This is a genomic window from Synechococcus sp. N26 (genome assembly GCF_900473975.1).
Lineage (GTDB): Bacteria > Cyanobacteriota > Cyanobacteriia > PCC-6307 > Cyanobiaceae > Parasynechococcus.
The window spans coordinates 263471-319246 of sequence record NZ_UCNM01000010.1; the positions used below are offsets into that span (position 1 = coordinate 263471).

At 60.0% G+C, this 55776-nt stretch carries 58 protein-coding genes and 1 tRNA gene (2 of these 59 only partly in view); 19 read left to right on the forward strand and 40 right to left on the reverse strand.

Annotated features, from left to right (window positions below):
- From acsF to DXY33_RS09165, 8 genes are all read right to left on the reverse strand, one after another.
- Window positions 1–194 carry the beginning of a magnesium-protoporphyrin IX monomethyl ester (oxidative) cyclase gene (acsF, locus tag DXY33_RS09130; protein ID WP_114989126.1) on the reverse strand. 877 nt of this gene lie to the left of the window's left edge, so 194 of the gene's 1071 nt are visible here — the first part of the coding sequence; the start codon lies at window positions 192–194; its stop codon lies off the left edge, out of view.
- A 66-nt stretch (window positions 195–260) separates the two neighbouring features.
- Entirely contained in the window at window positions 261–698 is a 438-nt protein-coding gene (locus DXY33_RS09135; RefSeq protein ID WP_115132607.1) for a DUF2996 domain-containing protein, read from the reverse strand.
- Between the two features lie 45 nt (window positions 699–743).
- On the reverse strand, window positions 744–1229 hold the full coding sequence (locus DXY33_RS09140; protein WP_115132608.1) for a hypothetical protein: 486 nt from the start codon (window positions 1227–1229) through the stop codon (window positions 744–746).
- Window positions 1226–1834 carry a flavin prenyltransferase UbiX gene (locus DXY33_RS09145; RefSeq protein WP_115132609.1) on the reverse strand — a complete coding sequence of 203 codons (609 nt, stop codon included), beginning with the start codon at window positions 1832–1834 and terminating at the stop codon, window positions 1226–1228. Before DXY33_RS09145 ends, DXY33_RS09140 begins: the two co-directional genes overlap by 4 nt.
- Window positions 1835–1837: 3 nt before the next feature.
- Entirely contained in the window at window positions 1838–4174 is a 2337-nt protein-coding gene (locus DXY33_RS09150) for an RNB domain-containing ribonuclease (protein WP_115132610.1), read from the reverse strand.
- Between the two features lie 100 nt (window positions 4175–4274).
- Window positions 4275–4592 carry a TMEM165/GDT1 family protein gene (locus DXY33_RS09155; RefSeq protein WP_115132611.1) on the reverse strand — a complete coding sequence of 106 codons (318 nt, stop codon included), beginning with the start codon at window positions 4590–4592 and terminating at the stop codon, window positions 4275–4277.
- Window positions 4593–4594: 2 nt separating this feature from the next.
- On the reverse strand, window positions 4595–4927 hold the full coding sequence (locus tag DXY33_RS09160; RefSeq protein WP_115009029.1) for a TMEM165/GDT1 family protein: 333 nt from the start codon (window positions 4925–4927) through the stop codon (window positions 4595–4597).
- On the reverse strand, window positions 4917–5291 hold the full coding sequence (locus tag DXY33_RS09165) for a YkgJ family cysteine cluster protein (RefSeq protein WP_115132612.1): 375 nt from the start codon (window positions 5289–5291) through the stop codon (window positions 4917–4919). Before DXY33_RS09165 ends, DXY33_RS09160 begins: the two co-directional genes overlap by 11 nt.
- A gap of 108 nt (window positions 5292–5399) precedes the next feature.
- Between DXY33_RS09165 and psb30 the strand changes: the two genes are divergently transcribed.
- Window positions 5400–5507 carry a photosystem II reaction center protein Ycf12/Psb30 gene (psb30, locus tag DXY33_RS09170; RefSeq protein ID WP_025362280.1) on the forward strand — a complete coding sequence of 36 codons (108 nt, stop codon included), beginning with the start codon at window positions 5400–5402 and terminating at the stop codon, window positions 5505–5507.
- A 10-nt stretch (window positions 5508–5517) separates the two neighbouring features.
- On the opposite strand, the gene recJ is transcribed toward psb30, so the two are convergent.
- Window positions 5518–7416 (reverse strand): single-stranded-DNA-specific exonuclease RecJ, encoded by a 1899-nt coding sequence (recJ, locus tag DXY33_RS09175; protein WP_115132613.1) that lies wholly within the window; start codon window positions 7414–7416, stop codon window positions 5518–5520.
- A gap of 32 nt (window positions 7417–7448) precedes the next feature.
- Between recJ and DXY33_RS09180 the strand changes: the two genes are divergently transcribed.
- Genes DXY33_RS09180 through DXY33_RS09190 form a run of 3 tightly spaced genes read left to right on the forward strand, consistent with a single transcriptional unit; the run spans window position 7449 to window position 9503 of the window.
- Complete coding sequence (locus DXY33_RS09180; protein WP_115132614.1) at window positions 7449–8228, forward strand: HAD-IA family hydrolase; 780 nt, start codon at window positions 7449–7451, stop codon at window positions 8226–8228.
- Complete coding sequence (locus tag DXY33_RS09185; RefSeq protein ID WP_115082266.1) at window positions 8225–8536, forward strand: DUF565 domain-containing protein; 312 nt, start codon at window positions 8225–8227, stop codon at window positions 8534–8536. The genes DXY33_RS09180 and DXY33_RS09185 overlap by 4 nt, the downstream gene beginning before the upstream one ends.
- Complete coding sequence (locus DXY33_RS09190) at window positions 8526–9503, forward strand: phosphoribulokinase (RefSeq protein WP_115132615.1); 978 nt, start codon at window positions 8526–8528, stop codon at window positions 9501–9503. The genes DXY33_RS09185 and DXY33_RS09190 overlap by 11 nt, the downstream gene beginning before the upstream one ends.
- Here DXY33_RS09190 and rpmF read toward each other — a convergent pair.
- A complete protein-coding gene (gene rpmF / locus DXY33_RS09195) occupies window positions 9467–9643 on the reverse strand; it encodes a 50S ribosomal protein L32 (RefSeq protein ID WP_006851068.1) in 177 nt (58 codons plus the stop codon). The genes DXY33_RS09190 and rpmF overlap by 37 nt on opposite strands.
- Window positions 9644–9730: 87 nt before the next feature.
- On the opposite strand from rpmF, the gene ftsH reads away from it, so the two are divergent.
- Together ftsH and DXY33_RS09205 are read left to right on the forward strand one after the other, a co-directional pair.
- Entirely contained in the window at window positions 9731–11530 is a 1800-nt protein-coding gene (gene ftsH, locus DXY33_RS09200) for an ATP-dependent zinc metalloprotease FtsH (protein WP_115132819.1), read from the forward strand.
- Window positions 11527–14271 (forward strand): UPF0182 family protein, encoded by a 2745-nt coding sequence (locus DXY33_RS09205; protein ID WP_115132616.1) that lies wholly within the window; start codon window positions 11527–11529, stop codon window positions 14269–14271. Before ftsH ends, DXY33_RS09205 begins: the two co-directional genes overlap by 4 nt.
- Window positions 14272–14314: 43 nt before the next feature.
- Here the strand turns inward: DXY33_RS09205 and DXY33_RS09210 are convergent, their stop codons facing one another.
- Window positions 14315–14917 (reverse strand): peroxiredoxin, encoded by a 603-nt coding sequence (locus DXY33_RS09210; RefSeq protein ID WP_114989138.1) that lies wholly within the window; start codon window positions 14915–14917, stop codon window positions 14315–14317.
- A 121-nt stretch (window positions 14918–15038) separates the two neighbouring features.
- Here DXY33_RS09210 and DXY33_RS09215 point away from each other — a divergent pair, with 121 nt between their 5' ends.
- On the forward strand, window positions 15039–15347 hold the full coding sequence (locus DXY33_RS09215) for a hypothetical protein (RefSeq protein ID WP_115132617.1): 309 nt from the start codon (window positions 15039–15041) through the stop codon (window positions 15345–15347).
- A gap of 47 nt (window positions 15348–15394) precedes the next feature.
- A tRNA-Met gene (locus tag DXY33_RS09220) sits at window positions 15395–15468 on the forward strand.
- Between the two features lie 60 nt (window positions 15469–15528).
- Here the strand turns inward: DXY33_RS09220 and DXY33_RS09225 are convergent.
- The 6 genes from DXY33_RS09225 to DXY33_RS09250 form a co-directional block, all read right to left on the reverse strand.
- Window positions 15529–16578 carry a peptidoglycan DD-metalloendopeptidase family protein gene (locus tag DXY33_RS09225; protein WP_170951007.1) on the reverse strand — a complete coding sequence of 350 codons (1050 nt, stop codon included), beginning with the start codon at window positions 16576–16578 and terminating at the stop codon, window positions 15529–15531.
- Window positions 16579–16650: 72 nt separating this feature from the next.
- Window positions 16651–17142: a tRNA (cytidine(34)-2'-O)-methyltransferase gene (locus tag DXY33_RS09230; protein ID WP_115132619.1), complete on the reverse strand. Its 492-nt coding sequence runs from the start codon at window positions 17140–17142 to the stop codon at window positions 16651–16653.
- Complete coding sequence (gene cobU / locus DXY33_RS09235; protein ID WP_115132620.1) at window positions 17139–17723, reverse strand: bifunctional adenosylcobinamide kinase/adenosylcobinamide-phosphate guanylyltransferase; 585 nt, start codon at window positions 17721–17723, stop codon at window positions 17139–17141. The genes DXY33_RS09230 and cobU overlap by 4 nt, the downstream gene beginning before the upstream one ends.
- Complete coding sequence (gene pxcA, locus DXY33_RS09240) at window positions 17710–18858, reverse strand: proton extrusion protein PcxA (RefSeq protein ID WP_115132621.1); 1149 nt, start codon at window positions 18856–18858, stop codon at window positions 17710–17712. The genes cobU and pxcA overlap by 14 nt, the downstream gene beginning before the upstream one ends.
- Before the next feature lie 27 nt (window positions 18859–18885).
- Window positions 18886–19557: a photosystem II repair protein Psb32 gene (gene psb32 / locus DXY33_RS09245; protein ID WP_115132622.1), complete on the reverse strand. Its 672-nt coding sequence runs from the start codon at window positions 19555–19557 to the stop codon at window positions 18886–18888.
- Window positions 19558–19590: 33 nt separating this feature from the next.
- On the reverse strand, window positions 19591–19998 hold the full coding sequence (locus DXY33_RS09250) for a hypothetical protein (protein ID WP_115132623.1): 408 nt from the start codon (window positions 19996–19998) through the stop codon (window positions 19591–19593).
- A 62-nt stretch (window positions 19999–20060) separates the two neighbouring features.
- Between DXY33_RS09250 and DXY33_RS09255 the strand changes: the two genes are divergently transcribed.
- Window positions 20061–20711, forward strand: a complete 651-nt coding sequence (locus tag DXY33_RS09255; protein WP_115132624.1) for a cofactor assembly of complex C subunit B — start codon at window positions 20061–20063, stop codon at window positions 20709–20711.
- On the opposite strand, the gene lptC is transcribed toward DXY33_RS09255, so the two are convergent.
- Window positions 20656–21822 carry an LPS export ABC transporter periplasmic protein LptC gene (gene lptC / locus DXY33_RS09260; protein WP_115132625.1) on the reverse strand — a complete coding sequence of 389 codons (1167 nt, stop codon included), beginning with the start codon at window positions 21820–21822 and terminating at the stop codon, window positions 20656–20658. The two genes, DXY33_RS09255 and lptC, sit on opposite strands and share 56 nt — an antisense overlap.
- Window positions 21809–23353, reverse strand: a complete 1545-nt coding sequence (gene metG / locus DXY33_RS09265; protein WP_115132626.1) for a methionine--tRNA ligase — start codon at window positions 23351–23353, stop codon at window positions 21809–21811. Before metG ends, lptC begins: the two co-directional genes overlap by 14 nt.
- An 86-nt stretch (window positions 23354–23439) precedes the next feature.
- Here metG and DXY33_RS09270 point away from each other — a divergent pair, with 86 nt between their 5' ends.
- Complete coding sequence (locus DXY33_RS09270; protein WP_115132820.1) at window positions 23440–25227, forward strand: FAD-dependent oxidoreductase; 1788 nt, start codon at window positions 23440–23442, stop codon at window positions 25225–25227.
- Here the strand turns inward: DXY33_RS09270 and DXY33_RS09275 are convergent.
- Genes DXY33_RS09275 through rpmG form a run of 3 tightly spaced genes read right to left on the reverse strand, consistent with a single transcriptional unit; the run spans window position 25215 to window position 27710 of the window.
- Entirely contained in the window at window positions 25215–27245 is a 2031-nt protein-coding gene (locus tag DXY33_RS09275; RefSeq protein ID WP_115132627.1) for a ribonuclease catalytic domain-containing protein, read from the reverse strand. The genes DXY33_RS09270 and DXY33_RS09275 overlap by 13 nt on opposite strands.
- A gap of 10 nt (window positions 27246–27255) precedes the next feature.
- Window positions 27256–27477, reverse strand: a complete 222-nt coding sequence (gene rpsR / locus DXY33_RS09280; RefSeq protein WP_006041316.1) for a 30S ribosomal protein S18 — start codon at window positions 27475–27477, stop codon at window positions 27256–27258.
- A 38-nt stretch (window positions 27478–27515) separates the two neighbouring features.
- On the reverse strand, window positions 27516–27710 hold the full coding sequence (rpmG, locus tag DXY33_RS09285; RefSeq protein WP_006851071.1) for a 50S ribosomal protein L33: 195 nt from the start codon (window positions 27708–27710) through the stop codon (window positions 27516–27518).
- Window positions 27711–27837: 127 nt separating this feature from the next.
- Between rpmG and pheT the strand changes: the two genes are divergently transcribed.
- A complete protein-coding gene (gene pheT / locus DXY33_RS09290; protein ID WP_115132628.1) occupies window positions 27838–30261 on the forward strand; it encodes a phenylalanine--tRNA ligase subunit beta in 2424 nt (807 codons plus the stop codon).
- On the opposite strand, the gene rlmD is transcribed toward pheT, so the two are convergent.
- Window positions 30251–31648 (reverse strand): 23S rRNA (uracil(1939)-C(5))-methyltransferase RlmD, encoded by a 1398-nt coding sequence (rlmD, locus tag DXY33_RS09295; protein ID WP_115132821.1) that lies wholly within the window; start codon window positions 31646–31648, stop codon window positions 30251–30253. The genes pheT and rlmD overlap by 11 nt on opposite strands.
- Before the next feature lie 100 nt (window positions 31649–31748).
- On the opposite strand from rlmD, the gene DXY33_RS09300 reads away from it, so the two are divergent.
- From DXY33_RS09300 to DXY33_RS12740, 3 genes are all read left to right on the forward strand, one after another.
- Window positions 31749–32243 carry an allophycocyanin subunit alpha-B gene (locus tag DXY33_RS09300; RefSeq protein ID WP_114989152.1) on the forward strand — a complete coding sequence of 165 codons (495 nt, stop codon included), beginning with the start codon at window positions 31749–31751 and terminating at the stop codon, window positions 32241–32243.
- 751 nt (window positions 32244–32994) lie between these two features.
- Window positions 32995–33333, forward strand: a complete 339-nt coding sequence (locus DXY33_RS12735) for a YqhA family protein (RefSeq protein WP_244275985.1) — start codon at window positions 32995–32997, stop codon at window positions 33331–33333.
- The gene (locus DXY33_RS12740; protein WP_244275987.1) at window positions 33330–33524 is read left to right on the forward strand and encodes a hypothetical protein; all 195 of its coding nucleotides are present in this window, start codon (window positions 33330–33332) and stop codon (window positions 33522–33524) included. Before DXY33_RS12735 ends, DXY33_RS12740 begins: the two co-directional genes overlap by 4 nt.
- Before the next feature lie 65 nt (window positions 33525–33589).
- On the opposite strand, the gene DXY33_RS09310 is transcribed toward DXY33_RS12740, so the two are convergent.
- Both DXY33_RS09310 and DXY33_RS09315 read right to left on the reverse strand, forming a co-directional pair.
- Window positions 33590–34537 carry a molecular chaperone DnaJ gene (locus DXY33_RS09310; RefSeq protein ID WP_170951008.1) on the reverse strand — a complete coding sequence of 316 codons (948 nt, stop codon included), beginning with the start codon at window positions 34535–34537 and terminating at the stop codon, window positions 33590–33592.
- A gap of 78 nt (window positions 34538–34615) precedes the next feature.
- Window positions 34616–36157 (reverse strand): DUF3370 family protein, encoded by a 1542-nt coding sequence (locus tag DXY33_RS09315; RefSeq protein ID WP_115132630.1) that lies wholly within the window; start codon window positions 36155–36157, stop codon window positions 34616–34618.
- 154 nt (window positions 36158–36311) lie between these two features.
- Here DXY33_RS09315 and DXY33_RS09320 point away from each other — a divergent pair, with 154 nt between their 5' ends.
- Entirely contained in the window at window positions 36312–36497 is a 186-nt protein-coding gene (locus tag DXY33_RS09320) for a hypothetical protein (RefSeq protein WP_114989156.1), read from the forward strand.
- Here the strand turns inward: DXY33_RS09320 and DXY33_RS12945 are convergent.
- The 4 genes from DXY33_RS12945 to DXY33_RS09340 all read right to left on the reverse strand — a co-directional run bounded on the left by DXY33_RS12945 (window position 36482) and on the right by DXY33_RS09340 (window position 38928).
- Window positions 36482–36619: a sigma factor-like helix-turn-helix DNA-binding protein gene (locus DXY33_RS12945; RefSeq protein ID WP_371634758.1), complete on the reverse strand. Its 138-nt coding sequence runs from the start codon at window positions 36617–36619 to the stop codon at window positions 36482–36484. The genes DXY33_RS09320 and DXY33_RS12945 overlap by 16 nt on opposite strands.
- 25 nt (window positions 36620–36644) lie before the next feature.
- A complete protein-coding gene (locus DXY33_RS09330; RefSeq protein ID WP_206749602.1) occupies window positions 36645–37118 on the reverse strand; it encodes a sigma factor in 474 nt (157 codons plus the stop codon).
- 63 nt (window positions 37119–37181) lie between these two features.
- Complete coding sequence (locus DXY33_RS09335) at window positions 37182–38039, reverse strand: DUF4922 domain-containing protein (protein ID WP_170951010.1); 858 nt, start codon at window positions 38037–38039, stop codon at window positions 37182–37184.
- Window positions 38029–38928 (reverse strand): SpoIID/LytB domain-containing protein, encoded by a 900-nt coding sequence (locus tag DXY33_RS09340; RefSeq protein WP_244275989.1) that lies wholly within the window; start codon window positions 38926–38928, stop codon window positions 38029–38031. Before DXY33_RS09340 ends, DXY33_RS09335 begins: the two co-directional genes overlap by 11 nt.
- A gap of 54 nt (window positions 38929–38982) precedes the next feature.
- Between DXY33_RS09340 and DXY33_RS09345 the strand changes: the two genes are divergently transcribed.
- Complete coding sequence (locus DXY33_RS09345) at window positions 38983–39711, forward strand: SDR family NAD(P)-dependent oxidoreductase (RefSeq protein ID WP_115132634.1); 729 nt, start codon at window positions 38983–38985, stop codon at window positions 39709–39711.
- Here the strand turns inward: DXY33_RS09345 and DXY33_RS09350 are convergent.
- Entirely contained in the window at window positions 39693–40088 is a 396-nt protein-coding gene (locus DXY33_RS09350) for a DUF2237 family protein (protein ID WP_115132635.1), read from the reverse strand. The genes DXY33_RS09345 and DXY33_RS09350 overlap by 19 nt on opposite strands.
- Window positions 40089–40199: 111 nt before the next feature.
- Between DXY33_RS09350 and DXY33_RS09355 the strand changes: the two genes are divergently transcribed.
- Window positions 40200–40430, forward strand: coding sequence for a hypothetical protein (locus tag DXY33_RS09355; RefSeq protein WP_006851429.1), 231 nt, complete (start codon window positions 40200–40202; stop codon window positions 40428–40430).
- A 34-nt stretch (window positions 40431–40464) separates the two neighbouring features.
- On the opposite strand, the gene DXY33_RS09360 is transcribed toward DXY33_RS09355, so the two are convergent.
- The 3 genes from DXY33_RS09360 to DXY33_RS09370 all read right to left on the reverse strand — a co-directional run bounded on the left by DXY33_RS09360 (window position 40465) and on the right by DXY33_RS09370 (window position 45389).
- Complete coding sequence (locus tag DXY33_RS09360) at window positions 40465–40737, reverse strand: DUF4090 family protein (protein WP_114989215.1); 273 nt, start codon at window positions 40735–40737, stop codon at window positions 40465–40467.
- A 47-nt stretch (window positions 40738–40784) separates the two neighbouring features.
- On the reverse strand, window positions 40785–44411 hold the full coding sequence (metH, locus tag DXY33_RS09365) for a methionine synthase (protein WP_115132636.1): 3627 nt from the start codon (window positions 44409–44411) through the stop codon (window positions 40785–40787).
- A gap of 63 nt (window positions 44412–44474) precedes the next feature.
- The gene (locus tag DXY33_RS09370) at window positions 44475–45389 is read right to left on the reverse strand and encodes a branched-chain amino acid transaminase (protein WP_115132637.1); all 915 of its coding nucleotides are present in this window, start codon (window positions 45387–45389) and stop codon (window positions 44475–44477) included.
- Window positions 45390–45454: 65 nt separating this feature from the next.
- Here DXY33_RS09370 and cobN point away from each other — a divergent pair, with 65 nt between their 5' ends.
- Window positions 45455–49183 (forward strand): cobaltochelatase subunit CobN, encoded by a 3729-nt coding sequence (gene cobN / locus DXY33_RS09375; protein ID WP_115132638.1) that lies wholly within the window; start codon window positions 45455–45457, stop codon window positions 49181–49183.
- Here cobN and DXY33_RS09380 read toward each other — a convergent pair.
- The 7 genes from DXY33_RS09380 to DXY33_RS09410 are packed head-to-tail and all read right to left on the reverse strand — an operon-like array spanning window position 49173 to window position 55284.
- Entirely contained in the window at window positions 49173–49727 is a 555-nt protein-coding gene (locus DXY33_RS09380) for a hypothetical protein (RefSeq protein WP_115132639.1), read from the reverse strand. The genes cobN and DXY33_RS09380 overlap by 11 nt on opposite strands.
- Before the next feature lie 27 nt (window positions 49728–49754).
- Window positions 49755–50402 (reverse strand): PHP domain-containing protein, encoded by a 648-nt coding sequence (locus DXY33_RS09385; protein ID WP_115132640.1) that lies wholly within the window; start codon window positions 50400–50402, stop codon window positions 49755–49757.
- Between the two features lie 13 nt (window positions 50403–50415).
- Window positions 50416–50988, reverse strand: coding sequence for a protoporphyrinogen oxidase HemJ (hemJ, locus tag DXY33_RS09390; RefSeq protein WP_115132641.1), 573 nt, complete (start codon window positions 50986–50988; stop codon window positions 50416–50418).
- 35 nt (window positions 50989–51023) lie between these two features.
- A complete protein-coding gene (locus tag DXY33_RS09395) occupies window positions 51024–52520 on the reverse strand; it encodes a cryptochrome/photolyase family protein (RefSeq protein ID WP_115132642.1) in 1497 nt (498 codons plus the stop codon).
- A gap of 2 nt (window positions 52521–52522) precedes the next feature.
- Entirely contained in the window at window positions 52523–52810 is a 288-nt protein-coding gene (locus tag DXY33_RS09400) for a hypothetical protein (protein WP_115132643.1), read from the reverse strand.
- Window positions 52807–54792, reverse strand: a complete 1986-nt coding sequence (gene uvrC, locus DXY33_RS09405) for an excinuclease ABC subunit UvrC (RefSeq protein WP_115132644.1) — start codon at window positions 54790–54792, stop codon at window positions 52807–52809. Before uvrC ends, DXY33_RS09400 begins: the two co-directional genes overlap by 4 nt.
- A gap of 9 nt (window positions 54793–54801) precedes the next feature.
- Window positions 54802–55284, reverse strand: coding sequence for a flavin reductase family protein (locus tag DXY33_RS09410; RefSeq protein ID WP_115132823.1), 483 nt, complete (start codon window positions 55282–55284; stop codon window positions 54802–54804).
- 69 nt (window positions 55285–55353) lie between these two features.
- Between DXY33_RS09410 and coaD the strand changes: the two genes are divergently transcribed.
- Window positions 55354–55776, forward strand: partial view of a pantetheine-phosphate adenylyltransferase gene (gene coaD, locus DXY33_RS09415; RefSeq protein ID WP_115132645.1) — the 5' portion only. It continues 69 nt past the right edge of the window; only the first 423 of its 492 coding nucleotides appear in the window; its start codon is at window positions 55354–55356; its stop codon lies beyond the right edge, outside the window.

Genomic DNA, 55776 nt, shown 5'->3' on the forward strand with positions numbered 1-55776 from the left:
ACGAAGTGGTGGCGGTTGTAATCCTTCCTGAACTCTTCACAGATGGCTTCAAGTTCAGCCTCATTGGGCTGAAGGTCCATTGCCGCCATCGCTTCGAAATCGGTGGTGTAAAAGCGAGGGGTCAGGATTGTGTCCTTGACAGGATCCTTGATGGCTACGGCGCTGCCTTCTGCCACGGCGGTGGGAGGGACCATCAGTTGCGGTTCACGATCCTGCCAATGTAGGCGTGTCAGCCCAACCCCCGAGGCCAATGCGGGCGGTTAGTTACCTCCCAGCCACTTTTGGCCGTTGAGCCGTTGTAAGAGACGGGAAACGAGAAGGGGCAAAGACATCCGCTTCTCATCGATCAGAAAGCTCTCCAGCAGCGTTGGCTCGCTGCCGGCATCAGCCAGGGCAATCACTTTGGCGCTGTTGATGTCGGCCTTGGAGAAGCAGACCCAGAAGCGGCGGCCCCCTGGAAGCTCACCAACCACCATTGGACATTCACCACCGACAACGGGACGCTGCCCATCCACGCGCTCGAGCCGATCAGCGGTGATGTCATGTTCGGCCAACTGTTTGGCGACGGCCGGCAAAAACAGTGTGTCGATGAATTCAGGGAAGGGCTTGTCCTCCGGCTTGGGCGGCTTCGCTTTCGGCGCCGCTTTGGCAGGGACCTCTTGACCTGAAGACTGCTTCTCGACTGGGGTTTCGCTCACCGATCCAGCATTGCTGGCGCAACTGTAAGCAGCTTGGTGCGCTGCTTACCAGTTCGCCTCCGGATCATCTCCCCAATCACTGAACTCCTGAGAAGGAGAGCCCACGGCTGAAGTGCCGGATGAAGCGTCTGACTGCGGGGGGACTGACGAAGGGCGTTGAATCACGCGGTAGGCCACAGACACCGTTGGAGCCGGTTCTCTCACATCTCGTTCGGGGCCTGGTTTTGTGCTGGATCTGGGTGTCGGTTCGTAGTCGGTGTAGCCCCTCTCCTCAAACTCCGGTTGAACAGAGGAACGCCTTTGGCGACTCAGAGGACGCTCCACTGGGGAGACCAAAACCGCTGCGACAGCGGCTCCGGCCGCACCACCAACGCCAGCCAGCGCTGTCCACGCCCCAATGGGGAGCGGAGGTGTTGTCCAAACCAGCAGACGGATCCGGGTCTTGTCTCCGACATTGGTGGCCGAAAGAACCAGCAACGCCAGCAGTGGCGCCAGGCAGGGAATCAGCAGCAACCGCTGAAACATGCTCATTCCAGGGGGCCCTGCCAGCGCTTCAGGGGTGCAAGGTCCTCCTCCAGGCCGTCGAACAGGCGCACCACCAGAAAGTCCACCATCTCCTCCAAGGAATCGGGCCGGGTATACCAGGCCGGAATGGGAGCGGCAATGGTGGCTCCAGCTTCAGCGAGGCCGGTGAGGTTGCGGAGGTGAATCAGGTTGAAAGGCATCTCCCGGGGAGCAATCACCAGGGGCCGACGCTCCTTGAGATGCACATCCGCACAACGTTCGATCAGATCTGCGGCGATACCGGCATGGATCCGCCCGACGGTTCCCATGCTGCAGGGAACGATGACCATCGCCCGGGTTCTGTAGCTGCCACTGGCAATGCAGGCAGCCTGATCATTCCAGCGATGACAGGTGAGCTCGCCACTCTCCACCGATAGCCTCTCTCGCCAGAACGCACGTTGTTTCAGGGGATCAACAGGGATCGTCAGGCCCTGTTCCGCACGAAACACCTCATGGGCACCATGGCTGAGCACAAGATGCACGGAGCGCCCGCGCTGCAGCAGCAGCTGTAGGGCACGCTCGGCCAGGGGTTGAGCGGATGCACCGGTGACAGCCAGAACGTAGGGATGCATCACTCAGCGCTCGCTGAGGGCAACGGGCAGCAACTCCGAGGATTCAGGCGCTGAGGATTCAGGTTCCGTGGAGCCCTTGGAACCCTGACTGATGACCTCAAGGTCGATCTGGTTGCGCAGAACATCCACATTGATCACGCGCACCTGTACGGCGTCGCCAAGTTGATAGGTCTGACGGTTCTTGCGCCCGACCAAGCGATTCTGGCGTGATCTGTATTCGTACCAGTCATCGTTGAGGGAGCTCACATGCACCAGCCCTTCAACGCGACTTTCACCAACTTCCACGAAAAAGCCATAGCTCTGCACACCACTGATGCGCCCTTCCACCTGTTCGCCGATCAGGGGTTGGGCTGAACGGGCCTGGATCATCGAAAGCAGATCCTTTTCCAGTTCCAACACCTGACGCCGTCGCGTGTTGAGCCGCTGCACGGTGCGCTCGTTCACCAATCCGTTCAACTTCTGGTCCTGGGATGCGGTGAACAGAGGCCACGTGAGATCAGCACCGGCACCCTTGAGGCCAAGCTTCAGACGCGTCTTGTGACGGACGGTTGGACGATCCTTGGCATCGGTCAGCAGCGCAACGATCACTTGTTGGTTCACCAGGTGGGCGTAGTGCTGGGTGGCACAGGTCCATGGGGTCAGTGAGCTGTTCCGGCTTGACGCAGCAACCTCGTCCCCATCGGAATCTGCTGCCGCAGGGGGGGGCTCTGTGGATGCCACAAGGGTGAGAGGTGGCAGGGCGTGACTGAGTTGTTGTTCCAGCACCCGGCGCTGACTGCTGTCTTTGAACACCTGAACTAGCTCTGAAGCTGATGGACAGCCGTCGTCATCCAGTTCAAGGGGAAGATCCAGGGCAATGGCTGTCTTTGCCACATCGGTGAGCACGCTGCCATCGGGTTCATCCGCTTCAACGGTGATGCCCGGCAGTTGGAGCTCGAGTCGTTGTGCGGTCCACGCACGGTCGGCGGCCCTCAACAGAGGCTGAAGGAACGCATGGGGGTCGACCGGGTTGAACGCATCAACCCAGCGATGCCGCAACCCGGAGGGATCTGCGCAGCAGAGGTCACCAAGGGCCTCCAGCTGTGGGGAGCAGAGATCGAGCTGCACAACCCCGTTGGCAAGCTCCTGCTCCAACAACAGCGTGCTGCAGAAGCGCAGGGTCTCCAGCTGACCGAGTTGGTCTTTGATCGGCTTGAGGGCGGTCGGGACGCTGCGTGCCTTGGGTTTGCGTTCCGCCAGGGCGACCAACTGATCGGTGCTCACCTCGGCGACGGGGCGCACCGTGCTGAGCATGAACTCCCAGTCGCTCACCTCACCGTTGGCAGAGACGTCGAGCCGAACGCTGATGGCATCAGCCTCGGACCCGGCCGAGAAGCTGGTGGCCTTGTGGAGGGCCGGAGTGAGAAGAGGTTGCCAGACTTCACCGAGACAAAGGGCTTCACCGCGGTCGCGCAGGCAGGCATCGAGGCTGTTGCCCAGACCGATCCGCTCGCCCACGCTGGGCGCATGGACCCAGAGGCGACAACCGCCTTCCCTGGCTTCAACGTGCACGGCAGGTAACCCCGGTGCATCGTCCTGACTCCATCCTTTGAGCAGCAGCGACGGTTGTGCGGTGAGATCGACCCGGCCTTTGGACGCAGGGGTTTTGCCAGAGCTCCTGGGTGCCGTTGGACGGTCCTGGAGACCAACCTTGGTCAGCAGCAGGTCCCGGTCGGCTGCTGGTCCGCCATTGAGCGGGAGAGATCGCACAATGTGGCCGGCCGCAGGATGCTGAGCCACGGGATAGCGATCGATGCACACCTCGACAACGCTGGAGACCTCATCACCGGCCAGATGCTTGGAATCCTCTGCTGGAAGCTCAATGCCGGCAAGCACTCTGTCGTCCAAGGGGGAGGCGAGCAGCTTGTCGCTCTGCTGCTCCACCTGAGCCAGGAGAGATTGCGTGGCCCGTTCCAGGATGCATTGCACACCTCCTTCAGGAGAGCGGCGGCGTCCGCCCTCCCGCGTCACCCGCACCAGCACACGATCGCCATTCCAGGCGTGGTTCAGCTGATGGTCACGGATGTAGATGTCCTCGCCGCCGTCATCGCGAATGGCGAAGCAGAAGCCTTTGCTGCTGCAACGCAGGCGAGCATCAATCAGATCACTCTCCTGGGGCCGTGTGAGACCACCCTCACTGGTCTTTTCGATCACACCGATTTTCATCAGTGATGAAACGGCAAGCTCAAGCGCCGCTTTATCTGTCTTGTTGCTGAGCTTGAGGATCTTGGCCAGTTGGTCGGGCTCAGAGGAGTGCTCCGTTGAGAGCTGATCCAGCAGATCGGCAACCGTAAATTTCATCGTGGCGTGCGCAGAAACCGACCATCAGAGCCGGGAGAGAGGGAAGGGGTGGTCGACGCTCTTCAGCAGGCCGTGCAGAGTCAGCCCTTCAAAGATCACTTTAGGACTCAGAAGTTTGATCCCCGTCCGAGTTGGCTTCACCATCACGGACGAGAGGAACCAGCAAGCGGCCACCGATCACGAGGAAACCAACGGAAGCCAGCAGTTGAAGCAGATCGCTGGGAATCACGGTTGCAACGGAACCACCAGCGAAGGCCCCCAGCAAACTGGCCAGAACCAACGCCGATGATGAGCCGAGAAACACAGCCAGGGGGCGATTGGACGTGCCACTGATGGCAACAGTGGCAAGTTGGGTCTTGTCACCGAGTTCGGCCAGGAACACGGTCAAGAACGTGGAGATCAGAAGGGGAAAATCCATCGTCAGCTCGCTGCATTGAGCCAAAGGGAGCTGGCGGCCTGAAGACCGAGCCAGATGCCGAGCGCCACCATCAGCACCCCAGCCATCAGTTCAAGACGCTCAGGCGGAAGGGTTTTGGCCAACCATTGACCGACGAGAACGCCCACAAGGCTGGATGAAATCAACGCCAGCGCGGCACCGATGAACACCAGAACAGGAGAGCCGGACTGGGCCGAGAGCAACAGCGTTGCCAACTGGGTTTTGTCGCCCAGTTCAGCCACAAACACTGTGGTGAAAGTGCTGAACAGCACGGCAGCAAAGCTGCGCGACTCAGGGCTTGTTTGCTCACTCGTCAACAGAACCTCCCGCGGTCTGAGCGCGCTTGAACCTACGCATCACGCCACTGCGGCCGCCATAGGTGCTGCGGATCTGTTGTTGGCAACAGGTGATGGCGAAGGCATCGAACTGATCATCGGGAATGTCAAAAAGACGGCCCAGACCACTGACACGACAGAAATCAGGACGCTCCTCATAAATCCTGCAGCGCTGACTGCCCGTGTCGTAGTGGATGCACCAGCCATCAGGGCCAACCATGGCCAGATAGGTGCGTTGTTGCTCTTCGTTCAAAGCCGCCAGAGCATCAGCCCGTTCCTCCGGAGCGAGTCGGCAACAGGCTCCACAGTGTTTGATGCAGGACCATTGCGGCGTCTCTCGGCTCATGATTGAAGCTGTGACAAGCCATCACAGAGATCAGAGCCAATCCGTCGCACTTGGGACAGAGCCCCGTAGCCTGGGAGGCGTAACGATTTTGGACAGCGCTGCATCGCCATGGGCTTTGACATTCACCTGATCGCCAACTTTGCCGCCCTGGCGATGATCACCATTGCCGGTCCCGCTGTCATCTTCATCCTCTTCTACCGCCGCGGCGCACTCTGATCGCCTCGTTTTAAGGACGTAGCCCCAACCCAAGGCAGGCTTCCTCGATCAACTGAATCACCCGCTGATCCCTCGCCAGATCGTTGTCGCTGGTGAGGGATTGTTCTTGTTGAATGCTCGCCTGAAGCGTCTCACCCTCGCCATTGGTGAGCTTCAGACCTGAACTTTCCGTCAACTGGGCGGTGTACTGCCGTGTGCCGCGGTCGATCAACACCAACGCCGTATGGGCACGGATGGCCTTGAGCTCCAGCTGCAGACGCTGTTCACCCTGCCAACGGTTGATCGAAATGCTGTAAGCCACGTCACAGCATGCGGGAACAGGCGCCGCTGGATCCCATCGCCAGGCGATGGCGCGACGCTCACTTTCACCCTGGCGCAGCGTCAGGGCCAGGTGTCCTCCTTTGAGGTCGCGCCGATCCTCAACGCTCACACCCCGTGACCAGAACAGCGGTTTGGGATGACCGATGCCGAAGGGGGCCAGGGATTGCAGGTGGCGCCACAGATCCCAGTTCACATCCTGCAACTGCAGCAGAGCGTCAGGTTGCACGTGACGCCCCTGGGCCTGGGTCATCAACCAGCCATCGGCTTCGGCGCAGAGGCGCTCATGCAGGGCATGCACGTATTCCGCTTTAACGGTGAATCCCCCGGCAGCGGGATGGCCTCCAAAGCGGGTCAGTAGATCACTGCAATTGGAGAGGGCACGATCCACCGCGAAGCCGATGGGTCCCCGTACCGAAGCCCGCAGACTTCCATCTCCATCACCGGCCAGAAGAGCTGTGGGGCGGTGATAGCGCTCCATCAGCCGCGCAGCAACAATGCCAATCACCCCGTGGTGCCAGTGGCTTTGCGCCAACAGCAGGAATGAGGGGAGAGTGTCACTGGACTCCGCTTCCACCAGCGCCACGGCCTCCGCTTCAATCGCGTCGCAGAGATCCCGTCGCTGGCGGTTGTAATCATCACAACGGCGTGCGAGGGCCATGGCTGAATCGGGATCTTCAGCCGTGAGCAGATCCACCACAAGCCTCGGTTCCCCAAGGCGGCCCACTGCATTGATGCGCGGTGCAAGCTGAAACCCGATGTCTTCTGCCGTCAGCGGACGTTCCCCGAGACCCGCCAGGCGCTGAAGCGCTTGCACGCCCTTGCACTCGGAGCGATGCAGATGGTTCAGCCCCTCCAGCAACCAACTGCGGTTGGCCCCCACCAGAGGAGCCATATCGGCCACCGTGCCGATGCAAAACAGATCCCGGGCCACGCGGATGGCTTCTGGTTTGTTCAGAACATCGGCAACGGCATGGGCCAGCACATAGGCCAGCCCCACACCGGCGAGTCCGCGGTAAGGCGAGCCCTCCGGGGTGGTGGCCGGATGAATGAGCGCAGTCATGGGCGGCCGTTGCGCCGGGATCGTGTGGTGATCGGTCACGATCACCTGCATCGACAAACTTGCGGCCAGTTCGAGGGCTTCCCTCGCGGCAACACCGTTATCAACGGTGACCAGAAATCGCACGCCATCGTCGTAGAGCCGCTGCACCATGGCGGGATTGAGGCCATATCCCTCCTCCATCCGCGAGGGGATAGCGGGTTCCGGCTCAGCACCCAACGGGGCCAACGCCCGCAGTAACAACGCAGTGCTGGTCATCCCATCGGCGTCGTAATCACCACAGATGGCGACGCGTTCATGGGAACGGCAGGCCTTTACCAAGCGCGTACAGGCCTGCTCGAGATCGGGGAAATGATCACGTGTGGGCGGTAGATCACCAGGGGAGAGAAAGCTCTCGGCCTCGGATGTGGAGCTGAATCCCCTGCGCCGCAACACACAGCGCAGCGACAGCGGCAAATCAAGCCCTTGCAATGGCGATGGTTCCACCACGGCTGGAAGGGACCAGGACCAATGCAGCGGAACAGCCGGCAAGGGAACGCAACAGGCGGTGATGTCCCAGCATTGTGCCGTTGCTGCTCCTCAAGGTGAACAGGCTTTCAGCGGTCTTCTGGGATGTGGATGGCACCTTGGCCGACACGGAAATGGACGGTCATCGACCGGCCTTCAACCTGGCCTTCCAGGAACTGGATCTTCCCTTTGTTTGGGATGAAGCGCTCTATAACAGGCTGCTGGCGATTCCTGGCGGGCTGCGCAGGGTGAAACTCCACGCTGAAACATGTGGGGTGCATCTCAGCCAGAATCAACTGGACCAGGTGCGTGATCGCAAACGCGTCCATTACCTGGAACGGGTCCGCCAAGGGCATGTGAATCTCCGTCCCGGAGTGAAGAGGCTTTTGCAGGAGTTGAACAGGGCCGGCGTGCAGCAGTGGATCGTCACCTCCAGCGGATCGGCCTCGGTGATGGCTCTGCTGGAACAGATCCAGAAGCAAATCCCCAGCTTCGATGGGGTGGTGACATCGGATGACGTTGCTTCAGGAAAGCCAGCACCGGACGGCTACCGACTCGCTCTCGAACGCAGTGGGGCCAACAGTGTTGCCAGCCTTGCCATCGAAGATTCTGCGGCAGGTCTTTCGGCGGCAAGAGCCGCAGGTCTGCGTTGTCTGCTGACCCCTTCCCTCTGGGATGCCGATGCTCTGCGTGAGTCCGGGGACGAGGCTGCTGCGGTGTTGAATCACCTGGGGGACCCTGGACAGCCAGCAACCGTGCTTTCCGGTGCCTCTTGCCAGGAGGGGGCAGTAACGCTGAAGTATCTGGAGTCCCTGCTGTCGGTGCCGGATCGATGAGCTCAATCCAGCGCACACGTCTGGCGGGGCTTCAGAACGCGTGGGGCGCTGGGATCCGGCGGTCCTGGTCTGGCCCCTGGTGGCGTCGCAGCGCTTCGTTGCTGCTGCTGCTGTTCGGATTTTTCATCGGCAGCAACCTTCCCGTCTACATCCTGGATGCTGTTGAACTCAGGACGTACACAGCGTTCTATGCCCTCATCGCCTGTGAATTGATGGTTCTTGGGCGCCGTCGTCTTCCCTGGCTGGACAACCTCCGGCTTGGATTCGTTTACGCCGTTGTTCTGGAGGCGTTCAAAGTTGGATCCTGAGGGCCAACGAGTCATCCCCAGCAAGGATCAGCAGCGGTTGCTGCAGCATCTCGAGTTGGGCGACCTTCAGAGTTGGTCTGCAATGCAGCGCAACTCTGGGTGGCATCGGGTCGCCATCGATCACTGGCATCCTCAGGCGACACCGGATTGGCTCTGGTCTGTTGGTCTGCCGCTTCTGAACCTGGGCCAGCAGTGGCAGGGACAACGCCGACTGCTCGGATTCAGTGCTTTGCCAGGTTGCGGGAAAACCACCCTGGGGCAGTGGATTGAAGCTGCCGCACGGCCACTTCACCTCTCGATCCAGGTGGTTTCGCTCGATGACTTTTATTTCGAGGCCGAACGGCTTGATGCGGCGATGAAGGGCAACCCCTGGGGTGTGCCTCGTGCGCTTCCTGGCAGCCATGACCTGGAGCTCCTGCAGGAGTGTCTTCAGACATGGCGACAGGGTGAGAACGTTCTGATGCCCTGCTTCGACAAAGCCAAACGCCATGGCCGAGGAGATCGAAGCGGTTGGCGCCGTTGCGATGCAGACTTGCTGATTTTTGAGGGTTGGTTTGTGGGCTGCAGCCCAAATGGCGACGCAACTGCGGATGAGCCCCATCTCGAGAGCCCCCTAACGGCGCAGGAGTTGGAGTGGCGCCTGAAGCTGCAACCCGTGCTCGCCCACTACGAACCCACCTGGAGGTGTTTCGATCAACTCTGGCAACTGCGAGCAACCGACTTCAACGCGCCTTGGCGATGGAAGCGCCAACAGGAAGCCACCCTTGAAGCGGAACGCGGTGCGTCGCTGTCGAATGCCGCCTTGGATCGTTTTATCCGCATGATTCTCTGCTCGCTGCCATCGAGCAGTTTTCACACCATGAGAGCGGATGTTGTTGTGGAGGTGGATCCGGATCGAACTCTGCGGCGGATCCACCTCCCGAGTTCGACTCAGGATTCGCCGTCTTCGGACTCACTCACCGGATAAACAAAACCCTGGGCGCGGCCACTCAGCACGGACTTGCCGATGGACATGGCGCGCTGGGCGGCAACGGCTGCCTTGGCCTTCCAGGTGGCGCTGCGCTGGTTGCGCTTGGCCTTGGATGTTTTCTTCTTCGGGACGGCCATTGCGCCTGGTGAATTTCCAAACCGAGATTGTCTCGTTTGAAACCCCCTTGCGTCAAATCGCTAGGCTCCGTGCAGCGCAATGAAGACGTGGCACCAGGTTCGGACGACTCCAGTGGTTCCGCGGCCCCTCAGAAGGCTCAACCTTCTTCGATTCAGGGTTTTTGGACGAAGCAGGACACGGTGAGTTACTCCACCCTGCTGAGAGATATCGATGCGAAAGAGATCAAACAGTTGGATCTTGTGCCCGGTCGTCGGGAGGTAAGAGTCCAATACAACGATGGCCGACGGGTCACCGTTCCTGTTTTCGCCAACGACAACCAAATTCTTCGGGCCGCTGAAAGCTCCGCCACGCCCCTGACGGTTGTTGACATCCGCCGCGAACAAGCAGGACGCGAACTGGCGGGAACCCTGATGTTGGTTCTGCTGGTGGTGGTCGGCTTGTCGTTTCTGTTGAAGCGTTCAGCTCAAATGGCGAATAGAGCTCTTGGGTTTGGGCGTAGTCAACCTCGGTTGAAACCCCAGGAAGACCTTCAGCTTCGTTTTGAGGATGTTGCCGGCATCAACGATGCGCGGCTGGAACTTGAGGAGGTGGTCACCTTTCTCAAGCAGCCCGAGGCCTTCATCCGCCTGGGCGCCAAGATTCCGCGGGGAGTGCTGCTGGTCGGCCCCCCTGGAACCGGGAAAACACTTCTTGCCAAGGCGATTGCAGGCGAGGCGGGCGTGCCGTTCTTCTCCATCGCGGCCTCTGAGTTTGTTGAGCTGTTCGTGGGTGTTGGTGCGAGCAGGGTTCGCGATCTGTTCCGCCAAGCCAAGGAAAAGTCCCCCTGCATCGTTTTCATTGACGAAATCGACGCTGTGGGTCGCCAGCGGGGTGCTGGTATCGGTGGCGGCAACGATGAACGGGAGCAGACCCTCAACCAACTCCTGACGGAGATGGACGGCTTTGAGGAGAACTCCGGTGTGATTCTGCTGGCGGCCACAAACCGTGCCGACGTGCTCGACACCGCACTTTTGCGTCCAGGACGCTTCGACCGGCGCATTGATGTGGGCCTTCCCGATCGCCGAGGTCGCGAGGCAATTCTTGCCGTTCATGCGAGAACTCGCCCCCTCGACGACGCGGTCTCGCTATCGGATTGGGCGAGCCGCACGCCGGGTTTTTCCGGGGCTGACCTCGCCAATCTTCTCAACGAAGCGGCCATCCTCACGGCCCGCCAGAACATGCTCCGTATCGGTCAGTTCCAGCTGGAGGGGGCCTTGGAGCGGATCACCATGGGGCTGAGCAATAGTCCCTTGCAGGACAGCGCCAAAAAACGGCTAATCGCCTATCACGAGGTGGGTCATGCCCTGGTGGCCAGTCTTCTTCCAGCGGCCAACGCGGTGGACAAGGTCACGATTCTTCCCCGGGGAGGGGCCGGTGGTTACACCCGCTTCATGCCTGACGAGGAGGTGCTTGATTCCGGGTTGATCACCCGCTCCTCCTGCCTCGCTGATCTGGTGGTGGCCCTGGGGGGACGAGCAGCTGAGCAAGTGGTTTTCGGGTCGCTCGAGATCACCCAGGGAGCCAGTGGAGATCTCCAGATGGTGGCGCAACTCGCACGGGAGATGGTGACGCGCTTTGGCTTTTCCAGCCTCGGACCGATGGCCCTCGAGGGTCCGGGTACGGAGGTTTTTCTGGGGCGCGATTGGTTCAACCAACGGCCGGGATACGCCGAATCCACTGGACAGGCCATCGACGCTCAAATCCGCCAGCTCGCCAAGAGTGCTCTGGCGCAGGCCATCGCCCTGCTGGAGCCCCGCCGTGAGTTGATGGATCAACTGGTGGACGTTTTGATTGCCGAGGAAACGATCAACGGTGATCGATTCAGAGACATCGCTGGCCTCCCATGAGACGCCTCCTCCTTCTGCTACCGCTGGTTGTTGTTGCAGCCCGGATGCAGATCGAGTGGCTCTGGTTCGATCAGTTCGCCTGGAGCGACGTTCTCCTCAAGCGCTGGCTTTTGCAGCTTCTCTTCGCCTGTGTGGCGATGCTGCCGCTGCTGGCAGCCCAGGCCTGGTCAAGGCAATTCAGGCAACACAGCTCGAGTTCATCCAAGGCGATGAGCCTGACCAGATGGGCCTTTGGATTCACGCTGTTGATCAGTGGTGGTGCTGTGCTGATCAGTGCCTTGCTCACGCTGGATCTGTTGGCGTTGGCCATCCACGATCCGTTTCAGCTTGGGGAATGGCAGCCAGTGCCGGGGCTCCAGCACCGCATCAGCTCAGCTGCAGGACTTGTTCAGGCAGGGGCGATAGGGCTTGCGATGGCCTGGCCGCGGTTGAGGCTGTGGCTTGCACGGATCACGGCGGGTTCGCTGGTGGCTGTCGTCAGCCGTGCGTGGGGCATCTGGTCGCTGGCGCTATGGATTCCCGATGAATCCACAAGAGACCCCTTGCTGGGAGCGGATCTGAGCTTCGGCTTGGGGCGTTTTGCCGGATTGCATCTGGCCCTGGACCTGCTGCTCTTGGCTACCGCGTTCACCCTCGCCTTTGAGCTCTGGCGGGTGCTGGCGAGCTCAAAATCGATTTCTGACTGGGCCAGTCCAGCCTTCTCTGCGCGACAGATCCAACTGTTCAGGTTGCTTTCGGCGGTTCTGCTGTTCGGAGCGGCGGGGCAGGTGTGGTTATCGAGGCATCAGCTGCTGTGGACCCAACACGGCCTTGTGGCAGGGGCGGGCTGGCTCCAGGCCCACATGACCCTTCCGTTGCGCGGCTTCGCAACACTGCTGCTGGTGCTGATCGCATGTGCACTGCTTGTCCCGTGCCGGCGACGCCTCCGTCAGGGCCTTGCACTGGTGTTGGTGTCTCTTGTGGTGTTGGAAACGGTGGCAACTCCGTTAACGCGCTGGCTGGTGGTGCGGCCAAGGGAATTTGCACTGCAAGAGCGCTATCTGAACAACGCCATTGAGGCCACGCAATGGGGCTTCCAGTTGGATCAGATCAAGAGTCAAGTCGTCGACCCGACAAGGTTCAGCGCCGCTGATCGCGAGCAAGGTGTTAGCACGCTCGAAAATGTGCGTCTCTGGGACAGCAGCCCTCTGCTGGAAGCCAACCGGCAACTGCAGCAACTGAGGGTGTATTACCGCTTTTCCAATGCAGCTGTTGATCGCTACCCGCTGAATGAAAACAGCGATTCATCGCAGCAAGTGATCCTCTCGGCCCGCGAATTGGATCAATCCGCGTTACCGCGTCAATCCAAAACCTGGCAGAACCGTCACTTCATCTTCACCCACGGCTATGGATTCACCGTTAGTCCGGTGAATGACAGAAGCAGTGATGGCCTTCCCTCGTATTTCATTAAAGGTCTTGGCCCAGAAACAGTCATTGCGGGAAATCCTGGACTGGGTATTGAACGATCGGAGGTGCAGAAGGCTATCCCCGTTGGTGATGCAGCGATCTATTACGGGATGCTTCCGTCGCCCTATGCAATCGCTCCAACGCAGATTGAAGAATTCGACTACCCAGAAGGCGACATCAATGTGATGACGCACTATCAGGGTTCTGGCGGAGTACCGATTGGATCCTGGCTTCAACGATTCGCAGCGGCTGTTTATCTACGTGACCCTCGACTGCTGATCACCACAACGATCAATGCTGATTCCAAACTTTTGATCCGGCGTGATGTGCGCAGTCGGGTTAAGGCCATCGCTCCCTTCATTGATTTTCGTGGTGAGCCCTACCTGATCTCCATTCCAAACCCTGAGCAAGACAGCTCAAACACCACCAAGGCAACTTCAGGACAACGGAGCCAGCATCAGTATTGGGTTGTCGAGGGTTACACCCACAGTTCAACCCTGCCCTACAGCGCTGCGGTATCAGCAGATGATCCCGATCGCTATTTAAGAAACTCAGTGAAGGCCATCGTTGATGCCTACAACGGCAGCATTCGGTTTTTCATCTCGGAGCCTGAGGATCCAATCGTGATGGCCTGGGCTCAGGCTTTTCCAGGCTTGATGGAGCCGATGGAGGCAATGCCAAAGCCTTTTCTTGATCACCGCAGAGTTCCTGAGGACTTCTTCAATGCCCAGGTCAACCAATTGAAGCGGTACCACGTTTCGAATCCCAGAATTTTCTACAACGGTGATGATGTTTGGCAGGTGCCAAGCGAGATCTACGGCGGCCGAAAAGTTGATGTAGCTCCTTATCACATCACGGCTCAGCTTCAAAGCAACGACAACTCTGAATTTCTGCTGCTCCAACCCCTGACCCCTTTATCAAGGCCGAATCTCACGGCGTGGTTGGTGGCTCGGAACGATGGCGATCACTACGGTGAACTGAAACTGATCGACTTTCCCAAAGACAAATACATTCCGGGGCCGGAACAGGTTCAGGCTCTGATCCATCAGGATCCAGATGTGAGCGAGCAGTTTGGTCTATGGGATCAGGAGGATCTGGAACTCCTGCAGGGAAATCTTCTTGTGCTTCCCGTGGGCTCCGGACTTCTCTATGTGGAACCGGTGTATCTGCGCACCAAGAAGGTGGGGCTGCCTTCTCTGGCCAGGATTGTTGTGAGTGACGGCCGATTGGTTGCCATGGACCGCGACCTCAATCTTGCTTTGGATCAACTCATGAAAAAAGCCCCACCCGTTTGACGGGCAGGGCAAAACGAAATGACGGATCGGATTGATCGAACGATCAGCCGATGGCGGAGAAGTACTCCTTGGAACCCTTGGGGTCAGGCTTCATGGTCTTTTCGCCAGGAGTCCAGTTGGCAGGGCAAACCTCGTCGGGGTTGGACTGCACGTACTGGAAGGCCTGCAGAACGCGCAGGGTTTCATCAACGTTCCGTCCCACAGGCAGGTTGTTGATGGTGGCGTGCATGATCACACCGTCAGGGTCGATGATGAACAGACCACGCAGGGCAACACCCTCAGCCTCGTCGAGAACGTTGTAGGCCGTGGAGATTTCCTTCTTCAGGTCGGCAACGAGGGGATAGTTAATATCGCCCAGGCCACCCTGATTGCGAGGGGTCTGGATCCAGGCCAGGTGGCTGAACTGGCTGTCCACGGAAACGCCGAGAACCTCGGTGTTCTTGCTGGAGAAATCGGCGTAGCGGTCGCTGAAGGCCGTGATCTCAGTAGGACAAACGAAGGTGAAATCCAGCGGATAGAAGAACAGCACCACGTACTTGCCCCGGTACTGGGACAGGGTGACTTCCTTGAACTCCTGGTCCACCACAGCGGTGGCTGTGAAATCAGGGGCCTGCTGGCCCACACGCAAGCAACCGGTGTCGGTCATGTTCGGGAGGTGAATGAGTGAGCTGAAGGCCGCAAACGACTTAACACGTAGTCGATTCGACTTCCAGTTTCAGGATTGAACCTATCACGACACTAGCCATCCGTCGCCATAAACTCAGTTGATGACTGACCAACTCACGAGCTGGGATCCTGCGCTCCTGCGCAAGTTCAGTTCCACCGGACATTTCCGTCTGTTGAACCAGCTTAAGGGCGATCTGCGCAAGAAACCCCTGGATCGAGACCAGCGCACTGGTCAGCTGAAGACTCTGGGCGGGAATCGCGGCGCAACCCGACGTTCAACGGCAACGCGGAGCATCGAGCCGGCCCCAACTCCAGCTCCAACACCTGTTGTTGAGACGGCAGCCCCACTCACCAAGGACGATCAACCGAAATCCTTCCGCGATCGCCTCAATGCCATCGACATGCGCTGAGGCTGAACCCCTGAGATGTATGATGAGCACTGGCCTGAAGGGCCTTCGTCAGAGTAGCTCAGCTGGTTAGAGCACAGGATTCATAACCCTGAGGTCGGGAGTTCAAGTCTCCCCTCTGACATTCATTGATTCGCTGTTGATCAGCTCGTTCGAACCCTTGTTGGGTTCGAGCATGCCTGATTCAGGCCTTGCGTGCCGGTAGTTTGACCAGGGGATTGAGGGCAGCGCCACCGGCCCGACGGATTTCAAAGTGAAGGTGAGGACCGGTGCTACGTCCGGTGCTTCCCATCAGTGAAATGCGAGACCCACGGGGAACAATCTGCCCTTTTTTGACCAAAAGACGGCTGTTGTGCGCATAACGCGTGAATTCGCCATCACTGTGGGCGATTTCAACCAGATAGCCGTAGGCACCTCTCCAGCCGGAAAATGAAACGATCCCATCACGGGCCGCAACAACGGGAGTGCCAGTGTTGTTGGCGATATCAATGCCTTTGTGCATGCGTCCCCAGCGCCACCCATAACCAGAGGTGAAAACCCCCTTGGTGGGCCACTGGTAACCAACAATCGGCGGCTTCAGGCTTTCGGGCTGATCGGCTGAAGACGACAGGGGGCGATCAGGCCATGCATCACCTCCACTGCTGAGGGGGCGTACAGCCAGGAGTGACTGACCCGAAGTGGCTTCAGCGATCTGCAGTTCCTGGCCAATCGTCAAAGCACTCAGCTGAAGGCCTGGATTCCAACTCAACAGCTGCTGTTGCGTCACGCCGTGGCGTTTGAGGAATGACGCCAGAGAGTCTCCGGTCTTGATTTTGGCCGTTGCGCTAAGCGGTGGTGGGGCAACCAACGGAAGCGTCTCACGTTCACTGGAGCGGTTGAGTGACGACAACGTCACGGCAACAAGCCGTACAGAGTCCGGTAGGGAAAGCCAACTCTCTTTTTCAAAAACGTGGGAGCTTGGCACGTTGTTCAACGAGGCCAGCTGCTCACGATCAAGCTTCAACAGCTCGGCATAACGCCGCAGGGACGTGGCACGAACAACTTGGAACCAGACCTGACTGCTGGAATCGACTTTGCTGACAACAGCAACGGGATTGTTCGGGGAGAGAGCTGGCAGAGGGGGCAGCTCGGCAAGATCAAAAGTGGCGTTATCGGCAATCCCGGGCAGAGAACTCCACAAACCCAGGGACAGAACAGGGGTTACAGCAGCTGCCAGAGCAAGCGTTGCGCGCATGAAACCACTGAGACGCGTTGAAAGTAACGAGCCGAACATCCCCGCGCAAGGGGGTTTGGAGCAGTGGTGGGATCACCACAACCGCAACTGTTGTCCAGCCACGTAGGTCACCAGGGCGCAGGCCACGGAAAGATTGAGGCTGCGAACACCTCCCTGGCCTGCATCATCAGCAGCTCCAGGCATGGGGATCGTGAGGATGCTGTCGCAGGCTTCGCGAACCGGTTCCGGTAGCCCCGTATCTTCCCGTCCGAAGAGCAGAACATCTCCCCGTTGAAACGTGAACGAGGAGAGCGATGAACCACCACAACGACTGCAGCCGATCAACCTCTGCTCAGGACGAAGCTCAGCTTGGAACTCGGCAAAGTTCGAAGCGATGGAAAGCTGAACGTGGGGCCAGTAATCAAGTCCGGCACGACGAACGCTCCGATCATCCACCTTGAAGCCGAGGGGTTCAATCAGGGTCAACGGCACCCTGAAGGCCGCCGAGGTACGGGCGATGTTGCCGGTGTTCGGAGGGATCTGAGGTTCGAACAGGGCAATCCGCAGGGGGGCGATCTCACTCATGGCACCACCTGGCCAAGAGCATGAAGATCAAGTGCACGACCCTGGAGAACGAGCCAGGCAGCGTCAGCAACGGGGTCAAGTGCCTGCGCGAGAGTTCCGAGACGATCACGGAACAAGCCTCCGATGCGTGTTGGGGGAACGATGCCCCAGCCTGTCTCTTCGATCACCAGAACAAACGTGCAGTGCGATGCCCTGATCGAGGCGATCAGCTGTTCACAGAGGTGATCCCAATCCTGGGCAGTGAGGTCCAGGTGGTGGGCAACAAAGCCACCGAGGGCATCAATCAGAACAGATTGCCCAGGAGCCAGGCCGTTGATCACGCTTACCAGCTCTGCCCCACATTCAGAAACGCTCCAATGGTCGGGCCGACGCTGCCGGTGGGCCTCCAAACGCTTTTGCCAATCACGGTCATCCGGCCTGGCGGCCGCCGTGGCGATGTAGGTGACAACAGGGTGGTGTTTCAACAAGTGCTCAGCCCAGCGGCTCTTGCCACTGCGGGTTGGCCCACTCACCAGGATCAGCCGGCTGGTCTTGCCGGCAACGGGGGGCTCCACTGAGGAGGAGGGGTCAACCACTGCCATTCATTCCCTTCAGCGTCGCGACAGAAGACGGAGACACACGGTTGAGGTACCTGAAAATCCAATACTTGAAGATCGTCGCCAACACCACCGGGAATGTCGCGATGAAGAGGTTGACGAAACTTTGGCTGGAGGGAAGACCGAAATGCTCGGCAATCCCTTCCAGCAAGACCTGCCAACCTTCCGGGCTGTGGTAACCAACAAAGATATCGGTGAACAGGATGATGGCGAAGGCCTTGGCGGAATCACTCAACCCGTAAACCGCCTCATCAACAAATCCACGCAGAACACGCAGTTCATCGCGGCTCAGAAAACACACCACGGCGAAGGCGATCAGACCCGCCAGATCCGCAAACACATTCTTAATCGCCTTGAGACTTTCCTCATCGGCATCGTGTTTGAGCTCAGTCGCTTTTTCGGTGAGCTTGTCGCGCAGCGCACCATCATCAAGGGGCTGCACGCCCTTGAGGAACGCATCGAATTCAAGTTCTTGCTTGTAGAGCCGAAGTTTTTCAGCCGCCTTCTCTTCCAGCTGAGGCTTCGGGTAGCTCAGGAAAGGGAGTTCGGGAGAAAACTTGTTCACCGCAGGCGAGATCAGATAGGTGCCAGCAATCTGCTGAACAAGAAGAGGAACCAGAACGAGAAGAAGAAGAACCCTCAGGGAAATCAGCGTGCTGTCCCGCCGGCGTCGATACCCCGCCACGACGCTGTCTTCCGTTGAGGGATCCAACTGGAGGCGAATACTGTCGAAGACACCCAGAAGCGATCGGGGGAGGGCATCCGGTGAGCGGCTGATCGACGGCGAACTGCTGGATCGTCGCGATCCATAGCGGCTCACGACGAATTCAATCAGTTGAAGTTGACGCAACTCCTGGGAATCCAGTTGGCCCTGTTGTTTGGAAAGAGTTGCTGCTGTATTGCGGCAGATGGCCAGCGCGGTTTTGAAGCGGCGAAGAATCGTGGCCTGAACAGAGCGCGGCACGGAGAGCTTGAGCTCCGGCCGAATCTGCCGATCGCCGTAGTACTCCAACTCCAGGCTTTGGATGAGCAGAGCCGCCTCGTAGCCACGCTCAAGATCACTGGAGAGCTCGATCGCTTGGCTGTTGCTGAACAGGTTGATCCAGTTACGGCGGCTCATTGCAGTCAGCTCATCGCAGTCGGGTCATCAGCGCGAGAACACCCACCAGGTGGCCATCGGAATGATGGTTCCAAGCACCAACAGGATGATCACCCACTTGGTGGCATCGCTTTCGGCGGTTTCCGCCTTGGTGGGAATGTTGGTGGGCAGGGTGACCCGTTCGATCTCCTTCGGAGGACCTGGATCCTCGCCACCCGAGAGAACGGTTGAAAGTCGGGTGAGTCCATCAACGGATGCCTGGCGATAACGATCGCCCTCTCGCAGGGGCACAGTCATCGTTGTACGGGCGGTGCTCTTCAGCAGGCTGGGAGGAAGCTGTGCCTCAAGCTCCTGATTGGCCACCACAGCGGAACGCTTGTTCGAGGCTTCGATCAACATCAGCAACAAGGGATTGCCGCTGGGTGAGCTCCACGTCTCGAGGAGTTCCTCACCGAAGCTGTTCAAGGTTATGCCGTAATCCAAACGCCGAAGCGTGATCAGGCGGGCATCGACCCGTTGATCTTCAAAGCTGCGTAATTTCGTTTCCAATTCACCACGGCTGGCGCGGCTGAACACATCGGCATCGTCGATCACCAATGCATCCGGCAGGCTTTTACCCAGGGCAGCAGGTGAGATCGCCAGACTGGCTGGGGCCCAGAAGAGAAGACAGACCCCGAAACTGAGCAGGCTGGCCAATAGGCGTCGGGCGGAACGGGGCATCCCTTCAAGCGTCATGAATGCCTCAGTCTGCCGTTAGCTGTCCAGCATGTCGCGGTTCAAAGCTGCAATTGCCTCAACAACCATGCGGGCTTCGTTGTCGGGCAGAGTCATTTGACGGGTGAGCTGGTCGAGGAGATCGGTTTCCTCCGCTGTGATCTTGCGGTCGGCATGCACCAGATGCGCTGCCACAGCCAGGGCGGACTGCTGCTGAATTCGATTGAGCTGAAGCAAGGCGGGCGTGATCAAGCCCTGAACGCCCTGCTCCCGCAACAGCAACAGCAGGCGGTCAAACAATTCACCCATGGCCGCTTCAGAGCTGTCGCTGTACAGCGATCGGTTCTCCAGCTGACGGCGCAGGGCATGGGCCTCATCCCGTCCAAGCCTTCCATCACAGGCAACAGCGGCAAGGGCAACAGCAGCAAAAGCCTCGGGAGTCGTCATGGCAGAGACGCACATGTCCGTATTTGAGCAGGATGATTGCGTTCTGACAGCACCCTCTATTGATGCCAGGTCCCGCCCGAGCTGTACTGATCTGTGCGCTTCTGTTGCTGGGTCTGACCGTGACCAATGCAGGGGTAGCGCAGACCGTGACACCGGAATTTCAACGGGCCGAAGTTCTGGCGGGGATGGCAGCGGTGGGCCTGATGCTGGTGGCTGTGCTGTGGACACGGGCGAACCCCAAGTCAGCAGAGAAAGTTCCGTTGCAGGGGGAACAGGGACTTTTGATGGCGGATCAGTTCAGCGAAAACCAACAACAGGAGCTGGCCTGGGGCAGCCACATGCTGTTGACGGCGACGCCAGCGGCATCCGTGCTCGTGTTCTGGCGCCATCAGGTTGTGCTGCGTCGGGGCCTGATCACTCAGGAGGCTTTCGAGCCAGGAGCGATCACACAACGGGCCATGGAGCGTGAGCAAACCATCTCCTTGGTCAACACAACGCTCTTTCCAGGCCGAGCGGAATTCGACGCGATGCTGCCGTCACTTCCCGCCATCGTTGTTTGCCCGATGGGGAAGGAGGGGGCCGTGATCGTGGGGGGATGGTCGCCCCGTTGTTTCACCCGCTCCGATGAGCGATGGATTGAAGGCTGGACCCAGCGGCTCAGAACGACACTTGCGGCCGGCGAGGCTTCTCCTGTGCAGCCGGACTCAGCTTGATCGTCGATTCAACCCTCGCTCCGGCTTGTCCGAAGCGGATCGCACCATCGTCCGAAATCTTGGCCTCCATGCGCGAAGCCCGCGTGATCTGCTCCGGTTCGGTCCGCTGCAGAACCACATCGCCATCAGCAACAACCCGTTCACTCCGCCAGTTCCAAGCGCAGCGTTGGGCCGTCAATGTTTCCAACGTCTGCTCAACGCGACATGAGTTGGAAATGATCACGGAGCCAGTGCGCTGATCAAGCTTGAACCCAATCCCCTGCACCTTGCTGTTTTTCAACTCAGCCTGAATGGGTTGATCGGATTCAAGTTGCTCCGCCGAAAACAGCCAACGCGTCTGGCCGGTAGTGATCCGACCGCGGTCGCTTTCCAGCACCAGCGTGACCGGTTGTTGTAGGTCGAGGTAACCCTGGCGGGTGTTGCCATCCAGTCCTGAAGCACTGAGCGTGCGGCCATCGCTGCGGATGGCCTGCACCGGACCAGGCGCCTGAAACAAACCACTCTTCAGATTCCAGGTTCCACGTCCACCCCGCACCACTGTGGAAGCAGCATTGGTGCCATCAACACGGTTCAGCTGGGTTGGGCCCTTGAACTCCAGCACCTCGGTGTCCTGCTGGAACACGAGCTCGCGTGAGCGGATTTGCGCCTTGCCATCATTGGCCTTGGGCCGTTGATTGATCACCATTCGCGCCTGCGATGGCGTCCAAATCAGATTGTCTCCCTCAATCGTCAGCCCCCGTTGGTTCAACTGCCGCAGCTGCACCGATCCTTCAAGAACAACGAGCTCTCCATCTCGCAACACCGTGGCGAGATCTGCGGTGATCCTGTAGTGCGGTTGATCATTCCGATAGAGAACGCCCTCGGGACGTCGTGCACGGATGGTTCGACTGCTCAGGTCGTAACGCGCCTCGGGGCTGGTGAGATCCCAGCCACGGTTGCCATCGTCGGCCCGCTGGCTCAAATCCAGCGACCGGAAGACAAAGGACGGCGTTGGTTCAAGCGCAATCGGTCGCCGCGTTGTGCAACCGGTGAGCCATGCACTCGCCACAAGGGCTGCTGCCAGACCACAACGTGACAAGCGACCCAGCATGCTTTGTTCAGAGCGGTTCATCCAGTTCCAACCGCTGCATCACCGGTGTTGGCTTCGGCAGCGCGGAACCGCTGCACAGCCTGCCCCAATTCAGCTGTTTCGACCAGTTGTCTGGATCCAAGCGTTCCCCAAGTTGAGACAGGATCCGCTCGCTGAGGTCGGGCAAGAGCGGGGCAAGCAGGAGTCCAACGATGCGGGTGGTTTCCAGCACAGCAAACAAATCCTCTGCCACGCTCTGCTCTTGACCGGGCTCCTTCATGCGACTCCAGGGAGCCGTGTCATTGAGATGACCGTTCGCGGCAATGGCCAACTGAAGGATCGACTCGGACGCGGTCTTGAACGCGAGCTGCGGCATCGCCTCCATCACCATGCTGACGGTTTCCGCAGCCTTGAGGGCCAGGGGATGGTCAGCACTTGAGGCTGCTCCTGCCGGGGGAACGCCGTCATCGAACCATTTGCGCGCCATCGACGAGGTGCGATTCAGCAGGTTGCCGATGGTGTTGGCCAGATCGTTGTTGACCAGATCAACAAAGCGTTGCTGTTGGAAATCGCCGTCGTCTCCGAATTGGATGTCGCGCAGGAGGTACCAACGAACGGCATCACTGCCGCATCGCTCAAGCAACAGTTCGGGGTCCAGCACATTGCCGAGGGATTTGCCCATCTTCTGGCCCTCACGGGTGAGGAAGCCATGGCCGAAAACCTTTTGCGGCACCGGCAGTCCTGCAGACATGCACATGGCGGGCCAGAACACAGCGTGGAAGCGAAGGATGTCCTTGCCGATCACGTGCACGGAGGCGGGCCAACCGCAGGAGGCGAGCCGATCGAGCGATACCGCTTCTCCATCATCAAGAAGCGCTGTGAGATAACCCAGCAGAGCATCAAACCAGACGTAGAAGGTGTGGCCTGGATGGTCAGGGACCGGAAGTCCCCAGGACACATTCACCCGCGAAATGGAGAAGTCGCGCAGACCTTGAGCGACGAAGTTGCGCACTTCCTGTCGTCGGCTGGCTGGGGCGACGAAGTCATCGCGCGCCACCAACTCCTCAATGGCGGATTGATAGCGGGAGAGCCGAAAGAACAGGTTCTCCTCATCGCGCCACTCGAGAGGCTTGCGGTGGATCGAACAGGAGGGCGACTCCGCTTCGGCCGGATCATCCTTGTATTCCTCGCAATCGACGCAGTACCAGCCGGTCTGCTTGCCGACAACGATGTCGCCGGATGCCTTGACCCGTTCGTAGAACTGTTCCACCAATTCCAGGTGGCGCGGGTTGGTGGTGCGCACAAAGCGATCGTCAGAAATCCCCCACTGATTCCAGAGATCGCGGTACCGGCTGCTGACCTTGTCGCAGTGGTCCTGGGGGCTCAGCTGCTGACGTTCTGCCGTGCGCTGAATCTTCTGGCCGTGCTCATCAACACCAGTCACGAAGGTCACCTTCTCCAGCTGCAGCCGCTCAAAGCGAGCCAAGGCATCACAGGCCAGGGTCGTGTAGGTGCTGCCCAGATGGGGACGATCGTTGACGTAATAGAGCGGAGTCGTAAGGGTGTAAGGCATCAGAAAAGTTCGAACTCCGCTGCACCGCAGCGATGACAGACTTTAACGAGCATGCCCATCTCGCTCCACGCCAAACAGCCCTCCTCATGACGCACCGCGAAGTGGTGGTCTGGGGTGGTGGCTGCGGCGGCGTTGCTGCTGCGCTGCAGAGCGCAAGATCAGGAGCAGACACGACACTGTTCACCCCTGGCCCCTGGCTGGGGGGCATGGTGAGTTCAGCAGGAGTCTGTGCCCCGGATGGCCATGAACTCACCTGTTGGCAAACCGGGATCTGGGGCGCCTTTCTACGGCAGTTGGAGTTGGAGGAGCCGAGCGGGCTCGACCACAACTGGGTGAGTTGTTTCGGATACAGGCCGCAAACAGCCGAACGGATCCTGCAACGCTGGGTGGCGGCTGAGCCCAGGCTGGAGTGGCGTCCCCACTGCAGGCTAGAACAGGTTCACGGCCAGCAGGGTCGCCTCCAGTCTGTGGAGATCCACAGCGCCAATGGCGTCGAAAGCTTTTCCGCCGACGTGTTTGTGGATGGCAGCGATCTGGGTGATCTGCTTGCCCTATCGTCCGCCCCCTTCCGCTGGGGGTGGGAAGGCAAGGAGATCTGGGATGAACCCAGCGCCCCCGAGCAGTCCCGGCTTGAGAGCGAAGCATTTTTTCAAGAGCAACCGATTCAGTCACCCACCTGGGTGGTGATGGGCCAATTGCATGGGGAACTCGCTCCGCGCCATGCCGCAGCGATCCCGCGGATTCCGTTCGATCGGAGCACCGCCAGCTTCGGTCTCGAGAAAACCATCACCTATGGCCGTCTGGCCAGCGGCCTGGTCATGCTCAATTGGCCCCTGGAGGGCAACGACTGGCACCACAGCCTCGATCGAGCCCTCAGTGCTGATGGCGAGGTTCGTGCGCAGCTGGCCCAGGAGATGCAACGGCACAGCAAGGATTTCCTGGCGGCCCTGGAGGAATGCAGCGGTGGTTGGATCTCTGCCGGCAACGCCTTCCCTGGAGCCGATCCCAGCCTGGCGTTGATGCCGTACTGGCGAGAAAGCCGGCGGCTGACGGGTCGCACAACGGTCACGGAACGCGACCTCTTGCCGATCTCCACAGGAGCCCGACGGGGACCGCTCCCGATCGATGCCAAGGGTCGCTGCACCAGCATCGCTGTGGGCACCTATGCCAATGACCATCACTACCCAGGCGAGGACTGGCCTCTCGCGCCGAAAAGTGTGCGCTGGGGAGGACGTTGGAGCGGTACGCCTTTCTGCATTCCTTTCGATGCCCTGATCACAGACTCAATCCCCAACCTTGTGATGGCAGAGAAAGGCTTCAGCGTCAGCCACATGGCCAATGGGGCCACGCGCCTGCAGCCTTTGATCCTCAACCTGGGCCAGGTGGCGGGTCTGGCGGCGGCGATGGCGGTTCGCCAGGGGTGTGACCTTGCTGATCTGCAAGTTGAGGCCATCCAGTCAGCCCTGATCCATGAGCCGCAGGCCCCTGCAGCAGTCCTCCCGATCTGGGACTGGCCGTTCTGGCATCCGCACTGGGTCAAGGCACAGGAGCAGAGCTTGGCTCGACCTGAACACCTGAATGCGAATGGCTGCCTTTCAGGCCCAAGGGCCAGCATGCTGCTTCCCCCTGGCGTGAACCAGGCGCCAAATCAGCCTCATGAGGTTGGCCTCAGTGGCGTGCTCACCGGCAACCTCCATGAGGGCTACCACTTGGAAACCGCTGAAAGGATCTGGCCTCTGATCACCCTAGAACCCGCAATCCATCGCTGGCTATCCAACGAGGATCATTCGGGCCGAACACTGAATCTCCGCGGCATTAAGAATCCCTGGGGGCCCTGGGTGCGGATCACCGGGGTTCTGGATCAAGCCAACTGAAGCTGCAGCTCACCGCGTACCGGGTCAGCACGCCCCACCCTGAGTTCAAGAGCATCACCAGGAGCAGGGTTGTCTGCAGACACACAACCGACCAGATCCATGGCCAGCTCGCTCACATGAACCAGGGCTAAGCGATCCTGCGGGCGCAGCCAGCGCAGGAACACGGCCGACCAAACGGTGTTCTGATGCTCGGCGAACCACACCTGCTGCCAGTGGCGCTGATCCTCACGGCTGATCTGAATGGATTGGCGCAATGGATCATCGAGGTCATCGATCACTTCCAGCAGACGCTCTTCATCCAACGGTGCAAGCGCCGAAAGCTGGGCAATGATCTGCCGGTGGGCGACGAGATCGGCGTAGCGTCGGATCGGTGAGGTTGCCTGCACATAGGCCTCAAGCCCGAGGCTGAAATGGGGCATGGCTCGAGTGCCCTGCACGCCTCGGCTCAAGCAGCGCTTGATCGCCGCGTCACGGGCTGGTCCCTCGGGGATTCGATCGAGTTCATCGCTGGAGGGCAGCTCCGCCGCAGGCTGACTACGGAAGGGCAACGGCAGGCTGTGCTCTTGACCAAAGCCGGCCACAACAGCTCCCATCAGCAGCATCGCTTCACTCACCATCAGGCGGGAGGGTGAAGGGTCAATCACCTGCAGCGCCAAGGCTCCATCGCTGCGGCGGAAGCGTCCTTCAGGCCGGTCAAACATCACGGCTCCTTTGGAACGGCGCCAGCGCATGCGCAACATCAGAAGTCCCGAGAGATCCGAGAGGGCTTCATCCCCTGGGGGTGCCAACTCGATCAGCTCATCACCATCGGTGTAGGTGAGGCCATAGCGGGGTCGGATCCAGCTGCGCGCAATCCGTTGCTGCGCAACAGCACCATCCTCATCGAGGCGAACGGCCACACTGAGGGCTGCACAGCGCTGTCCAGCCCGAAGACTGAGGGGACCGGCCGCCAGCTCCAGAGGCAGCATGGGCATTACACCCTCCGCCAGATACAAACTGGTGGCTCGACGTCTGGCTTCCTGATCAAGGGGGGAGTCAATGTCGATCAGACGGCTGGGATCAGCGATGTGGATCCAGATCCAATCGACGCCATCACGACGCTCCAGCGAGAGCGCGTCATCAATTTCTCGAGTGCCCGCATCGTCCAGGCTGTAGGTGGCCAGGTGAGTGAGGTCGATGCGTTGCTCATCCCCAGGTCGCTCTTCATTCGAAAGAGCAACAAGACGATTCGCTTCCTCCACCAGATCAGAGGGAAAACAGCGGGACCAGACGCTGCCCCTCAGGCCAATGGGCTCATTGGTATCGAGCAACCCACGCACGATCAACCACTGCCGAAGATCGGCGGCATCTGATCCAATCGACAACGCTGCCGACCACTGCTGGAGATCCAGGTCGGAACCCACCGCAGCGGGATTGTTCTTCAGCAACTGAATCCAGTGGCTGAAGCGCTCGTCCCAAACCGGGTCCAGCTCCAGGCGTTCATCGTCGCTGAGGCCTCGCTCCGCGCGCAGCAATGCGAGCTGCCGTTGTTCATGTTGTTGCGCCTGCCTCTCAGCTCGGCGTTGGCGCCGCAGGCTGGCCCTCTCTTCGCGGGAGAGTGGCTGGATCAAACGGTCACGACGCCAGCGGAACAACTGTTGGTTTCCATGCAGCCAGGCCCACAGCGCTGCCAGACCAGCGAGGTTGAGCGGGGTCAACACCAACTCGCCCAGCTCGCAGAGGCTCAGCCGAGCCAATCCCCCCGGTTGATCCGTTTCCAACAGCTGCCAGGCCTCCACAACGGCCCGCGCTGATGGAGCGCTGTCCTGCACCTGCTCAGGGGCAGGTAGTTCACTGCCATCGAACAGATGCTCGGGATCGATGGCAATCAGATCGCGCATGGGCAGGCCCTGGTCACGACGTTGACCACCAAAAGAAAGAACCGCCTTGCTGCCCTTGATGGACAGAAGACGGCCGAAGAGAGGAGAACCCTTGAGAACAACCGCGACGGTGTCTCCGGGTTGGATTGAATTGTTCAACGCCCGTGGATCAACCTTCGGGGTTCACAAACGGCAGAAGGGCAACGATGCGGGCACGCTTGACGGCGTTGGTGAGATCGCGCTGCTGCTTGGCGGTGAGGCCGGTGAGGCGACGGGGAAGAATCTTGCCGCGTTCGGTGATGAACTTCTTGAGGAGATCCACATCCTTGTAATCGATGGGATCACCGGGCTTGATCGGCGAAAGACGCTTCTTGAAGAAGGAGCTGGACATGATTCAGGAACGGATGGAGGAAAGACGGACCTGCAAGGTCACTTGATCTCCTTGTGGAGCGTGGACTTGTTGCAGTGGGGACAGAACTTTTTGATCTCCAGCCGTTCGGTGGTGTTCCGGCGGTTCTTTTCCGTCGTGTAACGAGACACGCCGGGTGAACGCTTGGCGGGATTGGACCGGCATTCGGTGCACTCGAGAGTGATCACGATCCGGACGCCCTTGTTCTTGGCCATAAAGGACGTTGCGCCGCAGGTGCGAAGCGAATTGACAAACATCGAGCTTACCCCCTGACCCGACAGGTTCAGAGCAGCTCCCCCAGAGGGGACTTCCTAAGATCGCGCGCTGTCTGGCTTAGATCCAATGCGGGTATCGATCTCCTGGCTGAAGCAGCTGGTCCAGGTGAATGAGTCCGTTGACGATCTCTCCGAGCGCCTCTCGATGGCGGGCTTTGAGGTGGACGACGTTGATGACCTCAGCGCCCGGGCCCACGGCGTGGTGGTTGGCCATGTGCTGGAACGGGAGAAACACCCCAATGCCGACAAGCTCAGCGTCTGCACGGTGGATGTGGGAGCTCAGGACCCCATCCAGATCGTGTGTGGTGCCAGCAACGTGCGTGCCGGGATCCATGTTCCGGTGGCCATGGTCGGTGCCACCCTCCCCGCAGTTGGCTTGACGATCAAAGCCGGTGAATTGCGGGGTGTGGCCAGCAACGGAATGATCTGCTCCCTGACGGAGCTGGGCCTGACGGAGCAGTCCGACGGCATCGCCATCTTGGATGAGCTTGGGGAGTCACTGCCGGCCAACGGGACGCCCGTGGCGCCCCTGCTGGGTCTCGACGACACCGTTCTGGAGCTGGCCATCACCGCCAATCGCCCCGACGGCCTCTCGATGGTGGGTATTGCACGCGAGGTGGCAGCCCTGACCGGTGGCAGTTTGAGCCTGCCCGAGCTGGATCTGGATCCCAGCACCACTCCGCTTAACGCAGAACTGGATGGCTGCTTCTACTCGATCACCAGGATCGAGGGTGTGGACGGGTCCAAGCCCTCACCCACCTGGTTGCAGCAGCGCCTTGAGCGTGGTGGCGTGAACAGCGTCAATGCGGTGGTTGACGTCACCAACCTGGTGATGCTGGAGCAGGGGCAGCCCCTCCACGCCTTTGATGCCGATGCGCTGGAACGACTGACCGGGCAACCGGTAGACGCCAAGAGTTTTGCCGTCCGTTCCGCTCGCGATGGGGAAATTTTCGTGGGTCTGGATGATCAGAAGCGCACCCTCGACAGCCGTGTTCAGGTCGTCACCTGCCAAGACCGGCCTGTCGCCGTCGCTGGTGTGATGGGGAGTCTCGAGAGTGGGGTGACTGCCGGTACCAGGAACATCTGGCTCGAATCCGCTCTGTTTGCTCCGCCGCGGGTTCGTCAGTCGGCCCGGGCCCTGGGCTTGCGTACGGATGCCAGCAGCCGTTTCGAAAAAGGGTTGCCTGTGGAAATGACCCTGCCCTGTTCGGCCCGTGCTTTGGCCTTGTTGAGTCAGGAGTTTTCCTGCTCTGAGAGCGGCCGCTGGGTGGGCGGTAACGGTCCCGCAGAAGCGGAACCGGTGCTGTTGAGGCGCAGTGCCCTCCATCAACTGCTTGGCCCCCTCGATGCTGCCGATGGCCCGAAGGATCTCGATGACACCAGCATCGAAAACTGCCTGACAGCCCTCGGTTGCCAGCTCTCAGCCCATGAGCAGGGATGGCAGGTGATTGCACCGCCCTCAAGACGGCAAGACCTTCAGCGTGAAGTTGATCTGATCGAGGAGGTGGCGCGTCTTGTGGGCTTCGATCGGTTTGAGGCTCACCTGCCGGATCCGCTGGAGCCCGGTGCCCTCACCCCGCGCCAACAGGCGGAACGGCGCCTGCGGCAGCTGTTCTGTTCCACAGGGTTGCAGGAGGTCACCACCCTGTCTCTCGTCCCGGCTTCGGAGCAGGAACAGCGCATCGCCATCAGCAATCCGTTGTTGGCCGACACAAGCCATCTGCGCACGAACCTCTGGGAGGAGCACCTGCAGATCTGTGTTCGCAATCTGAAGGCATCACAGCGCGGTTGCTCTGTTTTCGAGATCGGCAACACCTATAGCGGTTCACCGGAAGCCGTCAGCCAGACCGCCATTCTTGGTGGCGTGATCTGCGGAGATCGACGCCTCTCCACCTGGGCCACCAGCGGCAAGCCGCAGGCGCCCGACTATTTCCAGGCCCGTGGCGTTCTCACCCGGGTGATGGAGGCCTTGCAGCTGGAGCTGTCTGACCGTCGCCTCACGGATGACGCACGACTGCATCCGGGTCGTGCCGCCACCCTGGTGTTGGAAGGGCGCCCCTTGGGTTGTTTCGGTCAGCTTCATCCAGCCATGGCTGAGGAGCTGGATCTCCCAGAAGCCACATACCTGTTTGAACTGGATCTGACACGACTGGTGGATGCTGCAACCCGCAGCAACCGTTGGACGCCGGCCTTCAAGCCCTACCCAACCGTGCCTTTCAGCGAGCGGGATCTTGCCGTCATCGTCGACCGATCCAGTGCAGCTGCTGATCTGATCCAAGCCATTCGCAAGGCGGGCAAACCCCTTCTGGAGCAGGTGGAACTTGTGGATCGCTTTGAGGGCGAACAGCTGGGCGACAACAAAGTGAGCCAGGCATTCCGTCTGCGCTACCGCGGCAAGAACGAGACCCTCACCGACGACAAAATTCAGCCTGTTCACGACAAGGTGCGTGCCGCTTTGAGCAAGCAGTTTCAGGCTGAGCTCAGGAGCTGAACCGTTTCAGCAGCGCCAACGATTCGAGGTGCGTTGTCTGGGGGAAGAAGTCCACGGGCTGGAGCATCTCCAGCTCGTAGGGGCCTGATGGGGCGAGCAGTGCTTTGAGATCCCGAGCTTGCGTGGCGGGGTCACAGCTGAGATAAGCCAGCACGGCAGGTGCCCGCTCAAGGATGCTGTCCACCACGCGTCGATCGAGCCCCCTGCGCGGGGGATCCAACACCAGCGCCTGACAGTCGTCCAGCTGAGCAGCGAGAAGGTCGGCCACATCGCCCGCATCAAAGGCACAGCGGGAGGAAAGGCCGTTGTGCATGGCATTCAGCCGGGCCTGCTCCACCGAGTCGGGGTTGAGTTCCAGACCTTGAACATCAAAACCGGCCTTGGCCAGGGGCAGGGAAATGGTTCCGACGCCGCAATAGGCGTCGACAACCCGTGCGCCGGCGCACTGAGTCAAAAGCCAGTCTGTGAGGCGCTGAACGATCCGTTCCGCCTGCGGCGTATTCACCTGAACAAAGGTGGTGCTGCTGAGGGCGAGCTTGATTCCGCAGAACTGTTCCTCAATGGTGGGAACACCGGCGAGGCAATGGGTGGTGCGACCGAGCACCAGGTTGTTGGCCTTCGGTTGAAGGTTGAGGCAGACCCCTTTCACCGCGGGCCAACGCTCCACCCAGCTCTGTGCGAGGGCGTCAAGGCCTCGAAGCTGAGCATGGCTGCTGATCAGCGTGATCAAAACGTCTCCAGTGGCGCTGGCAAGACGAAGCCCGAGATGGCGCAGCCCCTGGGCTTGAAGCAGGTCATGGTCGGCCGGCCACCCCCCTGCATCCAGGTCCTGCTTGAGAGGCTCCACCAACGCGTCCAGGCGTGGATCGAGCACCGGGCAGTGGTTCAGATTGACGATCTTGTGGGTCTTCGGTCGGAAGTAGCCGGCCTTCAAGCGTCCATTCTGGTCTCGCTTCAGCGGGATCAAGGCCCTGTTGCGGTAACCGAAGCAGCGTTCCGCATCAACAAGCGTGGGCTCAGGGGCAACGTCAATTCCCCCGATGCGCTGCATGGTCTGTTGTATCTGCTGGGCTTTCCACCGGGTTTGGGCGGGGTCATCAAGGCGTTGCAAGGTGCAACCACCGCAGTCATCGGAAAGGATGCAGGGAGGGCGGCGCCGATCTTCGGAGAACGTGATCTGATCCACCCGACGGCTCAACCAGCGCGACTTCTGACGTTGCTGCAGCTGGACCGTGGCACGTTCCCCCGGCAAGAGATCAGGAACGACGATCACCCAGTTGTTCCAACGGGCCAGACCCTTGCCATCGCGATCCAGGTCAACAGCCTCGAGCTCGATTGTGAGCCCGGGCCGCGGTTCACTGCTGTTCGGGCTGTCGACTTTGGTCATGCTCTCGATTCCCTGCCATTGCAATGGCGTAACACCCGGGCGGTGATGGGTCAGGTGAACGGGTCGAGACCACTAAACTCCACGAAGCCTGCCCAGTTCCATGAGCGTTGTCCGGGATCTCATCCTCCAGGCCGATGACGATCTGCGGTATCCCACCAGCGGAGAACTCCGCACCATGGTGGATTTCCTCGACCAAGGCGCCATGCGCGTTTCTGTGGTCAAGGTTCTGACCGAGAACGAAAAAAAGATCGTCGACGAATCCGCCAAGCAACTGTTTGGTCGCAAACCTGAGTACGTCGCCCCTGGCGGCAATGCCTACGGTCAGCGCCAGCGGGCCCAGTGCCTTCGCGACTACAGCTGGTACCTCCGTCTGATCACCTACGGAGTTCTGGCCGGCAGCACCGAAATGATCCAGGAGATCGGTCTGGTTGGTGCTCGCGAGATGTACAACAGCCTTGGTGTTCCGATGCCCGGAATGGTTGAAGCCATGAAGTGCATGAAGGAAGCGTCCCTGTCGTTGTTGTCGGAACAGCAGGTGAAGCTCACGTCTCCTTATTTCGACTTCTTGATTCAGGGCATGCAGACGTCCACCTGATTCAACGTTGAACGTTTTCAAAAGAGCCGGGCCCTCGAGCCCGGTTTTTATTGTCCACTTGTCTTGACTGAGACAGCTTTCAAGACCTGAAATGCGCCTCAGTTGAGACCTAAGAGATAAAAATCTGCTTTTTTCTGCCAATCATCTGCTGAAGTCGTGCAAGCCATCCTCTCGATGATTCGATCGGCTACTCGAGGGCGTCAGGTCTCTGCCTAGTCCAGAGGTCGACATTCTTGAACAGCCCTGGCCGAGCCCTCGTAATGTCAATTCGTCCCGGGTGAGACATCAACCAAGACTCATTCCAAGTCCATACTGCGCTGCTTGGTACTTGTCTCTGGCTTCATGATTATGGAGAGATGTGTAATGGAAGCTGTGAAGCGATCCCCGCATCAACAGCCGGACACTGGTCCGGATTCGAGGCTTCAAGGTCCAAAATAGTGAGCCTTTATTGCGTACCTGTGTCTACAGCAGGTACGCAAGAATGAAAACCCAAGCTTTCAAACGGTTTTGCCGGTCACAGGCCACCTCTGGACTGGCCGTGGACTACAGATAAAGCTATCAAGACAATGGTTTTTGCAGAAGAAAGGGCGCTGTGACAATCTCGGGTGCGCGGCAAATAAAAACCACCATTTTTTGAATCTTGAGAATTAGCGCTCGTTGCAGATAAGACTTTTATTGGGTCCTGAAACGTGTCGTAGCCAAGACCTGAGATTCTGTTGATCAGGCTGCGAACGGATGATCGGATTGAACCATGGCGTCGCGATGGATTGAACGTCGGCTTGAACGATTGATCTGGAAATTCCGGCTGATCAGCATCGTTCCGGTGGTGCTGAGCCTGCTCGGAAGCGTTGGCTGCTTCGTCATTGGAGCGGTTGAGGTCTTCAACGCTTTCCTTGTGATCATGCACCTTCCCTTCACGACCAAGAGCGTTGCGGCCAAAACCATCGCCCAGATGGTGGGAGGGGTTGATTACTTCGTAATCAGCATCGCACTGCTGATCTTTGGCTATGGCATCTACAAGCTGGTGATTTCAGACCTTGATCCATGCCTTGAGGTGGCGAAGAGCAGTACACCAACATTCTCTCGGTGAACAGCCTCCAAAGCCTGAAGAACAATCTGTCCAATGTAATTGTTGTGGGCCTGATTGATGCGGTGTTCAAAAAAACCATTGGCTTCGAGGTGAACAACGCCACTGATCTAGTAGCACTGTGTGGTTCCGTGGCCATGTTGGCCCTCAGTGCTTGGTTGATTGTTCGAAGCCACGGAGCTGGTAATGATTAAAAACTCAGCTGTCTCAAGCAAAACACGAATTTAGACTTGTCTTGTGTCTAAGTAGAGATAAGCGGTCAACGGTTTCTGTACAGCTCACGCAGCAGCCGATAGGCCTCATTGAGTCGGCGCATCGCATCGGTGGAACCACCCGCATCAGGATGTTCTTCAAGCGCCCGTTGCTTGTAAGCATCCCTAATGGAACTGAGAGTGACCGAAGTTCCTGCTTGGGTTGATAAACCCAACAACTTGAGAGCCCCATGCACCGTCATGGTCGACTCAAGGGTTTCGAAGGAGGTGACCTGTCTGCTGCGGCGGAAACGGTTCACAAAGCGGCGGATCAGGGTCGGCATGCGTTCCGCCAACGAAGACGTGGCAAAGGGGTCCTCAAGAGCGCCAGCCACGACCATCACCCGACCCAGCGATGGGTCGCTTGACTCCCAGCTGGCACAGAGTGTCTCAACGGCTGCATTGGCAGCCGACCAGGTGAATGGACGTCCATCACTGGCATCGGTGCTGGACCAGACATCTCGGGCCAGCCAGGTCATGGCCGCTTCAATCACTGTTGGGCCCGGTGGTTGGCCATAGAGGGACCTCCAGTGCTCTTCTGCGGCAGCACTGGCCTCTCTTAGATCGGTGAGGTCCACCGTTGAGACAAGGGGGTCGTTCTGAGGGGAATCGCGTTGCTGCGGAGAGCGAAGCGTCGCTTTCAGCTCACTGGTGCGCTTGCTGACGAACCCCGGCAGGTCGATGCCTGAGGAGCCACCTCCCGAAGGAAGTCCAGAGGCCGAGGTTGGAGCGTCTTCACCCCCTTGCTGTTGCTTCCCCGTTGAGATCAGAACGAGACTGGTGACCTCATCGGGCCCAGTGGCGACCGCTGGTTCAGCATCGTCCTTGAGAGGATCGACCTCAGGATCCGATGCTGCATCCCCAGGGTCGAGCAGATCCTGGAGGAGCATTTCGAGCACCCGGCCCCGGGAACGGGCTCCGTATTCACCCTTGAGCTGGTCAATCAACGCGACCATGGGCTCTGACATCTCCACAGAGATGCGTTGACGTTTTGAGTCCTCGCCGCTCAAAAGTTCAATCCACCTTTGGGCAGGTTATCGACCCTGAAGCTGGAGCAACCACTGCTGCTGAGATCGAATCACATCGCCGTAAACGGGTCGGGCGACAGGCACCACAGCAGGAATCACAGGAGCCGGCCTTACAGATGCAGGCTTCACAGCTGCAGGGTTCACAACAACAGGCTTGGCTTCAGGAGAAGGAGGAGCGGTCTCCGGCCCCACCATGCGGGATTTACTGTCCGCGATCTTGACCTGGGCGTCTCGCTGTTGTTGCTTGCGGCGATGAAGCATGGCCAGCTGCTGAACGGGAACCACACTGAGGAGATGGCCTGGGGTGGCATCAGCCGGATAAACCAAGCTCACCTTCACCGCCTTTCGTGTGCCAGGCAACAGGTTGAGATCAGCCAGGGCCAGGCTCTCCCCTGAGCGCATGCCCACGTGAACCTCTTGAAGGGTTCGATCGTGACGAATCTGCAGCGATCCACGGAAAGCTGTAAACGTCTTCTTGCCCGACACAACCGGGTGACTGAGCACCAGTTGATGGGGCCCTGCACCAGAAACATTGAGGGTCACGTCATAGCGAACCCCATAGGTTCCGACGTTGTTCAGAGCGGAATCAACCATCCGTGTGGTCAACGGATTGACCTGAACATCGCTGGTGCCGAAGTGATGCCGCTTCGTGCTGGTCAGGGGCACGTGGAGTGGCCCCTGGTTGAGATCATGGCTGATCTCAGCTTTGTAGGCATCGCCCAGAGCAACGCCCGCCACCCTTGAAAAAACACGACCCAGCTGGATCTCGCGAATCCGGTTGAGATAAATCCTTCCCGGTGCCAGTCGCCCCGACTGCAGCACCGCGAACAGATCGGCATCCTGTGCTGATTGCTCGGCGGCAACGACAGCCATCGTGAAAGGACCGTTGCTGCGTCCCCTCAGCAGCCCGTTGGCTATGCCACGGGCAGGGAGCACAGTGCGCACCACAACCCTCTGTCCTCCTGCCGGAATCACGACCTGTTCGGGTAATTTCCGGTCCAGTTCACCGCGCAGCAGTTGAACGGCGGTGGCATCTCCTGGCCCTGTGTTCCAAGGACGCTTCCCAAGAGGTTTGACCCCCATCAAACGATTCGGGTGATAAGGCGCTTCAAAACTGTTTTTGACGGAGCCTCGATCGAACTTCAGTGTGATCGGGCTTGACCCGGAATTCGTCGCGATCAGTGCCAGGGTCATCAAGCCTCTGGATCGACGGCCCCCCAACTTGGCTTGGTCTTGGGGGTAATACTTGTGATGCATATGAACGCCGAACTCACCGTTGAAGGTGTGGGCGGCATTGCGAAGCGGCTGGTTCGACTCCGCAGCGATGGCTGAGCCCGCAGCCGTGTTTACCAGGATTCCTGGACCGGTGACAATCTCCGGTTGATTGGAATGAAGAACCGGAACGTTGTTGAAGGTGCCGTTGAGAGGTCGTGCCTTTTGACCTGCCATGAGCGCGACGTAGGCCTCAGCGTTGCGCCGAGGCACGCACTCAAAACCCGCAAGCGAGACGCAGGTCAAGACCAAGATTGGGATTTGCCTGAGACTCATGCGGCTTGCTGTTGTGGTGTTCGGAGCAACGTCGACACCACGATGTAGATGCTCTCAATTCACACCGTAGTTCCACCTTCTGAGAGAGCCAACAGATTGATGAGTCACACCGTGCCTGAAAATCGGTCAAAATGCCCTCAGCGTCGACGCTGAAGTGCTTCCTCCGTTCTGCTGTAGCCCCAGCACCGATCACACAAGCCTGCGTCGCCAGCATCAGGAACGGAAGTTGTCGATGCTGCGGTTCTGGCGTGATGGTGCTGAACGGCAGCTGTCAGCCCTGAATGCCGCCATCAAAACTCTTCAGGAACAGATGGATCGCGATGCTCAGGCGTCAGGCTGAGCAGCGTTCAACCTCTTCGCGATGGTGTTGAGGCCGCGTTTCACGCGCCTCTCAACTGTTATCGCTGAAACCCCAAGCAGTCGTGCTGTCTGCCTCAGACTCATCCCATCAATGACGACCATCTGCAGCGCACATTGGTCGTCGTTTTCAAGGTTGCGGAAGAGCTTGTTCACCCTGCTCCAGGCCCGCTGAGCGTTCGACCAGATCCATCCCTTGCGCTGTGTCGTCGAGAACGTCGTCGTTGAATTCCACCCAGTGCTGCTTGCTGCGGTAGTGGTCAACCACGAGGGCATCGGCTGGGCTCAGAGCAGAGCCCTCCGAACTGCGCATCATCTGCATGGCCCGTTCTTCAACGGCCCTGGGGAGTCGTATCAATCCGACTCTGTCGCGAAGGAAGTGGAGAATCGCTCCGCGAATGTGCGGTTTGGCGAAGCTTGGAAAGGGAGCCCCCCGCTGGGCGTCGTAGCGGTTGTAGGCCTTGATCAGGCCAAGACATCCCACTTGCAGGAGATCGTCGCTTTCTAGGCCTGTCTTTTGGGCGTAATGACGGGCAATGGGTTGAACCAGATGCAGGTTGTCCTGAATTTGACGGTTCCGACGCTTGAGGCAGGTCTTGTCCAATGGATGGTTGTGAGTTGCATCTCCAGCCTTGGCAGAGAGAAGCAAGTCAAGACATCCGTGCCATCACCGAACTTTTAAGTCCTGCGTGTCAACAACAGCTTGAAGCAGGGCCTCCGGTCCAGAACGATGAATCCACTCTCGATCGGAGACTTCGGTGCTCAACAAGGATCCGGCGAAGCCGAGGGCGTTGACACTGAAGCCGCGAATTCCCTCCCTGCTACGGCGAACCATGGCCATCCACTGCCGTGTGATCAGCAGGTTGTAAGCCCCTCGAGGACATTCATCGGTGCTGGGGTGCCCCAGACCGAGGTCTTCAGCTAGGGCGAGATACAACGCTTGAAGCATTTCACCCGTCAGGGTTGAACTGATCGCTGCGACCCGTGCACTGCGCAATAGAGGATCCTGAGCAGAAGTGGTTGTGCCAGCCGCACAGCAACGGAACCAATCGTCCCGTGCACAGATCCGCTCCCCTTCTAACCGCGGTAACAACTGCAGATGTCGATGGGGCTGACTGGCGCCGGCATCAGGCCCGCTGTTGAAGAACCACAGCCCCGTCGTCGTGGCATCAATCCTGGCGAGGGAGTGCCAATCCTCCAAGGACAACCAACCGGTCTGGGGTTGCCAGTCCTGGGTGATGAGCAACATGTGGGAGGTCTGAACGGGATATTTGTTCAGGATTACGACGTGGGATTCACCGATCCGGTCAACCTCCAGACGTTCGTCCCAGGGAAGAAACGGATTTGGCTTTGGACCCGATGCTCGAAGGTGTTTTGGTGTGGCGCTGAGGAGGTGGCGCAACTCAAAGCGACAGCCTCTTTCCCCGACCAGATGGCTCAATGAGGTGTCGAGCGGAACAAGAGCTCCGGATGCGGTCGATGCAACCGTGACCTCCATCGCTTTTCGAAGCAGTTCACTGGTCATGCCATGTCAACCGTGCCAGCGAGGCTCCTACGTAGTACCTGCCGAGAATGGCATTGAAGGGAAGTCCCTGATGGGCAAGTTGCTGTGCCCCTGATTGACTCATGCTGGCGCCGAGATGGCCATGGGCTTCAGCACTCACCTGCGCATTTGACGCATAAAGGCTTTCCACAATGCCGCCGCTGTAACTCAGGATGATCCCGCGGGTTTCCCGTGTTGCTGAACGACTGGCCGGGGTGGTGCTTTGCTCCCCTGCAAATACCTGCCAACGGGTTGTATCCCCCAGGTGATACGCCGTCGTTGCCGGTCGGGAGAGATGAGCCATCGCATAAGAGCGGGCTGCAACGGCTTGCGCCTTGAGGGCTTCCCCATGCCAACTGCTGGGCATTTCGGCGCCAACCACTGAGGCCACGTAGGTCTCCAGATCAAGCGAGACCACCGGTAGCCAATCACCTTGGCCTTTCAGCAGTGATACATCGCCTTGACAATGCTGATGGTTGATCTGAACAGGTCCACCGGAGCAATGAATCACATGCTGAGGTGAGGAAGCGATCCTCTTCATCAGCTCTTGGGCAGGGATCACATCGCCGTGCTGGTAGCGACAGAGCACGTTGGGTCCTGGTCGGAATGCGGTGATAGGGCTCTGGCTGACCAAACCGACGCGGATCTCCAGGGGCACATGGTCAGCACCAGGCGGCACCTTTGAAACCACACTCGAACCAACGGTTGAATCGTGATCGAGCAGATCAGCCAAGCTAGATCTGAGCTGATCAGGCCGCTGTGAGAGCGGCCGAGCCAACCAGCCGATCAAAGCGGCCATGAAAAGACTTCCGATCGCGGCCGGGAGCCAGAAATGACAGCGCATCGGCACCAGAACTGCTGTCAGAGCCACCAGCCGATGATGCCTGATTTCCGCTAGACGGTCTCCTCTTAGCAGCAAGTTCACATGGTCGAAGAAGCTCCGACCACTTGGGCTGGCTTGGCTCTGGTGGTTGGCCCCGGCGGCATCGGAGCGGCGGTGGCAGCAGAACTGAAGCGCACCTGCCCTGATCTGAAGGTGCTCACCGCTGGACGTCATGGACCTCCGGCCTCCTCACTGCAACTGGACCTCCAAAACGACAGTGATCTGGATGGTCTGAGCTCAAGCCTGCGAGCCCAGGGGCTCCCCCTGCGTTTGGTGTTCAACTGCAGCGGCCGTTTGCATGGTCCTGGGCTTCAACCGGAAAAACGTCTTCAACAGATCGATCGTTGTCAGTTGGAGGAGCAATTCGACATCAACGCCATGGCACCGATCCTTCTGGCCAAGGCGATCGAGCCCTTGCTGCAGCGGGATCAACCCTTTCATTTCGCCAGCCTCAGTGCTCGCGTGGGAAGCATCGGCGACAACCGCACTGGGGGCTGGTACGGCTACAGGGCGGCCAAGGCGGCTCAGAACCAGCTGCTGCGCTGCCTGAGCATCGAATGGGCCCGCCGCTGGCCATTGGCCACCGTGAGCCTGTTGCATCCCGGTACGACCGACACAGCCCTGTCTCGTCCGTTCCAGAGCTTCGTGGCACCAGACAAACTTTTCACTCCAGAACGGGCTGCGCGTCAGTTGGTTGAGGTGTTGCTGCAACAGACCCCGGAACAATCAGGAGCCTTTCTCGCCTGGGACGGTCAGTCGATCGATTGGTGAGCGTGCTGCTTCAGCTGGTCAAGGCTGACAACCGTCAGGGCTGTGTCTTCCGTGGCCTCCAGGCGCACCATCGGTGCGACGCCATCGTCGTAGGCCTGTTTCCAGCGCGGTGCACAGACGCACCAGTGGTCCCCTGGTTTCAAGCCCGGGAACTGAAACGCGGGCATCGGTGTGCTCAGGTCATTGCCCTGGGCCTTGCTGTAACTGAGAAATTGCTCGGTCATCACGCAGCAGATGCTGTGCTGGCCGAGATCCGATGGATCGGTTTGGCAGAGACCATTGCGATACCAACCCGTCATCGGTTCACAACTGCAACTCTCCAGTGGGTCGCCAAGAACGTTCCTGGCCGGCGGAAATTCGGGGCTGCTGCTGGACATCTGAGCGCTCGTTTGAGGGGGAGTCTGCCCAAGGACTGGCACATTTTGACTTCAGACGGTTGACGAACCCCTGGGGGAGCGGGTTAAAGGTCATTCAGTCATGTCCACTCGATGGATTGGGAGTTCACTGAAGACGCTGCTTTTCTGGCGCTCTGCGATGCGTTTCGCGAGAGCGGTGAAAGCTCGGCGATCGAGTTCCTTGCCAATGGAGAGGGAGCCTTTCATTTCCAGGACCTGGCCCAGAACGCCGCTGGCGAAGGCCTTGATCTGAGCGAGTCCAGTGCCCTGGAATCGTTCCAGCAAGAGGTGATCGACACGATGGAGAAGCTCTGCCAGGACTGAGCCCGGCAGAGGGTGCTTCTCCGTCAGCAGGAGATCATCCGTAGAAGAAAGCGATCTCCTTGTCCTTCAGACCGTCCCATCCGGCCTCAAGAAGCCTTTGATTGAGCGTTTCCTGGTCGAAATGCTTGGCTCCGGTCTTGACCACCCGGTTGCGCATCGATTTCAGAACACCACTGCGGGCGCGCTGACTTTCCAGATCCATCACCTGGTTGTAAAGGGCGAGCATCGCTTCAGGGATTGGACTTCCATCAAGATCCACACCAGCTTTGATGGCGGCATCAACACCATCCGGTCCGGCAATGGCCATGGTGAACACAAACAGGGCGCCTCAGGCTATGGGACGCCCCTCAGGGCTCAGGCGCTGAAGTAACGGGCTTGGGAGTGCAGCGCCACCAATGCTGTGGTGCTCTGCTCCGGTTCGAGCTGGTCGCTGGCGTCCATGCTCAAACCGATCCGCTCAGCCCCGAGCCAGTCCAGCTGCTGCCTGGAGTCGGCCACATTCGGGCAGGCGGGGTAGCCGAAGGAGTAACGGCTGCCGCGGTACCGCTGCGCCAGCACATCCCGCAGTGGCATCCCAGCTGGATCTGCGAAACCGAGTTCCGAGCGAATCCGTGCGTGCACCCATTCGGCCATCGCTTCGGCCATCTGAACCGCCAGGCCATGGAAGTACAGGTAATCGCTGTAGCGATCGCCCTTGAACAGCTCCTGCGCCACCACAGAGGCCTTCTGGCCCATGGTAACGGCCTGCATCGGCAGCACGTCGGTTGGGCGTCCCTCAACGTCCAGATCGTTGAAGAAATCGGCAATGCAGTAGCGGTTGCCAGACCGTTGACGGGGAAGCTCAAAAGAGCCGAGTTCCAGCGTGCCATCGGCATCAAACACCCGAAGGGTGTTGCCATCGCGTCCCGCAGGGAAGTAGCCGTACACCGCCCGGGGGGTCAACAGTGACTCGTTGATGCAGCGCTGCATCCACTCCTGCAACACCGGCTCTGCCTTCTCCTGAAGCATCGCCTCGTAGTCGTCCCGACTCTGCTCCTTGGTTTTGCGGAGCATCCACTGGCCAGCGAAGAGGGCATTGCGGTCGAGGTAGTGGAAGACCTCGGCGATGTCGATGTCGGCCTCAGTGATCACCGCAGAGCCGAGGAAGGGCGGCACCGCTGCGGTTTCAGCGGGGACGGCGTCGGATCGATCTGAGCTCACCGGCGGCAGATCCGCAGCCGGAGCATCCGATGCGGAGGTGGATGTCTCCTCAGCGTTCTCGGAGGTTGTCGACTCTTCATCCAGGCCAACCCCCTGGGGAGCATCAGCCAGAAAACCCTTGGTGTTGGTCCAGTTGTCGCTGCGCTTCGCATCCATCAACGCATCCATGAAGCGCAGATCAGCGAAAGCATCACGGCCGTAGATCACCTTGCCGTCGTAAACCTCACGGCAATCCTTCTGAACGAAGCGTGGGGTCAGTGCCGCACCGCCGAGGATCACAGGAACATCAATGCCCGCATCGTTGAAGGCCTGAAGGTTGTCCTTCATAAAGGCCGTGGACTTCACCAGCAGACCGCTCATGGCGATGCAATCGGCCTGATGTTCACGTTGGGCCTCAACGATGGCTTCACAGCTCTGCTTGATGCCCAGATTGATCACCTCATAACCGTTGTTGGTGAGGATGATGTCCACCAGGTTCTTACCGATGTCGTGGACATCGCCCTTCACCGTGGCGATCAGGAACTTGCCCTTGCTTGTGCTCTCGCCCTCGCTTTTCTCCATATGCGGCTCGAGGTGAGCCACGGCGGATTTCATCGTCTCGGCGCTTTGCAGCACGAAGGGGAGCTGCATCTGGCCACTACCGAACAATTCACCCACCACCTTCATGCCATCCAGAAGGAAGGTGTTGATGATCTGCAGAGGGGGGTAGGTCTGCAACGCCTCATCCAGGGAGGGCTCCAGGCCGATGCGCTCACCATCAATGATGTGCTGCTTGAGCCGTTTCTCAATCGGCAGATCCGCCAGCGAGGGGCCTGAAGCACGGGCTTCCTTGGTGCTCACTCCCTCAAACAGCTTGGTGAGTTCGGTGAGCGGGTCGTAGACGCAGATGCCGTCCTCGAAACGGCGGTTGTCATTGATCAGATCACGACACACCTTCTGGTGGTCGTCGCTGATCTTGATCAGCGGGAGGATCTTGGCGGGGCTGACGATGGCCGAATCCATGCCGGCTTCACAGCAGTCGTGAAGGAAAACCGAATTGAGGGTGATCCGGGCCGCCGGTGACAGGCCGAAACTCACATTGCTGACCCCGAGCACCACGTGCACGCCGGGCAGGTTCTCCCGGATCATCCGAATGGCATCCACGGTGGCGCGACCATTCAGCCGGTCTTCCTCAATGCCAGTGGAGATGGGAAGGGCCAGGGGGTCGTAGAAGATCTCGTGAGCAGGGATGCCGAACTCGAGGGCATCGCGATAGGCCCGCTGGGCGATGGCGAACTTCTTCTCGGCCGTTCTGGCCATCCCGTCCTCATCGATCGTGCCGACCACCACAGCGGCGCCGTAGCGGCGGGCCAGCTCCAGAACCTTGAAGAAGCGCTCGTCACCGTCTTCGTAGTTGGTGGAGTTGAGAATGCATTTCCCCCCAGCCACCTTCAAGCCCGCCTCCATCTTCTGCCACTCGGTGGAATCGAGCATCAGGGGCAGGTTGACGTTGGTGACCAGACGGCTCACCAGCTCGTGCATGTCCCGTTCGCCATCGCGACCGACGTAGTCGACGTTCACGTCGAGCACGTGGGCGTTTTCCTTCACCTGGCCGCGTGCCACCGACACCAGCCCGTCCCAGTCTTCCTCCGCCAGCAGTTCGCGGACCTTGCGACTGCCACTGGCATTGAGCCGCTCACCAATGATCAGGAAAGAATTGTCCTGGTGGTAGGGCGTGACGCCATAGATCGATGAGGCTGCGGGCTCGTAATTGAGGCTGGGGCGCACATCCTCCGCGCTGGCACGATCCCAGCGGGAGGGGCGTTCAGCCGGCTTGAGCTCCTGCGCCAGTTCCGCAAGGCTGCCGATGTGGGCGGGAGTGGTGCCGCAGCATCCACCGATCACCTGCACGCCGAGGTCTTCAACGAAGTGCATCAGCTGCATCTTCAGCTCCACCGGGGTGAGGCGGTAATGGGCCACCCCGCCAACGTTTTCCGGCAGTCCGGCGTTGGGAATGCAGCTGACGGTGAAGGGGGAATGCTCAGAGAGGTAGCGAATGTGCTCCTTCATCTGCTCCGGACCGGTGGCGCAGTTCAGGCCGAGGATGTCGATCGGGAATGGCTCAAGGATCGACACCACAGCGGCGATGTCCGTGCCGACGAGCATGGTGCCCGTGGTTTCCATCGTGACGGAGACCATCAGGGCCCGCCGCTCACCGGTGGCGGCAAAGGCCGCTTCGATGCCCTGGAGTGCTGCCTTGATCTGCAGCACGTCCTGACAGGTTTCGACGATGAACAGGTCGACGTTGCCAGCGATCAGTCCCTCAGCCTGCTCGCGGAACGAATCCCGCATCGTGTCGAAATCGATGTGGCCAAGGGTGGGCAGCTTGGTGGTGGGCCCCATGGAGCCCGCCACGAAACGTGGCTTCTCAGGAGTGCTGAATTCATCAGCCATTTCCCGGGCCAGCTCGGCTGCACGCTTGTTCAGCTCAAAGGCCTTGTCTTCCAGGCCGTATTCCGCCAGCACAATCGATGCAGCGCCGAAGGTATCGGTTTCGATGACATCGCAGCCCACCTCGAGGAACTGGCGATGCACTGCCTTGACTGCATCCGGCTTGGTGACCGCCAGGTTCTCGTTGCAACCCTCCAGGTCAGGACCACCGAAATCATCCGCCGTGAGCCCAAGCCCCTGAAGGCTGGTGCCAGTGGCACCGTCGAACACAAGCACAGGACGCTGTGGCCCATGCAGGTACTCGAGGAATGCAGAGGTGGTGGCTTGCCGATCTGCCTGCGTCACCACCATCGATGCACCCTCTTAGAGGCACCAATCTTAAGAAAAGCTCAGGGCGAACTTCAGGCTGTTGATTTAGGAGATCGGAATACGGGTCACCCAGTGCTCATAGGCGGGATCACGTCCTTCGGTGATCGCCACGAGCTTGGCCTTCAGGGCATCCATCACAGGACGCTTGGCATTCAGCACCGTTGATTCGATCTGACGGATCGGCGTCACCTTGGCGGCTGTGCCGGACAGGAACACTTCGTCGGCGATGAACAACTCGGTTTTGTCCACCGGACGTTCAATCACAGGGATGTCCATCGCTTTGGCCAGCTCAATCACGCTGGCGCGGGTGATGCCCTCAAGGATGTCCTGATCAACTCCAGGCGTGATCAGCTGGCCATCACGCACCAGAAACAGGTTCATGCCGCTGGCTTCACTGATCTTGCCGCGACTGTTCAACAGCAAGGCTTCGTCGAAACCGCTCTGCACGGCTTCCGTCTTGGCCAGGGAACTGGTGATGTAGGCGCCGGAGATCTTGCCGCGCAGCGGCAGGGAGCGGTCCTCCTGGCGGGTCCAGCTGCTGATCCTGCAGCTCACCCCCTCCGGAGACAGGTAATCCCCCAGGGGGAGTCCGTAAATCAGGAAGTCGGTCTCGATGTTGTGCAGGCGCGGGGCGATGCCCAGATCGCTGGTGTACACAAAGGGCCGCAGATAGATCGGCTGATCAGGCTTGTTGGCCTGCAACATTGCCGTGAGAGCCGAGAGGATCGTGTCCTCACTCAAATCCGTGAGCAGCAACCTGGCGCTCTGGCTGAGACGCCGGGCGTGCCGATCAGCACGGAACAGCAGCATGTTGTTGCTGTTCTGGGGATCGGGAATGGCGCGCATGCCGCCGAAGGCACCGGTGCCGTAGTGCAGGGCATGGGTGGCAATGGAGATCCTGGCCTCCTCGAAGGGGACGCACTGGCCCTGGAACCAGGCATAGGGCAGGAACTGATGCATCACCGTGATGGATCCGATCGCTGAATCTTCTCACCACCGCGCACCGCAACACGGAGAATGGGGTCATGCATCGCCTTGCCACCTGTCCGGGTCTGGACCCACCGGAAGATGTGGTGCTCGTGGAGCAGCCGGCCGCGGATGTGCTGTTCCTCACAAGCGCAGGCACAGACATCAGCTGCCTGGACGCAAGCTTGTCGAGCAACCCGGCCTGGAACGAGCGGATCCGGGCGTTGCCCCTGAGCTGCCTGGACCACCCAGCGCAGCTGGACCACTACCTCAACACCACCGCCCAGGCGGCGCACTTGATCGTGGTGCGCCTGCTCGGCAGCCGTGGGCACTGGAGCTACGGCCTGGAGCAACTGCAGCGCTGGTGCAGCGAAGCGAAGCAGCGACAACTGATCGTCCTTGCCGGAACTGCTGATCAGAACAACGAGCTGCATGGGTTGGGCTCCTGCAGCGCTGAACTGGCCGATCAGCTGTCGGCACTGTTGCGGGAAGGGGGCATCGTCAACATGGGGCGGTTCCTTGGAGCTCTCGAGGCTCTGCTGGAGGGCACCCCCCCATCACCCGACAACGTTGCGGTGGTGCCTTGCCCCGATCCGATGCCCTGGGATTGGCGCGACGAAGCCGGGCCTGCGGTGGGCGTTGTTCTCTATCGGGCTCAGTTTCAAGCCGGAGACCTTGCCCTGGCGGATGCCCTCATGGCCGCACTTCGGAAGGAGGGACTGCGGCCCTGTCTGCTCTGGGTCAGCAGCCTGAGAAACCCGGCGGTGCAGGCCGGCGTCCACGACCTGTTGAATCAGCAAAACGCTCAGCTGGTGATTGCGGGCACGTCCTTTGCCTCGGTGCAGACCGAACAGGCCGGCCTTGGCAGCCCTCTCTGGGATCGGCTCGATCGACCGGTGTTGCAACTGCTCAGCAGCAGCCGCAGCCGGGCCCAGTGGCTGGAGAGCAGCCAGGGGCTGAATCCGATGGATCTGTCGTTGCAGGTGGTGATGCCGGAGCTGGATGCTCGGATCACCACGCGGCCCTGCGGTTTTCGTGACCACCTGCAGACCACCGGCCCCCTGGGCACGGCCATTCCCTGCCTGCAGCCGGATCCATCTGGACTCGCATGGCTGGCCGAGCACAGCCGTCGCTGGGTGGAGCTGCGACAGACCCCCTGTGCCCAGAGGCGCATCGCGATGGTGCTGGCCAACTATCCCGTTCGCGACGGTCGTGTGGCCAATGGCGTGGGCCTTGATACGCCAGACAGCACGGCGCGGATGCTCCGCTGGCTGGCTGACGCCGGCCATGACCTCGGTTCGGGAGCCTTACCGGATTCAGGCGATGGCCTGATGCAACAGCTGTTGTCCGGTCGCACCAATGCACCGGAAGGACAGCACCGCCCAGCGCTGGATTATCTGCCCCTCACCACCTATCAGAAGTGGTGGACCAGCGTTCCGGACTCGGCTCGACGCTTGATCGAATCCCGTTGGGGACCTCCAGAAGCCGCCTGCGATCTGGATCCAAACAGGGGGTTTGCCATTCATGGCCTGCGCTTCAGCCATGTGGTGGTGCTGATCCAGCCGGATCGCGGCTATGACGCCGATCAGATCGCCGATCTCCACTCACCGGATCTGCCGCCACCGCACCGTTATCTGGCTCAGTACCTCTGGCTGCGCTGCGTGCATCAGACCCAGGTGATGCTGCATGTGGGCAAACACGGCAGTGCGGAATGGCTGCCAGGCAAGTCGGTGGGGCTGAGCGATGCCTGCGGCCCCGAGCTGGCCCTGGGACCGATCCCTCACCTTTACCCCTTCATTGTCAACGACCCCGGCGAAGGATCTCAGGCCAAGCGACGGGGTCATGCCGTGGTGCTTGACCACCTCACACCGCCCTTGGGGCGTGCTGGATTGCACGGACCACTGCAACGGTTGGAGGGGCTGCTGGATGAACTGGTGGAAGTGCGGCAACTGGGCGGCCAGCGGGCCCGGGTGCTTGAACAGGCGGTGCATTCCAGCCTGCTGTCCCTCAACTGGCCCGGAATCCCCAGCCAAGCGGAGATTCGCCGCCAACCTGAGCTGCTGGAGACCTGCCTGGATCAGGCCGAGACCTATCTCTGCGAGCTGAAGGAATCGCAGATCCGCACCGGCTTGCATCGGTTTGGTGTGGCGCCATCGTCAGAAGCCGCCGATGAGCTGCTGGTCGCCCTGGCTCGTCCGCCCCGGCAGGGGCAGCCCGGCTTGCTGCAGGCCATGGCCGTGCAGGCAGAACTGGGCTTTGACCCCTGGCAGCAGGACGAAGGCGACAAGCTCTCGGAGGCGGATCAGGCCCGACTGAGCTTGCTGGGTGGCGCGAACTGCCGACGGGTGGGGGATGGTTGCGCCTGGCTGGAACAGCAGGCCCAGTTGTTGATCCGATGGATCATCCATGGAGTACAGGGCGACGGACTGGCGGAACCGTTCCAGACCTGGAGCCGAAAGGATCCCTGCCTCCAGAACCTGCACGACAACCTCTGGCCCCGCTTGAACGGTTGTGCCTCAGCTGAAAAAGAGGCCTTCCTGCGGGGCATTCAGGGGCAGCGCATCGCTGCGGGACCCTCAGGAGCACCGAGTCGTGGTCGCCCCGATGTGTTGCCCACCGGCCGCAATTTTTATTCCGTCGATCTGCGGGGCTTGCCCACGGAAGCCGCCTGGGATCTGGGGCGACGCTCGGCGGAGCAGTTGCTGGATCTCCATTTGCTGGAGCAGGGGGAACCGCTGCGCCATCTGGCGTTATCGGTCTGGGGAACAGCAACGATGCGCAATGGCGGAGAAGACATCGCTCAGCTGCTGGCCCTGATCGGTGTTCGACCGGTTTGGGACGGCCCCACCCGAAGGATGGTGGACCTGGAGGTGATCCCAGCCCGTTTGCTGGGTCGACCGCGGGTGGATGTGGTGCTTCGCATCTCCGGACTGTTTCGCGACGCCTTCCCCCAGTTGGTTGGCTGGGTGCATCAGGCCCAGTCGATGGTAGCGGCCCTTGATGAACCGGATGAACTGAATCCCCTGGCTGAGCTCACCCGTCAAGGCGGGCCCCAGGGCCGCATTTATGGATCCGCCCCCGGTGCCTACGGAGCCGGTCTGCAAGCCCTGATCGACAGTGGCGCCTGGGATTCCCGAGCAGACCTTGGCCAGGCCTTTCTCAGTTGGAGCCAATGGTCGTACGACGGTGCCGCTGCCCCCAGCCTTGATCGTTCCGGCCTCGAGCAAGCCCTGGGCAGGGTGCAGGTGGTGCTCCATAACCAGGACAACCGCGAGCACGACCTGCTCGATTCCGACGACTACTACCAGTTCCAGGGGGGCCTTAGTGCAGCGGTGGAAGAGGTGTCAGGAGCACGGCCACAGCTGTGGTTCGGAGACCATTCCCGCCCCGAACGGCCTCGCCTGCACCGGCTTGAAAAGGAATTGGACAAGGTGATGCGCAGCCGGATGCTCAACCCCCGCTGGATCGAGGGAATGATGCAGCACGGCTACAAGGGTGCCTTCGAGATGGGGGCCAGCCTTGACTACCTCTTTGCCTACGACGCCTCCACCGATCGCGTTCCCGATTGGTGTTACAGCGCTCTGTGTGAACAGTGGCTCAGCCAAACGAAAATCCTCGATTTCCTGAAGGGAAGAAACCCCTGGGTTCTCAGGGACATGGCCGAACGGCTGCTGGAGGCCTCGAATCGAGGCCTTTGGACTTCAGCAACAAAAGACCAGCTGCTTCATCTGCGACAACTGGTGAACAGCAGCGAAGCCCAGATTGAACGGGGAAGCCCTATTTGTTGAGGTCGCGAACCATCTGACGGAACGGATCAATCGATCCAGGCTTCGAGGACTGTGCAGCGGCCCCCGCCTTGGCCACCGGTTCCTCCTTGGCTTTCAGCTCTGCCTTGCGGCCGACGGGAGCAGCATCTGCAGGAGCAGGGGTGTTCACACCCGTGATGGCCGTGCCCTTAAGACGCTTGCTCATCTCCTCGGTGCTCACCTGCTCAGCGAAGGTTTTCTTCACCGGTGTGGGGATGCCCGCGTTGAGGCTGATTGATTCTTCCTTCTTGACGACGCCACCAAGGCCATCGCTGCGTTTTTCTAGCTTCTCGGTTTCAGCAGCCACCTCCATGATCTGCTCCTTGGTGCCGGGGTTGTCGACGGTGCCTGGGAAGGTGCGGCGAATCGTCTTCGACTCGCGCATGTAATTCACATCCCCTAAGGAGGAGGAAGCGTCGGCATCAAGGAAAAACTCGGCCGGCTTCTCCTTCGCTGGCTTGCGCGGCCGAATCGTGGAGTCGGACTCTGCGGAATCCTTTTTCAGCAGACGATCCAAGAAGCCCATGTCGACCGGAACTGAGATGTAAAGAACTTAGCGGCCGCAAAGGTCAATTCCATGGGTATCGGTGCCACACGTACGCAAAAGGCCAAGGTTGCTCAGCTGACGATCGATGGCCTCGCAGATCAAAGGGCTGGCGGACCAGGTTGGTTGCATCTCGTAGTCGTACCAGGCCTCACCACCATCGAAGCCGAGCCGGGCAGCCTCATCAATCAGCACGTCATGGCCCAGGCGGTAACGGGCTGGATGGGCCAACACCGCCAATCCACCGGCGGCATGGATGGCTTTAACCACCGCCTCAGCCCTTAACGGTTCACCGACGACGGCATCACCACGGTTGTAAGGCTGAAGCGCAGGGTGGTTGAGCTCGAAGCCAAGGGCGAGCACATGAACGAGGCACCCCTTCAGCAGTGCACTGATTTCCATGCCGCTCCAGAGCGTGGGGACCTCAACACCGCTGGCGCGCTGCTGAATCAGCCAAGCCTCGATCTCCCGGTGGGCATGGCTGCTGTGGTGATCCGTCACTGCCAGGTGCTTGAGACCCTGCTCGGTTGCCTGCCGAATCAGGTCAAGCGGTTCGAGGCTGCCGTCACTGCAGATGGTGTGGCAATGAAAGTTGTGCGTGGTGGGACAGCTCGACGGTCCCACCTGTTCGAGCACGGCTTTGAGGGGGTGGGTCATCTCAACCCTCATCTCAGGCTTTGGCGGAGGCTTCGGCCCGCAGGCGGCGCCAACGGGCATAGAACTGAATCGACGCTGCCATGAACACCACCAGGGCGACGATGAACCAGGTTGCTGCGCTGGTGGGGAACTGCGTTTTAAACACCACCAGCATCACCACGATCACCAGCAGCAGCGTGGGCAGCTCATTCAGGGCACGCAGCTGCTTGCCTGACCAGGCACAGGTGCCGGCGTGGAGTTGGCCCATCAGCCGGTAACAGAACACGTGGTAAGCCAAAAGGGCTGCCACAAAACCGAGCTTGGCGTGCATCCAACCCTGCTGAAGCCAGGAGGGCTGGGCCAGAAGCAATCCAATGGCCATCGATACCGCCACTGCCATCCCCGGCGTGGTGATGATGTTGGCGAGCCTTTTCTCCATCAAGGTGTACTGATCGCGGAACGGCTGTTGCAGTTCCGGCGCCAGTTCCTCGGTTTCAACGTGATAGATGAACAGGCGCACCAGATAGAAGAGGCCCGCAAACCACACAACAACCCCAACGATGTGCAGGGTCTTGAACCAGAGGTAGGCCTCGGGCGAAAACGTCATCAACACAACTGATCTGGAGCGACCTTACGCAGGGTTCAGGTGAGCGCGTCAAGAAAATCGCTGGCTCGACGCTGATGGGTCAACAGCACCTCAGGAGCCATGCGATCCAGGTTGCGGGCCATCATCGCTAGCCGGTATTGGCGCCGGAAGAAATCTTGATGGCGATGGATGAACGTCCAGAACAGGGCATCCCAGGTGTCACACCACTCCCCTTTGCGGTAATCCGACATCTTGCGCACGTAGTTCGAGCCAGAGAGATAGGGCTTGGTGGTGAAAATGCCACCATCAGCGAACTGACTCATGCCATAGACGTTGGGCACCATCACCCAGTCATAGGCATCCACAAACAGCTCCATGAACCAGGTGTAGATCCGGGTTGGATGGAATCCGCAGAGGAGCATCACATTGCCCAGGAGCATCAAGCGTTCGATGTGATGGCAATACCCGGTCTCCAGGGCATGGCGGATGGCGTCATCAATCGGGGGCAGACCCGTGGATGCGGTGTAAAAGGAGGAGGGAATCGGCCGATCGTCGAAGCCCCAGAAATTGCCGTTGCGCATCTCCACCCCATGGCGCCGGTACATCGCCGCCATGAACTCCCGCCAGCCAACGATCTGACGCAAAAATCCCTCCAATGAATTGAGGGGGATGTCACCGGCTTCAGCCCGCTCCAGCGTTCGATCCAGCACCTGCTGGGGCGTGAGCAGACCGATGTTGAGCATTGGCGTGAGCACGCTGTGCCACATCACCTGGTGCTGGGTGCTGATCGCATCCTCGTAAGCCCCGAACTGGCGCAGGCGTTGTTCGAGGAATTGATCCAACCAACGGGCTGCATCGCCATGGGTAACGGGGTAATGGAACCCATCCCAACTGCCGATGCCGGCCACCCCCTCCCCGATGAGCTGCTGCCGGGCAGCCTCGACGAGGGCCACCGAACCGCTCGAGCGTTCGGCCGGGGGCTCTGGAACCAGGATTCCCTTGGGAAGCTTCTTGCGGTTGTCGGCATCGAAACTCCAGCGGCCACCGACAGGGCCACCATCAGAATCGATCAGAAGATCCAGTCGCTTGCGCTGCATCTCGTAGAAGCGACCCATCAGGAGCTTCTTGCCGGAGGCGAAATGGTCCTCGATGAGGGCCTCTGGGGTGAGCAGCATCGGGGTGGCAACGATCTCCAGACCGCAGCCGTGGCGGGAAGCGAAGGCGGAGATCCGTTGGCGCAGAACATCGTCCACCGGATCAGCCAGATGAAAAGACCGGTAGCCCTGATCGAGCAGATCTCCGAGGATCTCAGCGGTGCTGGCCGCCTGCCCCTGGAGCACCCGCAACACGGTGAAGCCCTTGGCCTGAAGCATCTCGGCATAGGCATTCATCGACGCCCGATGCAGGAGCAGGCGCTGCCGATGCACCTGGATCGGCCAGCGGGGATCAGTGCCGAACAGCAGCGGATCTTCGATCAGGGCCACAGCCCGTCCCGCCCGAAGCGCGGGATGGTGCTCAAACAGCTGATGAGGAAAAACGAGACTGAGATCCACCGTCAGCTGTCCTCACCAGCAAGACGGCAGGCGCGTCGCCCCAGGGCGGTGGCATAGGCGCGATCCACGGGGCCTTCCATGGGGCTCAGCTGGCCGGCACGGCAATTCATCACCACTTTTTCGCGATGGCCCTGCTGATCGTTGAGCCGCAGCACCAACTGCCAGTGGTTCTTGGCGCTGCGGGTGATGCCATCAGCACACACAGGCCCCGTGCACAGCCCGGGAGACGCCCAGACCGGAGTGGCGAGCAGAAGCACTCCTGCCAGAGCCATGCAGAGATGACGGATCATGCGGAGAGTTCCTGAGACTGCTCTTCTAAAGCAGCCCTGGCATCAGCGTCGTTTGCGTCGTCGGACGGATGGAAGAAATCGTGGATGTCGCGGGCCAGGGCCGGGCCGACGCCAGGGGCCTTGGACAGGGTCTCAATCGATGCCAGCTGGATGGCATCAATCGAATGGAAATGAGCCAAGAGATCCTTGACCCGCTTGGGCCCAACCCCGGGGATGTCCGAGAGGCGTGAGCGCTTCATCCGCTCACCACGCTGCTGGCGGTGGAAGCTGACGGCGAAGCGGTGGGCTTCGTCGCGAAGGCGGCGGAGGAGCACAACCCCGAGCTGATCCGGTTCACTCTCCAGCGGCTGGCTTTCACCGGGGAGAAACACCTCCTCGCGCTGCTTGGCGAGGGAGCAGACGTTGAGATCCTCGTGCAGGTCAAGCTCGCGCAGGGCCTCCATCACGGCAGAGAGCTGGCCCTTGCCGCCGTCAATCATCACCACATCGGGCCAGTCGTTGAGTCCGTCGGTCTGCAGGGCGCTGCCGCCTTTGTGACGCAGGGCACCCACATCCACCCCCTCTGCCTTGGCCCGAGCCCAGCGCCGAAAACGACGGCGCATGATTTCCGCCATCGCCATGAAGTCGTCGCTATGGCCAGCGCGGATGCTGCTGCTGCGGATCTTGTACTTGCGGTAGTGCTGCTTGGCGGGCAGTCCGTCGATGAACACCACCTGGGAGGCCACGGCATCGCTGCCCTGGATGTGACTGATGTCGTAGCCCTCGATCCGTCGCGGCGGGGTGGGCAACTCCAGCAGTTGCGCCAGATCCTCCGTGGCCAACGACTGCTTCTCCTGACCCTGCTTGGCACGGAGCAACTCAAACTCCGCGTTGCGCTGCACCAGTTCGATCAGATCGGCTTTCTGCTGGCGCTGCGGGCAGTGGATCTGCACCCGACGCTCGCGCTGTTCCGAGAGCCAATCCTCCATCAGTTTCTGCTGGGGCAGAGCGTGCTGCACCAACAACTCGGGGGGCACCTCAACGGAATCCACCTGGCTGTAGTGCTCTTCAATCACCCGTTGCAGGATCAATCCAGGTTCCAGACCTGAGGCGTCAGCGGTGTAGCCGAGACGTCCCACCAACTTCCCGGCGCGCATCTGAAACAGCTGCACGGCCGCCAAGCGTTCATCGAAGGCAAGGGCCAGCACATCGCGACTCACGGAGGAATCCGGCAGGCTCATCTTCTGATCAGCGGTGAGCTGATCCAGCCCCTGCAATTGATCGCGAACCCGGGCCGCCGACTCGTAGTCCATTCGCTCGGCATACCGCTCCATCTGCTCCTGAAGCAGCTGCTGCAGTTCATCGCTGCGGCCCTGGAACACCATTGCCACCTTGCGCAGGGTGCGGTGATAGTCCTCCGAGCTGATTTTTTCCTGGCAGACCCCCGGACAGCGCCCGATGCTGTAGTTGAGGCAGGTGCGGTCGGGGTACATCGGCCGGGGTCGTTGCCGCAGCGGGAAAACCCGCTTCACCAGGAACAGGGTGCGGCGCAGCAGCCCCACATCGACATAGGGCCCGTAAAAGCGATCCAGGGGGCTTCGGAAGCGACGGCGACGGGTGATGAAAATCCTTGGGTAGGCCTCACTCCAGGTGATGCAGAGGTAGGGGTATTTCTTGTCGTCCTTCAGCAACACGTTGAAGTGCGGCTGATGGTTCTTGATCAGGTTCGACTCGAGAACGAGGGCCTCCGCCTCGCTGTCGGTGACGATGAACTCAATCTCACAGACCTGGCGTGTCATCAGCCGGATCCGTGGCGACAGATCATGCCGACTGCGGAAATAACTGCGCACGCGGCTGCGCAATGCCTTCGACTTACCGACGTAGAGGATCCGGTCGTCGCCGTCCCGCATCAGATAGCAACCCGGCTCAGCGGGGATCTCCTTCAGGCGGCGTTCAAGACGCTCGGGCTGCGTCAGCAGCGGTGCACCGGAGGCGGCATCCACCAGGCCAGCTCAGCCGCCGTAATTCCAGCCGGTGCTGGCCAGGTTCAGGGCCTCGCCATCAGCGATCAGGCTCGCCGTTTTCACTTCGCCCACAAAAACGGTGTGGTCACCATGCTTGATCGAGCCCACGAGTTCGCACTCCACACCACCGACGGCATCGGTGAGCAGGGGGAGACCAAGTTCGCCCTCCTCAAAGGGTGCCGCTTCAAAGCGACCACCAAGTGCCTTCTGGGGCTTGAAGAACACGGCTGCCAGATCTTTCTGATCGGCCCGCAGCACGTTGAGTGAGAACTTGCCGGTGGCCTCGATGATGGCGTGACTGCTGCTGTCAGCCCGAACACCCATCACCACCAAGGGCGGTTCGAACGATCCCTGGGTCACCCAGCTGGCCGTAAATCCGTTGACCTCATCGCCGTTGCGAACGCCGCAGATGAAGAGCCCATGGGGGATCTTGCGAAGCAGGACCTTCTTGGCGTCGGCGTCGAGGCTCATGGCACGGATGCGTTGGCTGAAATCTAAACAGCGATCCGCTGCATAGGATCCGCCCATCGCTGATTCCCGATGCGGGCGCTCTACCCCGGCAGTTTCGACCCTCTCACAAATGGTCATATGGACCTGATCGAGCGGGCGGTGAGCCTCTTTGGTGAGGTGGTTGTCGCGGTGCTCAGCAATCCGAGCAAACAGCCTGCGTTCAGTGTCGAAGAGCGGATCGAACAGATCCGCACGGCGACACGCCACCTCTCCGGCGTTGAGGTGATCAGTTTCGATGGGCTCACCGTGAACTGTGCCGTCACCCACCGCGCCGACCTGATCCTGAGGGGCCTGCGAGCGATGAGTGATTTCGAATACGAACTGCAGATCGCCCACACCAACCGCTCCTTGGCAGACGATCTGGAAACGGTGTTCATGGCCACCACAGCCCGCCACAGCTTCCTCAGCAGCTCGGTGGTGAAGGAAGTGGCCCGCTTCGGTGGATCGATCGAC

Bases quoted from the DNA above. Each gene is read 5' to 3' on its own strand.
- psb30 (WP_025362280.1), top strand. From the start codon at position 5,400: ATGGGCTTTGACATTCACCTGATCGCCAACTTTGCCGCCCTGGCGATG.
- pxcA (WP_115132621.1), bottom strand. From the start codon at position 18,858: ATGAGCCGCCGTAACTGGATCAACCTGTTCAGCAACAGCCAAGCGATC.
- DXY33_RS09355 (WP_006851429.1), top strand. From the start codon at position 40,200: ATGGATTGGGAGTTCACTGAAGACGCTGCTTTTCTGGCGCTCTGCGAT.
- DXY33_RS09165 (WP_115132612.1), bottom strand. From the start codon at position 5,291: ATGAGCCGAGAGACGCCGCAATGGTCCTGCATCAAACACTGTGGAGCC.
- DXY33_RS09155 (WP_115132611.1), bottom strand. From the start codon at position 4,592: ATGGATTTTCCCCTTCTGATCTCCACGTTCTTGACCGTGTTCCTGGCC.
- DXY33_RS09335 (WP_170951010.1), bottom strand. From the start codon at position 38,039: ATGACCAGTGAACTGCTTCGAAAAGCGATGGAGGTCACGGTTGCATCG.
- DXY33_RS09215 (WP_115132617.1), top strand. From the start codon at position 15,039: ATGACTGACCAACTCACGAGCTGGGATCCTGCGCTCCTGCGCAAGTTC.
- DXY33_RS09370 (WP_115132637.1), bottom strand. From the start codon at position 45,389: ATGCATCAGTTCCTGCCCTATGCCTGGTTCCAGGGCCAGTGCGTCCCC.
- DXY33_RS09185 (WP_115082266.1), top strand. From the start codon at position 8,225: ATGAGCTCAATCCAGCGCACACGTCTGGCGGGGCTTCAGAACGCGTGG.
- DXY33_RS09345 (WP_115132634.1), top strand. From the start codon at position 38,983: ATGGTCGAAGAAGCTCCGACCACTTGGGCTGGCTTGGCTCTGGTGGTT.
- DXY33_RS09410 (WP_115132823.1), bottom strand. From the start codon at position 55,284: ATGAGCCTCGACGCCGACGCCAAGAAGGTCCTGCTTCGCAAGATCCCC.
- DXY33_RS09255 (WP_115132624.1), top strand. From the start codon at position 20,061: ATGCCAGGTCCCGCCCGAGCTGTACTGATCTGTGCGCTTCTGTTGCTG.
- metG (WP_115132626.1), bottom strand. From the start codon at position 23,353: ATGCCTTACACCCTTACGACTCCGCTCTATTACGTCAACGATCGTCCC.
- DXY33_RS09140 (WP_115132608.1), bottom strand. From the start codon at position 1,229: ATGAGCATGTTTCAGCGGTTGCTGCTGATTCCCTGCCTGGCGCCACTG.
- rpmF (WP_006851068.1), bottom strand. From the start codon at position 9,643: ATGGCCGTCCCGAAGAAGAAAACATCCAAGGCCAAGCGCAACCAGCGC.
- hemJ (WP_115132641.1), bottom strand. From the start codon at position 50,988: ATGACGTTTTCGCCCGAGGCCTACCTCTGGTTCAAGACCCTGCACATC.
- DXY33_RS09150 (WP_115132610.1), bottom strand. From the start codon at position 4,174: ATGAAATTTACGGTTGCCGATCTGCTGGATCAGCTCTCAACGGAGCAC.
- DXY33_RS09230 (WP_115132619.1), bottom strand. From the start codon at position 17,142: ATGAGTGAGATCGCCCCCCTGCGGATTGCCCTGTTCGAACCTCAGATC.
- psb32 (WP_115132622.1), bottom strand. From the start codon at position 19,557: ATGCCCCGTTCCGCCCGACGCCTATTGGCCAGCCTGCTCAGTTTCGGG.
- DXY33_RS09315 (WP_115132630.1), bottom strand. From the start codon at position 36,157: ATGAGTCTCAGGCAAATCCCAATCTTGGTCTTGACCTGCGTCTCGCTT.
- DXY33_RS12945 (WP_371634758.1), bottom strand. From the start codon at position 36,619: ATGGTCGTCATTGATGGGATGAGTCTGAGGCAGACAGCACGACTGCTT.
- lptC (WP_115132625.1), bottom strand. From the start codon at position 21,822: ATGAACCGCTCTGAACAAAGCATGCTGGGTCGCTTGTCACGTTGTGGT.
- cobN (WP_115132638.1), top strand. From the start codon at position 45,455: ATGCATCGCCTTGCCACCTGTCCGGGTCTGGACCCACCGGAAGATGTG.
- pheT (WP_115132628.1), top strand. From the start codon at position 27,838: ATGCGGGTATCGATCTCCTGGCTGAAGCAGCTGGTCCAGGTGAATGAG.
- rpmG (WP_006851071.1), bottom strand. From the start codon at position 27,710: ATGGCCAAGAACAAGGGCGTCCGGATCGTGATCACTCTCGAGTGCACC.
- DXY33_RS09300 (WP_114989152.1), top strand. From the start codon at position 31,749: ATGAGCGTTGTCCGGGATCTCATCCTCCAGGCCGATGACGATCTGCGG.
- DXY33_RS09385 (WP_115132640.1), bottom strand. From the start codon at position 50,402: ATGACCCACCCCCTCAAAGCCGTGCTCGAACAGGTGGGACCGTCGAGC.
- rpsR (WP_006041316.1), bottom strand. From the start codon at position 27,477: ATGTCCAGCTCCTTCTTCAAGAAGCGTCTTTCGCCGATCAAGCCCGGT.
- DXY33_RS09145 (WP_115132609.1), bottom strand. From the start codon at position 1,834: ATGCATCCCTACGTTCTGGCTGTCACCGGTGCATCCGCTCAACCCCTG.
- cobU (WP_115132620.1), bottom strand. From the start codon at position 17,723: ATGGCAGTGGTTGACCCCTCCTCCTCAGTGGAGCCCCCCGTTGCCGGC.
- DXY33_RS09360 (WP_114989215.1), bottom strand. From the start codon at position 40,737: ATGGCCATTGCCGGACCGGATGGTGTTGATGCCGCCATCAAAGCTGGT.
- metH (WP_115132636.1), bottom strand. From the start codon at position 44,411: ATGGTGGTGACGCAGGCAGATCGGCAAGCCACCACCTCTGCATTCCTC.
- DXY33_RS09205 (WP_115132616.1), top strand. From the start codon at position 11,527: ATGAGACGCCTCCTCCTTCTGCTACCGCTGGTTGTTGTTGCAGCCCGG.
- DXY33_RS09210 (WP_114989138.1), bottom strand. From the start codon at position 14,917: ATGACCGACACCGGTTGCTTGCGTGTGGGCCAGCAGGCCCCTGATTTC.
- DXY33_RS09225 (WP_170951007.1), bottom strand. From the start codon at position 16,578: ATGCGCGCAACGCTTGCTCTGGCAGCTGCTGTAACCCCTGTTCTGTCC.
- DXY33_RS09270 (WP_115132820.1), top strand. From the start codon at position 23,440: ATGACGCACCGCGAAGTGGTGGTCTGGGGTGGTGGCTGCGGCGGCGTT.
- DXY33_RS12735 (WP_244275985.1), top strand. From the start codon at position 32,995: ATGGCGTCGCGATGGATTGAACGTCGGCTTGAACGATTGATCTGGAAA.
- DXY33_RS09400 (WP_115132643.1), bottom strand. From the start codon at position 52,810: ATGATCCGTCATCTCTGCATGGCTCTGGCAGGAGTGCTTCTGCTCGCC.
- DXY33_RS09380 (WP_115132639.1), bottom strand. From the start codon at position 49,727: ATGGGCTTCTTGGATCGTCTGCTGAAAAAGGATTCCGCAGAGTCCGAC.
- rlmD (WP_115132821.1), bottom strand. From the start codon at position 31,648: ATGACCAAAGTCGACAGCCCGAACAGCAGTGAACCGCGGCCCGGGCTC.
- DXY33_RS09350 (WP_115132635.1), bottom strand. From the start codon at position 40,088: ATGTCCAGCAGCAGCCCCGAATTTCCGCCGGCCAGGAACGTTCTTGGC.
- DXY33_RS09310 (WP_170951008.1), bottom strand. From the start codon at position 34,537: ATGGTCGCGTTGATTGACCAGCTCAAGGGTGAATACGGAGCCCGTTCC.
- DXY33_RS09250 (WP_115132623.1), bottom strand. From the start codon at position 19,998: ATGACGACTCCCGAGGCTTTTGCTGCTGTTGCCCTTGCCGCTGTTGCC.